This window comes from Microbacterium sp. F2E (assembly GCF_020905435.1).
GTDB lineage: Bacteria > Actinomycetota > Actinomycetes > Actinomycetales > Microbacteriaceae > Microbacterium > Microbacterium lacticum.
Genome location: NZ_JAJJIB010000019.1, coordinates 1 through 44,334, shown reverse-complemented (window position 1 = coordinate 44,334; position 44,334 = coordinate 1). Strand labels below are relative to the sequence as shown.

Sequence of the window (44,334 nt, the reverse complement as noted above, 5' to 3'; positions counted from 1 at the left end):
CGACCGACGAGGTCCGCGGGACCGTCATCGACACCGAGAAGAGTGAGAGCGGGGACGATGACCTGCACCTGCGCACGAATCGCACCCAGCGACCCTTGACCGTCACCCGACGCGGTGGGATCGAGTGCGGGCGCGCCGGACAGGAGGAGGTCGGAGAACACGTCGGCGCGGACCTGATCGATCCGACGCCGATCCGGCTCGGCGTCGCCCGCACCGGCCGCGTCACCCGCACCTCGTGCGCCGAACGCGCTGCCCGCGTTCCCGGGCTCGCGCGCATCGACGATCGTCTGCGCCTGCTGGGTGAGCCGGTCGATGATCCCATCGGCGATCACCGTCGGCAGCGTCGCGATCAGATCCGACATCCCCGCGCTGCCCGGCACAACCCGCACCCGCCGCTCCGCCGCCGCATCCCGGTGCCGGTCGGTGAACGACCGCTCCGCGAACCGTTCCGCGAGGATCTCGATCTCCGACCGCAACCGATTCGGCGTATCCCGCTCACACCGGCTGATCGCCACGGCTTCGAACTCGGCCCGCCGCTCCGGCGACGCGTCGACCAGCACCGACCCGGCATCCGTGATCACCCGAACATGCCCCCGCGTGATCCGACCGGTCTCCCACGCCGCCAAAGTCGCTGCGTAATGCTCGACCAGGTCGCGGGCCTCGTCGATCCGGGACTGCACGGTCCGATCCGTCACCCGCAACACCCCGCCGAGCTCGGCCGCGACCGACCGCAACGCCATATCGTGCGCCCGCACAGCCGCCGGAGACCCCGCCGCCTGCCGCGCGGCGAGTTGACCCGCCGCCGCGAGCGCACGCACCTCCGCGACCTGCCCGGCCCGCACCACCGCAGCCGCCCCCTCGACCTCACCCACGATCGACACCAAAGCGGCGACGTCTGCGTCGCTGCCCATCGACCCCGAGTACTCGTCCATATCTTCGAGTGTATGGAGGGGGTCAGACATTGCAGTCACCCCTCGGGCGGCATAGCGTCTCTGTCCCCCGACCACCCTGTGCCCGTCGGGCCGAGCGCGCCGGACCGACGACACTCCCAACCCCCGCCGAGCTAAAGATCGACGATCTGCCGGTTGGCCGGCAACGACCCGGCGAAGGTGATCGGCACGGCCTCGGCTCTATCGAAGTCGGCGCTGTCTCCCGCTTGGATGTGGACGTGGGGCTCGGTGCTGTTCCCCGAGTTCCCGCACCGGCCTATCGGATCGCCGACTGTCATCGTCTGCCCCGCACGCACCTGCACGCTGTTCTGCTGCAGGTGGCACAGCGCGACGAATGTCCCGCGACTCTCGATCAGCACGTGGTTGCCCGCGAGCGCCCGCCAACCGGCGGTCGCCCGGCGCCCCTGCGTCGCCGCGTAGCCGAGCGACCGAAGCCCACGGTAGGCCGCATGGTCGCTCTCGCTTCCGTACGCCACTACGACGACTCCGTCGACGGGCGCAAGGATGTCCCGACCGAACCCCGGGAACCGCTCCGGCGGCTCTGTCCCGATCAGCGCGCTCCGCGTGACGGGCGCCGTACGACCGTTCGCCGCGACCGGAACGAAATCGATGGCATACGCCGACGCGAACAGCTCCGTGCCATGACGCGGAAGGCGATCCGCCGGACTGTTCTGCACGAGCCATCTCCCGGTGAACGGGTAGGCGAGGTCGAACGGATCGTCCATGACTCCCCTCCCCACCCGAAAACCGATCGCCGCCAGCCCGCCCTAGCCCGCGTCGGGGTCGAGCGCGTCGAGCGCGGCGGGGCCCTGCTCGACGAGGATCTTGAACTGCGCCGCGTCGATGATGCGGATGCCGAGCTCTTCGGCCTTGCCGAGCTTCGAACCGGCTCCCGGGCCCGCCGCGACGAAGTCGGTCTTCTTCGAGACGCTCGACGCGGCCTTGCCGCCGGCGGCGAGAATCGCCTCCTGCGCGCCCTCGCGGGTGTAGCCCTCGAGCGACCCGGTCGCGACGACCGTCATACCGTCCAGCACCCCGCCCGCGGCGACTGCCGCGCCCGGTCCCGGGTGGCCGGGGATCTCGAGACGCGCGCCGGCGGCCTGCCACCGATCGACGATCTCCCGATGCCAGTCGACCTCGAACCACTCCAGCAGCGAGTCTGCGATGATCCCGCCGACGCCGTCGACGGCGGCCAGCTCATCCCGCGAGGCGGACCGGATCGCCTCGAGCGAGCCGAACCACTGCGCGAGCGCACGCGCCGCCACCGGTCCGACGTGCCGAATGCTGAGCGCGACCAGGAAACGCCACAGGTCCTTCGTCTTCGCCTTCTCGAGCTCCGCGAGGAGCGTCACGGCCTGCGCCGACGGCTGCGGGCCGGTGAGTCCCTCCTTCTTCTGCGCCGCGCTGGGGTTCCGCCGGAACGGCGCCCGCCGCACCGGCTCACCGGTCTTCTCGTCGATCTTCTCCTCGCCGGTCTCACCGTCGCGCACGATCACCTCGATCGGCACGAGCTCGTCGAGCGTCAGCTCGAACAGCCCCGCCTCGGTCACGAGCGGCGGCGTCTCCGGCACCGACGGCTGGGTCAGCGCGGCAGCGGTCACCTCGCCGAGCGCCTCGATGTCGAGCGCGCCCCGCGAGCCGATGTGCTCCACCCGCCCCCGCACCTGCGCGGGGCACGACCGCGTGTTCGGGCACCGCAGATCGATGTCGCCCTCCTTCGAGGGCGCGAGCACGGCGCCGCACGACGGGCAGTTCGTCGGCATGACGAACGCCCGCTCGGTGCCGTCGCGCAGCTCGACCACCGGGCCGAGCACCTCCGGGATCACATCTCCGGCCTTCCGCAGCACGACCGTGTCGCCGATCAGCAGGCCCTTCGCCTTCACGACCTCCTGGTTGTGCAGCGTCGCCTGCCGCACCACCGAACCGGCGACGAGCGCCGGCTCCATCACCGCGAACGGCGTCGCACGACCCGTGCGCCCCACCGAGACCACGATGTCGAGCAGCTTCGTGTTGACCTGCTCGGGCGGGTACTTGTAGGCGATCGCCCACCGCGGCGCGCGGCTCGTCGCACCCAGCTCATCGTGCAGCGCGAGCTCGTCGACCTTCACCACGACACCGTCGATCTCGTGCTCGACGTCGTGGCGGTGCTCGCCGTAGTGCGCGACGTAGTCGAGCACCCCGTCGATGTCGTGCGTGGTGCGGAAGTAGGGACTCGTCGGCAGCCCCCACGATGCCAGCAGCCCGTACACCTCGCTCTGCGAGTCGACCGGCGGATCGGGCCACGCCCCGATGCCGTGCACGTACAGGCGCAGCGAGTCGAGTCGCGCGCGCCCGGCCTCGAGCTCCATCCCCGTCTTCTTGTCGAGCTGCTGCCGCAGCCCGCCGCTCGCGGCGTTGCGCGGGTTCGCGAACGCGGGGAAACGCCGCGCCGCGCTCCGGTCGGCGCGTTCCTCGTCGACCCCGCGTCCGCGCATCTCGGCCACCACACGCTCGCGCATCGCCGCCTGCAGAGCGTTCAGCTCGTCGAATGCCGCGACGGGAATATAGACCTCTCCGCGCACCTCGACGAGCGCAGGATGCCCCGATCCGGCGAGCCTCGTCGGGATGCCGGCGACCTGCACGGCGTTCACCGTCACGTCTTCGCCCACGCGGCCGTCACCGCGCGTGGCGGCGGAGACGAGCACCCCGTGCTCGTAGCGCAGGCTGATCGCGAGCCCGTCGATCTTCAGCTCGAGCAGCCACTGCACCGCGCGCCCGGCGGATGCCTGGGTCTTCGCGCACCACTCGGCGAGCTCTTCCGGGCTGAACACGTTGTCGAGGCTCAGCATCCGCTCGGCATGCTCGACGGGAGCGAACATCGACGACTCGGCGGCCCCGACGACGAGCGTGGGCGAGTCCTGACCCTGCAGCTCGGGATAGCGCGCCTCGAGCTCTTCGAGCCGCCGCATCCATCCGTCGTACGTCGCGTCGTCGACGATCTCGGCGTCACGCCCGTAGTAGGCATCGCGCGCGCCGACGATCTGCTCGGTCAGGCGCTCCACCTCGTCTCGTGCCTGCGCGAGGGTGAGGTCGGAATCGGAAGTCTGTGCCACCGGCCCAGTCTACGAACCGGCTCCGACATCCGTGGGTCACCCAGCGCGCCGACGCCGCGGACGCCGCAGCGAGCACCGGCGCGAGGCGACCGCCACGCACCCGACGGGTCAGGCGGGAACGGGCACCGCCGACACCGTCGTGTCGATCGTGAACTGGCCGATCACGCGCGTGCCGTCGTACAGCACTGCTGTCTGGCCGGGCGCGACCCCGTCGAAGGGCGACTCGGGGGTGACGGTGACCCCGGCATCCGTCAGCACCGCCCGCGCGGGCACAGGATCGGCGTGCGCGCGGATCTGCACGTGGCAGGGGAAGTCACCGGATGCCGGAGCGCGCCCCGCCCAGCTGAACCGCCCGCCGGCGATCTCGGCGGTCGCGAGCGCCTCCCGCGGGCCGACGACGACGGTGTTCGAGACCGGCCGCACCTCGAGCACGAAGCGCGGCTTGCCGTCGGCGGCGGGCACCCCGAGCGAGAGCCCGCGGCGCTGACCCACGGTGTAGCCGTGCGCGCCCTCGTGGCTGCCGACGACGGCGCCGGTGCGGTCGACGATGTCGCCCTGGGCGACGCCGACCTTGTCGGCCAGCCATCCGCGCGTGTCGCCGTCGGGGATGAAGCAGATGTCGTGGCTGTCGGGCTTCTGCGCAACGGTCAGCCCGCGCGCCGCGGCTTCCGCGCGCACGATCGCCTTCGACGGCGTCTGCCCGAGCGGGAAGTACGTGTGCGCGAGCTGCTCGGCGGTGAGCACGCCGAGCACGTACGACTGGTCCTTCGCGTCGTCGCTCGCGCGGTGCAGCTCGCGCCCGTCCGGCCCGTCGACGAGCGTCGCGTAGTGGCCCGTGCACACGGCGTCGAAGCCGAGCTCGATCGCGCGCTCGAGCAGCGCGGCGAACTTGATCTTCTCGTTGCAGCGCATGCACGGGTTCGGCGTCCGGCCCGCGCGGTACTCGGCGACGAAGTCGTCGATCACGTCGTCACGGAACCGCTCGGAGAAGTCCCACACGTAGAACGGGATGCCGAGGAGATCGGCGGCCCGCCGGGCATCCATCGCGTCTTCGATCGTGCAGCAGCCGCGGCTGCCGGTGCGCAGCGTACCGCCCGCGCGCGAGAGCGCGAGGTGCACGCCGACGACCTCGTGGCCCGCCTCGACGGCGCGCGCCGCGGCGACCGCCGAGTCGACACCACCGCTCATCGCCGCCAGGATCCGCATGCGTTCAGTCTACGAGCGGTCGGCTGTGCGGGATCCGGATGCCCGGGCGTACGCCTCGGGAAGCGCCGCGAGCACCGCGTCGACGTCGGCATCGGTCGAGGTGACGCCGAGGGTCATGCGCAGCACGGAGCGCGCGGCGCGCTCGTCGCGACCGAGCGCGAGCACGACGTGCGAGGGCTCAGCGACGCCCGCTTGGCAGGCCGAGCCGATCGACACCGAGATGCCCGCCTGGTCGAGCAGGAAGAGCATCGACTCCCCCGCCGCCCCCGGAAAGAGCACGTGCACGTTGCCGGGAACCCGACCGACCGGGTCGCCGAGGAGCTCCGCCGCGGGAATCGCGGCACGGATGCCAGCGATCAGCCGGTCGGCGAGGGCGCGCAGTCGCGCACCTTCGGAGGCGAGCTCGTCGGATGCCTCGGCGAGCGCGGCGGCGAGCGCCACGGCGCCGGCGACGTCGGGCGTCCCCGAGCGGAGCCCGCGCTGCTGGCCGCCGCCGTGGAGCAGCGGCGCGAGCGCGGCATGCCGCGACACGACGAGCGCGCCCGTGCCGACGGGCGCGCCGAACTTGTGGCCCGACAGACTCAGCGCGACGAGCCCGGACGCACCGCGGGCATCGCCCCGCCACCCCGCGAACGAGACGGGCACATGCGCGACCGCGCCGACCGCGTCGAGGTGCAGCGGCACCCGGGCCTCGGCCGCCGCGGCGGCGAGCGCCGCGGCATCCTGCACCGTCCCCACCTCGTTGTTGACGACGAGAGCCGTCGCGAGCGCCGCCGCCTCGGCATCCGATCCCATCGCCTCGGCGAAGCTCGCCGGGGCGATCCGGCCGACCGCGTCGAGACCGACCGGTCGAACCACGGCGCCCTGCGTCGCGAGCCAGGCGGCCGTGTCGAGGGTCGCGTGGTGCTCACCGTCGGGCAGCACGATGGCGCCGGTATTCCCCGGCCGCTCCCACCAGAGGCCTTTCAGGGCGAGATTGATCGACTCGGTGCCGCCGCCGGTGAACACGACCTCGATCGGCTGGCAGTCGAGGCGGGCCGCGACCTCTTCGCGGGCGTCTTCGAGCACCCTCCGGGCGGCCTGCCCCGACCCGTGCACCGACGACGCGTTGCCGACCTCGGCGGTCGCGGCGATCCAGGCATCGCGCGCGGCGGGCCGCAGCGGCGTCGAAGCCGCGTGATCGAGGTAGATCATCCTCACTACTGTAGAGCGCATGCCCAGCCCGAAGCCGTCCTTCCTCGACCCCGTCTACGACGATCTCGGCGTCACCCTCGGCCCCGGCGGCGGCACGCTGCGCGTGTGGTCGGGCACAGCGTCGAGCGTCGAACTCGTCGTGTTCGACGACACCGACCTCGACTGGATCACCGCGATCGTCCCCCTCACTCCCACCGGGGGCGACGTCTGGCAGGTGACGACGCCCGAGCTCGCCCTCGGCACCCACTACGCGCTTCGCGTCGACGGTCCCGCGGGCCCCCGCAACACCTTCAACAAGGAGTCGCTGCTTCTCGACCCGTACGCCCGCGCGATCGTGCCGGCGAGACCCGGACAGTGGCGCTCGGTCGTCATCGACTCCTCGCCGGCCGCGCCCCCCGCCGGGCGCCCCGAGACACCGCTCGACCGCACGGTGATCTACGAGGCGCACGTGAGGGGCCTCACCAAGAGGCATCCCGGTGTTCCGCCGGCGCTGCACGGAACCTACGCCGGCGTCGCCCACCCCGCCATGATCGAGCACCTGACGACGCTCGGCGTGACCGCCGTCGAGCTGCTGCCGATCCACGCGTTCGAGACCGAGCCGCGGCTGCTCTCCCAGGGGCTCACGAACTACTGGGGCTACAACACGGTCGGCTTCTTCGCCCCGCACGGCGCCTACGCGACGGCCGCCGCGCGCGAGGAAGGACCGCAAGCCGTGCTGCGCGAAGTACAGCAGATGGTGCGCGGCCTGCACGCCGCCGGCATCGAGGTGATCCTCGACGTCGTCTACAACCACACCGCCGAGCTCAGCATCGGCGGCCCCCGGTCGAGCTTCCGCGGCATCGACAACGCCGGGTACTACCGCCAGCACGACGACGGCAGCTACGTCGACGTCACCGGCTGCGGCAACGCGGTCGACACATCGACGGATGCCGCGGCGCGCCTCGTCTTCGACTCGCTCGTCTACTGGGCGCACACCGTCGGCGTCGACGGGTTCCGCTTCGACCTCGCCCCGACGCTCGGGCGCGGGGCCGACCACGCGTTCGACGCGAACCATCCCCTGCTGCGGGCGATCGTCGAAGACCCGCGTCTGGCGGGCCTGAAGATGATCGCCGAGCCCTGGGACGTCGGGTTCGGCGGCTGGCAGACGGGCGGCTTCGGCACCGGGTGGAGCGAGTGGAACGACCGCTACCGCGATCGGGTGCGAAACTTCTGGCTGAGCGATGTCGACTACACCCGTCGCGCCTCAACGCCTCCCGTCGGTGCCGGCGGGTTCGCGACCCGCCTCGCAGGGTCGTCGAACACATTCAGCGACGAGCGCGGGCCGCTCGCGAGCGTCAACTTCATCACGGCGCACGACGGGTTCACGCTGCGCGACCTCGTCTCGTACGACGTCAAGCACAACATGGGCAACGGCGAGCAGAACCGCGACGGCGCCGACACCAACCGGTCGTTCAACCACGGCGCCGAGGGGCCGACGGGCGATCCGGTCATCCTGGCCACCCGGCGGAAGGCCATGCGGAACCTCATCGGAACGCTGCTGCTGTCGGCGGGCGTGCCGATGCTGACGGCGGGCGACGAGTTCGGCCGCACGCAGCGCGGCAACAACAACGCGTACTGCCACGACTCGCCGCTCACGTGGCTCGACTGGCAGCACGCGCCCTGGCAGGACGACCTGCTCGCCCACGTCCGCCGTCTGGTGCAGTTGCGGCACGAGAACCCGGCCCTCCGTCCCCGCCGGTTCGCGCACGCCGACCGCACGGTGCCGAGCGCCTCGGTGATCGACTGGTACGACGAGCACGGCGACACGATGTCACCCGAGCGGTGGACGAACCCCGCGCACCGGACCCTGCAGTACGTGGCCGCCTCAACGCCCGAGACCGAGGCGCCGAATCGGATCCTTCTGATCGTGCACGGCAACGAGCGCCCCGTCGAAGTCACCCTCCCCCGTGTCGACGGCGTCTCCGCCTACACGTCCCTGTGGTCGAGCGTGCCCGAGCGTCCCGACGACACGGAGGCCGCAGTCGCCCCCGGCTCAGTCGTGCCGCTGCCGGGCACGGCGCTGCACCTGTTCCGGATGGACCCGTGATTCCGAAGACGACGCCGAACGGAGGGGCACGCTCCCCGGAGCGGCAGGTTCCGCGAAGCGGAGGGCGACGGTAGGTTCGAGACGTGGCCACGACAACGAGAACGTCCGCTTCCGGTCCGCGCAGGCCGCAGCCCGCCGAAGGCGGCGCCGTGCCCGTTCTGCGCAGCGGCTCGCAGATTCCGCTGCGCCCTGCCGAGCCGACGCAGACCGATGCCGGAACCCGCATCGGGCGCATTCCGCTGTCCTCGCCCCGCCCAGCGCCGCCTGACCCTCGGTTCCGCCCGTCGGCGTTCTCGGGCGAAGCGGTGCCGTTCCAGGTGACCGCATTCCGCGAGGGACACGACCTCATCGGCGTGCACGTGCGCCTCACCTCGCCGTCGGGGGCCGAGAGCCTGCACCGCCTCGAGCCGCTGCGCGACGGCTTCGACCGGTGGCGCACCGTCGTCGCCCCGATCGAGCAGGGCGTGTGGACCTTCCGCTTCGAGGCATTCGCCGACGACGTCGCGACCTGGCAGCACGCCGCCGATCTCAAGATCGCCGCCGGCGTCGACACGGCGCTCATGCGCGAGATCGGTGCGCGCCTGTTCACCGAGGCGGCGACGCAGAAAGACCGCGGGGCCGCGCAGATCCGCGCCCTGATCGCCGCGGCGGCGACGCTGCGCGATGGGGATGCCTCGGACGACGATGCCCTCGCCGTCGTCCGCGACCCGGAGCTCGCCGCCTTCTTCCGTGAACGTCCGCTGCGCTCCCTGCTCACCGTCGGCCCCGACCTGGAACTGCTCGTCGAACGCGAGCGAGCCGGCGTCGGCGCCTGGTACGAGTTCTTCCCGCGGTCCGAGGGAGCGAAGCGCCGGAAGGACGGCACCGTCAGAAGCGGCACGTTCCGAACCGCCGCGCAGCGCCTGCCCGGTGTCGCCGGGATGGGGTTCGACGTCGTCTACCTGCCGCCCATCCACCCGATCGGCCGCATCAACCGCAAGGGTCGCAACAACACTCTCGACGCGCAGCCCGGCGACCCCGGGTCCCCCTATGCGATCGGCGCCGTCGAGGGCGGCCACGACGCGATCCTGCCCGAGCTCGGCTCGCCCGCCGACTTCCGCTGGTTCGTCCGGCAGGCGCAGGCGCAAGGCCTCGAGGTCGCCCTCGACCTCGCCCTGCAGGCGGCACCCGACCACCCCTGGGTCACCGAGCACCCGGAATGGTTCACGACCCTGCCCGACGGGTCGATCGCGTACGCCGAGAACCCGCCGAAGAAGTACCAGGACATCTACCCGCTCAACTTCGACATCGACCCGGCCGGCATCTACGCCGAGATGCTGCGGATCGTGCGGCACTGGATCGCGCAGGGCGTCAAGATCTTCCGCGTCGACAATCCGCACACGAAGCCGCTGCAGTTCTGGGAGTGGCTCATCGCGACGGTGAACGCCGACGATCCGGACGTGATCTTCCTCTCCGAAGCGTTCACCCGGCCCGCCGTCATGCGGAGCCTCGCGATGGCCGGCTTCCAGCAGAGCTACTCGTACTTCACGTGGCGCAACACGAAGGCGGAGCTCGAGGAGTTCCTGCAGTCGATCTCCGACGAGACCGCCGACTTCATGCGCCCGAACCTCTTCGTCAACACGCACGACATCCTCACCGAGTATCTGCAGTACGGCGGTCGCCCGGCGTACAAGATCCGCGCCGCCATCGCCGCGACCGGCGGCGCCACCTACGGCGTCTACGCCGGGTACGAGCTGTACGAGAACGTCGCACGGCCGGGCTCCGAAGAGAACATCGACAACGAGAAGTACGAGTTCAAGTTCCGCGAGTGGGAGCAGGCGGAGGCGGACGGCGACTCGCTCGCCCCGTACCTGCGGCGCCTCAACGAGATCCGCCGGCAGCACCCGGCGCTCCGCCAGCTGCGGGGGCTGAAGGTCCACTGGAGCGACGACGACGCCATCCTCGTCTACAGCAAGCACATCGACGGCGCCCTCACCGCATCCGGAGAGTCCGACACGATCATCGTCGTCGCGAACGTCGATCCCCACTCGATGCGCCAGACGATGGTGCACCTCGACACCACCGTGTGGGGCGTGCCCCGAGGCTGGGAGTACGAGGTCGAAGACCTCATCACCGGTGCCGTGTGGACCTGGAATCAGGATGCCTTCGTCCGCCTCGACGCATTCGTCGAGCCCGTCCACATCCTGCACGTGAGGAAGCGCCCATGAGCACCGTCGTCGAGAACGTTCCCGAATCCGTCTGGGACGCCGTCGCGGCGGGTGCGTACCACGCCCCGCACGACGTGCTCGGCCCGCACCCGCTCGCGGACGGGTCGTGGGCGATCCGCGCCCGCCGTCCGATGGCGAAGACCGTCACGGCGATCACCGCCGACGGCGGCGAGGTGCCGCTGCAGCACGTGCGCGGCGGCGTCTGGGAGGGTCGCACGCCGAGCCAGCCCGCCGCCTACGAGCTCGTCGCGACCTACGACGGCGGCCCCGACTTCCGCAGCGACGACCCGTACCGGCACCTGCCGACGCTCGGCGAGGTGGACCAGTACCTGATCGGTGAGGGCCGCCACGAAGAGCTCTGGAACGTCCTCGGCGCCCATGTGCGGCACTTCACCGGGGTGACCGGCGTCTCGTTCGCCGTCTGGGCCCCCCACGCCCGCGCCGTGCGGGTCGTCGGCGACTTCAACGGCTGGGACGGCCGCTCGCACGCGATGCGCAGCCTCGGCTCGACCGGCGTGTGGGAGCTGTTCGTCCCGGGGCTCGCCGCGGGAACGACGTACAAATACGAGATCCTCACTCCGCACGACGGCTGGATCCTGAAGGCCGACCCGATGGCCCAGTGGGCGGAGGTGCCGCCGGCGACGGCGTCGGTCGTCACCGAGTCGTCGTACACGTGGGGCGACGACGAGTGGATGGCCGCGCGAGCGCGCCGCTCGCCCACCGACCAGCCGATGTCGACCTACGAACTGCATCTCGGCTCGTGGCGCCCGGGCCTCGGCTACCGCGACGCGGCGCAGCCCCTCATCGACTACCTGACCGAGGTGGGCTACACGCACGTCGAGTTCCTGCCGCTCGCCGAGCACCCGTTCGGCGGCTCGTGGGGGTACCAGGTCTCGGGCTACTACGCGCCGACGAGCCGGTTCGGCACGCCCGACGACCTCCGCTACCTCATCGATCGGCTCCACCAGGCGGGCTTCGGCGTCATCATGGACTGGGTGCCGGGGCATTTCCCGAAGGATGCCTTCGCGCTCGCCCGCTTCGACGGCGAACCGCTCTACGAGCACCCCGACCCCCGCCGCGGCGAGCACAAGGACTGGGGCACGCTGATCTTCGACTACGGCCGCAACGAGGTGCGGAACTTCCTCGTCGCGAACGCGCTGTACTGGTTCGAGGAGTTCCACGTCGACGGACTGCGCGTCGACGCCGTGGCATCCATGCTCTATCTCGACTACTCGCGCAACGAGGGCGAGTGGGAGCCGAACATCTACGGCGGCCGGGAGAACCTCGAGGCGATCCGGTTCCTGCAGGAGGTCAACGGCACCGCCTACAAGCGCTACCCCGGCATCGCGATGATCGCCGAGGAGTCGACGAGCTACCCCGGCGTGACGGCGCCGACCAGCGAGGGCGGCCTCGGCTTCGGGTTCAAGTGGAACATGGGCTGGATGAACGACACGCTCGTCTACTTCCAGCGCGACCCGATGTACCGCGCACACCACGAGGGCGAGCTGTCGTTCTCGTTCGTCTACGCCTTCAGTGAGCGCTTCGTGCTGCCGATCAGCCACGACGAGGTCGTGCACGGCAAGGGCACCCTGATCACCCGCATGCCGGGCGACCACTGGCAGAAGCTCGCGAACGTCCGCGCCTTCCTCGCCTACATGTGGGGGCACCCCGGCAAGCAGCTGCTGTTCATGGGGCAGGATTTCGGCCAGCTCTCGGAATGGTCGGAGAGCCGGGGTCTCGACTGGTGGATGCTGGATCAGCCGCCGCACCGGCAGCTGCTCGACTTCGTCGGCGCGATGAACCGCGTCTACCGCGAGCAGGCCCCGCTCTGGTCGCGCGACAGCGACGGCGCCGCCTTCCGGCGCCTCGGTGAACCGAGCTGGAACCCGAACGTCATCGCGTTCTCACGGGTCGACCACCACGGCAACACGGTCGCGATCATCTGCAATTTCTCCGGTACGCCGATCGAGGACTACGCGCTCGACCTGCCCGCCGCGGGCGAGTGGACGGAGCTGCTGAACTCCGACGCGCAGCAGTACGGCGGGTCGGGCGTCGGCAACCTCGGCGTCGTGCACGCCGACGAGAACGGTCGCGCCACGATGGTGCTGCCGCCGCTCGGCGTGCTCTGGCTCGGCAAGTCGGCCGGCTGACACGGCGCCCGGCCGGGTCGGAGGCGCCGGCGGCGCCTCAGCAGCGCGGCCGGCGCGTCAGCACACGCGTCAGAACAGCAGGCTCGCGAGGCGCCCGCGCGCGCGGATGACCCGCGCATCGGCGTCGCCGACGAGCCCGAAGAGCTCCAGCAGGCGCTCGCGCACGGGAGCGCGCTCGTCGGCGGGAAGCTCGGCGAACAGATCCAGCAGACGCTCGAACGCGTCATCGACGTGGCCGCCGGCCAGGTCGAGGTCGGCGACGGCGAACTGCGCGTCGACATCGCGCGGCGCGGCGGCCGCGGCGGCGCGCGCCTCCTGCAGATCGAGGTGCTGCACGCGGTCGAGCAGTCGCACCTGGCCGAGACCCGCACGGGCCTGGTCGTCGCGGGGGTTCTCGGCCAGCGCCGCCTCGTACGCCGTCACGGCGCGGGCGTAGTCGCCCGCTTCGATCGCGTCGAACGCCTCCTGATGCAGCGGCGGCAGCGCCGGCTCGTCGGGCTCGGATGCCGAGGCATACGCCTCTCCGCCCTCGCCGCGCGGGACGACACCCGTCACACCCTGTTGGGCCGCCAGCTGCAGCAGCTGGCCGAACACCTCACGCACCTGCTCTTCGGGCACGGCACCGGTGAACAGCGGCACGGGCTGGCCGGCGACGAGCGCGACGACCATCGGGATCGACTGCGCGCGGAAGCCCTGCGCGAGCTGCGGGTTCGCGTCGACGTCGACCTTCGCGAGCACGAGGCGCCCGTCGAGCTCGGTGACGACCTTCTCGAGCACGGGGCTCAGCTGCTTGCACGGCCCGCACCACTCCGCCCAGAGGTCGACGACGACCGGCACGGTGCGGGAGAGCTCGAGCACCTGACCGAACGTCGCGTCGGTCACGTCGAAGACGAGGGAGGGGCTGCCGGATGCCGGCGCGTGGCCGGTCGGGGAGGCGGGAGCCGCGGCGCGCGAGCGCAGGGCCGACAGGTCGACGGCGCCGCGCAGCACGGCACCCGGACGGGGATCGCTCATCAGCCGACCACCTTCGATTGGAGGATGTTGGACGAGTACCCGAGGAGGCTGATGCGCTCCTTGGAGCTCTGAGACGGGACGAAGAAGAACAGCTGGTTCGCATACGTCGTCGTGAACCCGGTCGCCGACTGCGTCACACCGGTGAGCGTCTGCACGATGGGGTTGTTGTCGACCTTGATCACCGCGTCGGTGTTGGTCGGCACGACCGTGTCGATGTCGTCGACCGTCACGGCGACGATCGCGCCGGAGTCGAGGGTTGCGAGGGCGACCGGCTTCTGCGTCCCCGCGGTCGCCGCGAAGGTCAGAGACCCGGTCTGCGCGCCGGTCTGGTTGAAGTCGTTGAGGCGCTGCGTGCGGTTGGCGTCGAGCTGCGCCTGGAACGCGTCGTCGGCGGAGTCGAACAGCGCCGCATACTCGCTGCCGGTCCCCTTCGTCAGCACGTCGGCGTACGCGGCGGCGAGTCCATCGGGAGCGATCGCAAGGAACGGCGAATCGGCCGGGATCGGGATCGCGCCGACGTAGGCGGGGGCGAGGTTCAGCTCGGTGTCCGAGGTGAGCGTCGCGATCGAGGTGAGCTGGTACGGCGACCACGGGTCCTGCTGCGAGACGCTCAGGATCTGGTCGGCCGACTCGGCGTCGCCCTCGGTTCCCCCCGCGGCGACGGCGAAGAAGGTGCGCGGCCACTCGTCGTTCGCCTCGGGCAGGATCACCTGCAGGTCGCCGCTCGGAATGGCCGGAACAGCCGGCTCGTCGGCGATCGCGCCGCGGAGCGTGTAGTTGGTCTCCCGGACGGCCAGGGCGGTGCCGGCGAGGCGGACGGAGGCGGCGGTGGCGTCGCGCGCCTCGTCGGCGGCGGCGACCGCGGTCGAGATGCGACCGACGATCCGCTCGGCCTGCGTCTCGGTCACCACGGGGCTGCCCTGATCGTCGGGCACGACGACGCTCGCGCTCGCCGAAGGTGTCGGGCTCGCCGCCGGCTGCGGCCAGGCATCCGGAGTGCACCCGGTGATCAGCAGCGCACCCGCCGCGACGAGCGGGAGGGCCACGAACGACTTCTTCCCCCGGGTGAGCCTACGACGCGCGGGCGTGGCGCTGATGACGCCCTTCTCGGACCCTTCGACGGAGAGGTCGATCGGCTCGGTGACCGGGAGCGGCACACCCTTGCGGCGGGGCCCGCGCGAGCGGCGCGCGTGCCGCACGCCGAGCACGTAGAGGACGAGACCGACCACGAGCAGGATCGATCCGCCGACGATCAGCGGACCGGCCCACGGCGTCGACGACCGCACCGGCCACGTCAGGCTCAGCGAACGCGGAGCGGGCTCAACGCCGTCGGTGGCGACCAGCAGGCTCATGTCGGCGGGCAACTGCAGCGGCGTGATGAGCACGTCCTTCTGCTGGAACTCGTCGAGCCACAGGTCGGAGCCGACCGGGGTGAGCGGGGCGGCGTCGGCCGCGGGCGGGTCGGCGGCGGCGATGGATGACGACGTGATCGCGCCATCGTCGACACCGACCTCGGTGTAGTCGGCGCGCGCGAGCCACGCCTTCATGTCGGCGGTGCGGGCGTAGGCGGCGAAGATCGTGCCGTCGCCCTGCACGCGCAGGTTCTGCGAGCCGTCGTGACTCGTGAGCACCGAGCCGTCGATCAGCACGTACGGCGCGTCGCCAGCGACCTCGATCGCCTGGCTCTGCGACTTCGGACCTTCGAAGATCGTGCGCTGGGCGATGCCCGCACCGATCATGAGAGCAGCCAGCACGAAAGCGGCCACAGCCCACACGAAACGCACGAATCACACCTCCCTGCGCTCCACGGCGGGGTCCGGGAGCACGCACTCGACGTTCCAGACTAGCGAAATCGACCTGAGCGTGGACCGGGAGGCTGTCCAGCCCCGCGTGGGAACACGCCCGCGCCGCTAACGTGCGTAGTCTGAGCACCGAACCGCCATTCCGAGGAGTCCGCGTGAAGCTGCACCAGCCGTTCCGCACCGCCGTGATCGCCACGCTCGGCGTGGGCGTCGGCATGCTGATCATCATGAGCGTGCAGTCGCTGTCCACGATCCTGCTCTACGTCGGCACCGCCCTCTTCCTCGCGCTGGGTCTCGACCCGGCCGTGTCGTGGCTCGAGCGCAAGGGGCTCCCTCGCTGGGCGGCGCTGCTGATCACGTTCGCCGTGGTGCTCGCGGTGTTCGCCGGGATCATCCTCATCGTCATCCCCGTGCTCGTCGGTCAGATCTCGCAGCTGGTCACGCAGATCCAGGGGCTCGTGGAGCGCATCGTCAACGGGTCGTGGAACCCGGTCGACGAGTTCAGCGCGTGGTTGCACGCCACCTTCCCCGCACTCGACGTCGACAAGGTGTTCGGCTACATCTCCGACTGGTACAACACGCTCGACTTCGGGCAGATCGGCTCGGCCGCCGGCAACACGATCCTCGGCATCGGCGCCGGCATCATCGCCGGGTTCACCGGCGCGCTCATCGTGCTCATCCTGACGATCTACTTCACGGCATCGACCCCGAGCCTCAAGCTCGCCGTCGCCCAGCTCGTGCCCGCCTCCAAGCGCGCCCGGTTCGTCGACCTCGCCGACCAGATCACCGCTTCTGTCGGCTACTACGTCATGGGGCAGGTCACCCTCGGCGTCATCAACGGCGTGCTGAGCGCGATCTTCCTGACGATCATCGGCGCGCCCTTCCCCGCGGTCCTCGCGGTCATCGCGTTCTTCTTCTCGCTCATCCCGCTCGTGGGTACGCTCACCGGCTCGACGATCATCGTGCTCACCTGCCTCATCCCGGGGCTCGGGTCGCCGCTGACCGCTCTCGTGGCCCTCATCTACTACGCGATCTACATGCAGGTCGAGGCGTACATCCTCTCCCCGCGCATCATGAACCGCGCCGTCTCGGTGCCGGGCGCCGTGGTCGTCATCGCGGCCCTCGCCGGCGGTTCGCTGCTGGGTCTGCTCGGCGCGCTCGTCGCGATCCCGGTGGCGGCGAGCATCCTCATCATCTACCGACAGGTGATCGTCCCGCGGCAGAACGAGCGCTGAGCGGCGGCTGAGCCGCTGCTGAGCAGGAGCCCTACGCGTCGCCGTCCCAGTCGGTCGGCAGCGGCAGAGCGTCGGGGTTCACGGCCGCGACGATCTCGGTGAGCACCCGCCGGGTCTGACTCTCCCCCACCCACAGGTGCTTGCCGCCCTCGACGGCGATCACCGTCGCCTGCGGCACCGCCGCGAAGCGCTCGCGCGCCTCGTCGGGGCGCAGATAGTCGTCGAACTCGGGCACGACGACGACCATCCGCCGCCCGTCGCCCGCCCACGCCGCGACCTCCTCGTCGGTGGCCCGGTGCAGCGGCGGCGAGAGCAGGATGACGCCTTCGACGTCGTGGTCCCTGCCGTACTTCAGGGCGAGCTCCGTGCCGAACGACCAGCCCACGAGCCAGGGCCGGGGCAGCGCACGCTCGCGCACCAGGTCCATCGCGGCGGCGACGTCGAAAGCCTCCGCCTGACCCCCGTCGAAGGCGCCCTCGCTCGTGCCGCGCGGCGAGGTGGTGCCGCGGGTGTTGAAGCGGAGCACAGCGAGATCGGCGAGGGCGGGCAGGCGCGCCGCCGCCTTGCGGAGGATGTGCGAGTCCATGAACCCGCCCGCGGTGGGCAGCGGATGCAGGGTCACGAGCGTCGCGACGGGGTCGCCGCGCTCGGGCAGGGCGAGCTCGCCGACGAGCGTCAGGTCGTCGAGCGTGTGCAGCTCGATCTCTTCGCGCCGTGCCGGCAGCAGCACCGGTCCGCGGATCTCCATGTCAGCCGATCCTCCAGCAGTTCGTGTGCCAGTGCCGACGCGCGGCGAGGTCAGCGGCGTCGCCCAGCACGCCATCGGCGCGCCACACCACCACGTGCGCGACACCGGGGCTGACGTCCCGCCCGCATCCGGGGCAGGTGTAGGTCTTCTGCGCCGACGCGGCGCTCACAGGCTGCACCGTCCAGGTGACGCCGCGGCGCGTCTCGGTGCGCTTCCAGCCGGCCAGAAGGCGGCCGAGCGAGTCGTCTTCGGGCTCGCGACGACGACGGTTCGCGCGAGGCATCCGATCAGTACCAGCCGCTTGACTGCGAATGCCCCCACGCGCCGCACGGGGTGCCGTAGCGGCCGGAGATGTAGCCGAGGCCCCACGCGACCTGGGTCGCCGGGTTCGTCTCCCAGTCGGCGCCGGCGGAGGCCATCTTGTTGCCCGGGAGGGCCTGCGGGATGCCGTAGGCACCGCTGCCGGAGTTGTAGGCGTTGACCCGCCAGCCCGACTCCTTGCTCCACAGCGCCACGAGGCACGCGAACTCCTCGTCGCCCCAGCCGCGCTCCTGCACCATCGAGTAGGCGACCGCCTGGGCGGTGCCCGGGTCGGGCGAGACGAAGGGCGGGGTCCATGCGGCCGATGCCGTCGAGGACTCTTCGACAGCCGTCGGTGTCGGCGTGGGCGTCGGCTTCGGCGCGACGTAGACCGTGTAGACCATGCCGTCTCGGCCGAGCGACACGCTCTGGTCGCTGCGCGCCAGGTACGACTGGGCGTCGGCGATGGTGCCGGCGTAGAGCGAGAGCGGGTCGAGCTCGGCGGCCTCGGCCTGCGTGGTCGACGCGCTCAGCGGACCGATGTAGGCGACACCGAAGGCCGCGACCGCGAACAGAGCGAAGACGCTCATGACGCCGCGGCGCCGCGACCAGCGCGGCGCGGGCGCAGCCGTGCGCGCGGGCGTGCTGCGCAGGGCAGTGCTGCGCAGGGCGGGCGGCGAACTCGTCGGGTCGGCCGCGGGTGTCAGCTCGGCGTCGGAAGTCACAGTGCGACGAGTCTATCGGCCCCGTCACACGACGGCGAGCATCACCTCGACGACGGCGTCGAGCACCGCGTCGACCTGCGCCTCGCTGTAACCGCGGCGCTGCATGCGGAACGCGACGGACCGCACCTGGTCGACGGTGACGGGCTCGCCGTCCTCGAGGAACCGGGCGATCTTGTCGGCGACGAGGTCCACCTCGTCGATGCGGTAGCCGTAGCGCAGCAGCCCGACCCGGCGGAAACGGTGCCGCTTGGGCCGTGTCAGCCGGTCGAGCACCTCCTGCGCGAGCTTGCGCGACTGACCCACCCAGGCGCGGGCACCGGCCCGGCCGAGCGCGTGCTCACGCTCGCGCGCCGCGAAGGCATCCTCGATCCGGCCGAGGGCCGCGTCGACGGCGGCGATCTGGTAGCCGTGCCGGACGAGCGGGAACGCCACCGTGCGCACGGTGGTCGCGTCGACATCGGTCTGATCGGGTGACTCGAACGCCGCCCGGGCACGCACGAGGAACGCGTCGACGTCCTCGGCGCGGTAGCCCTTCTGGCGGCCCGTGGCGCGCGGGAAGGGGACGGTTTCGGTCGCGGTCTGAACGGTCATGCACCCACCAAGCCCACCAGGGGAGAGAACAGGAAATACAGCGCCAGCGCGGCGCCGGCGGAGGGGAGGATCGAGTCGAGACGGTCGAGCACGCCGCCGTGTCCGGGCAGCCACGAGCTCATGTCCTTGATGCCCAGGTCGCGCTTGATCATCGACTCGCCGAGATCGCCCACCGTCGCGCAGCCGAGGATCACGACGCCGAAGACGAGGCCGACCCACCACGGCGCCCGCAGCACGAACATCGTGTAGAGCACGGCCGCGATCGTCGTGGCGAGGGCTCCCCCGGCGAAGCCCTCCCAGGTCTTCTTCGGGCTGATCCGCGGGGCCATCGGGTGCGAGCCGAAGGCCAGCCCGCTCGCGTAGGCGCCCGTGTCGGCCGCGACGACGACGATGAGCATGCCGAGCACCCACAGCTCACCCTGGTCCTGGCGCAGCAGCACGAGGGCGAGCGAGGCGAGGAAGGGCAGGTACAGCGGCACGAAGCCGGTGACGAGGATGTCGGTGAGCACATCGCCGTAGCGGCGCCCATCACGGGCGGCCATCTGCGCGAGCATCCGCCACACGATCACGGCGGCGACGCACGCGAAGGTGATCACCCAGTGCGTCCAGTGGCCGAGGAAGAACCCCGACAGCATGATGATGGCCCCGGCGACCAGCTGCGGCACGACGTCGATCCGGCGTCCTGCGGCCTCCAGCGCCCGGGCGAACTCGAACACGCCGAGCAGGCACACCAGCAGGGCGAAGATGAGAAACAACCACTTCACGAACAGCAGCGAGGCGAGCACCACCGCGCCCACGGCGAGGCCGATGAGGATCGCCATGAGGAGGTTCCGGCCGGTGCGCTCGTTGATGCGGTCCTGCACCTGCTCGAAATCCGCGCGGGCGCGATCGAACTGCTGCTCGAATTCGCTGCGCGCCGCGCGCACGTGATCGTGGAACGCCGAGGAGTTGTCGGCCTGCCGACGGGCCTCCCCCCGGCTGAGGGGGGTGTCCTCGCCCGCGGCGGGTTCGCCGGAGGGATCGGTCATCGCCTCACACCTCGAGAAGTTCAGCCTCTTTGCGCTTGAGTGCCTCGTCGATCTCGTCGACGTGCGCGCGGGTGATCTGGTCGAGCTCCTTCTCGGCGCGCACGAGGTCGTCCTCGCCGACGTCGCTCTTCAAGGCATCCAGTTCGTCCTTGGCCTTGCGGCGGATGCCCCGCAGGTGCACCTTCGCGTCCTCGCCCTTCGTGCGGACGAGCTTGACGTACTCCTTGCGGCGCTCGGCGGTGAGCTCGGGCATCGTGACCCGCACGATGTTGCCGTCGTTGGTGGGGTTCACGCCGAGGTTCGGGATGTCGCGGATCGCCTGCTCGATCGCTTTCAGCGCCGACTTGTCGTACGGCGTGACGACGAGCGTGCGCGCCTCGGGGGCGTTCAGCGAGGCGAGCTGCGACAGCGGCGTGGGAGAGCCGTAGTAGTCGACCATCACCTTCTGGAACAGCTGGGGGTTGGCGCGTCCCGTGCGCACGGTCGCGAAGTCGTCCTTCGCGGCCTCGACAGCGCGGTCCATGCGTGCGGACGTGTCGGCCAGGGTCTCGGCGATCACGGTCACTCCATTCGTTGTTGCGTCGGGGAAAGTCTAGTGCGGGGAGGTGGCGCCGCTCAGACGGTGACGAGCGTGCCGATCCGCTCGCCCAGGAGCGCGCGGGTCACATTGCCGGCCGGCTCCATGCCGAACACGCGCATATCGATGCCGTTGTCCATGCAGAGGCTGAAGGCGGTCGAGTCGACGACCTTGAGACCGCGCTGCAGGGCGTCCTGGTAGGTGATCTCGTCGATCTTGGTGGCCGAGGCATCCTTGTTCGGATCGGCCGTGTACACGCCGTCGACGCCGTTCTTGGCGACGAGCACCTCGTCGGCGCCGATCTCGAGGGCGCGCTGGGCGGCGACGGTGTCGGTGGAGAAGTAGGGCAGGCCCGCCCCAGCGCCGAAGATCACGACGCGGCCCTTCTCGAGGTGCCGCTCGGCACGGCGCGGGATGTACGGCTCGGCGACCTGGGTCATCGAGATCGCGGACTGCACGCGCGTGGCGGCACCCGCCTGCTCGAGGAAGTCCTGCAGGGCGAGAGCGTTCATGACGGTGCCGAGCATGCCCATGTAGTCGGCGCGCCCGCGGTCCATGCCGCGCTGGCTGAGCTCGGCGCCGCGGAAGAAGTTGCCCCCGCCGACGACGATCGCGACCTCGACGCGGTCGACCGCCGCGGCGATCTCTCGCGCGATCTGTCCGACGATGTCGGGGTTGACGCCGAGCTGGCCGCCCCCGAACGCCTCTCCGGACAGCTTCAGCAAGACGCGGCGGCGTCCGGTGTTCTCATCGATCACGGGGTGTTCCTCTCGTCGGGATGCAGACTATCGAAGCAGGCATGGGAAAGGGGTCCGCATCCTCGCGAATGCGGACCCCCGGAAGCGACTTACGCGCCGACCTTGAAGCGGGCGAAGTCGGTGATCGTGATCCCGGCGTCGTCAGCGACCTTCGCGACGGACAGCTTGTTGTCCTTCGCGTAGTCCTGGTCGAGCAGGGCGACCTGCTTGAAGAACGCGTTCACGCGGCCCTCGACGATCTTCGGCAGGGCGGCCTCGGGCTTGCCCTCGTTGCGGGAGATCTCGGTGACGATCTCGCGCTCCTTCTCGACCTCGTCCGCGGGAACGTCGTCACGCGAGAGGTAGGTGGGGTTGGCGAACGAGATGTGCTGCGCGATCGAGCGCGCGGTCTCGGCGTCGTCGCCCGTGTAGACGAGCACCACGCCGACCTGCGGGGGCAGGTCCTTGCTGGTCTTGTGCAGGTAGATCTCGAACTTGTCGCCCGAGAGCGTGCGCACGCGACGCAGTTCCACCTTCTCGCCGATGATGGCGGCCTCGTCGGAGATCAGCTCTGCGACGGTCTGGTCGCCGGCGGGGGCGGCGAGGGCCGCCTCGACCGAGTCGGCGTCGACGGCGGCGGCCGCCTCGAGCACCTTGTCGGCGAGCGCGATGAAGCGCTCGTTCTTCGCGACGAAGTCGGTCTCGGTGTTCAGCTCGATGATGGTGACCTTGTCGCCGTGGGCGACCGCGGTCACGAGGCCTTCGCTGGTCGACCGGTCGGCGCGCTTGGCGTTGCCCTTCGCGCCCTTCAGGCGCAGGATCTCAACGGCCTTCTCGAGGTCGCCGTCGGCCTCCTCGAGCGCCTTCTTGGTGTCGACCATGCCCGTGCCCAGCTGCTCGCGCAGCGTCTTGATGTCGGCGATGGTGAAGTTTGCCATGGGTGGTGGCTCCTTGAATCGTGGTGAGTGGATGCCGGTGCGGGATCGCCACGCAGGGCGACGATCCCGCACCGGGAAAGGGGTGTGAGCCTTACTCGGCGGCGACGGCCGCGGCCTCGCCTTCGGCCTTCGCCTCGGCGCCCGCCTCGTCGGTGGCCGACTCGGTGGCGATGGTCTCGACCTCGGCGACGTTCTCGACGACCTCGGCCTCTTCGGCCGCGGCCTCGGTCACGTCAGCGACCTCGACGGTGTTCGCCGACGACTGGTCGGCCGAGCCCTGCTCGAGCAGCTCGCGCTCCCAGTCGGCGAGCGGCTCGGCCTCGGTGGCCTCGTCGGTCGGGTTGTGGCGCTGGATGAGGCCCTCGGCGGCGGCGTCGGCGATGATGCGGGTGAGCAGGCCCACCGAGCGGATCGCGTCGTCATTGCCCGGGATCGGGAACTGGAACTCGTCGGGGTCGGCGTTCGTGTCGAGGATGCCGATCACGGGGATGCCGAGCTTCTTGGCCTCGTCGATGGCGAGGTGCTCGCGCTTGGCGTCGACGACCCAGATCGCCGAGGGCGTCTTCTGCAGGTTGCGGATGCCGCCGAGCGACTTGTGCAGCTTGTCGAGCTCGCGCTTCTTGAGGAGGAGCTCCTTCTTGGTGAAGCCCGAGTCGGCGGGGTTGTCGAAGTCGAGCTCCTCGAGCTCCTTCATGCGCGCGAGGCGCTTGGACACCGTCTGGAAGTTGGTGAGGAGGCCACCGAGCCAGCGCTGGTTAACGTAGGGCTGGCCGACGCGCGTCGCCTGCTCGGCGATGACTTCCTGGGCCTGCTTCTTGGTGCCGACGAACAGGACCGTGCCGCCGTGGGCGACGGTCTCGCGGACGTACTCGTACGCCTTGTCGATGTAGCCGAGCGACTGCTGCAGGTCGATGATGTGGATGCCGGAGCGCTCCGTCAGAATGAAGCGCTTGACTTTCGGGTTCCACCGGCGGGTCTGGTGTCCGAAGTGCACGCCGCTGTCGAGCAGCTGGCGAATGGTGACGACGGCCATGGCCGTTCTCCTTTGTTCTGGGTTCATGCTCGGCCGGTCGGCCGATGCTCCTGGTGCCCGGCGCACACCCGCTCCCCGCCGGAGCGGTGAGACCTCAGGGTGTGGATGCCACGCGACCGGATGTGATCCGGCACGCGCTCTGGGCACGCGTAGTCACCCCGACGAGCGGGGTGCGACTTCCAGTGTATCAGCCGGCGCCCTCTGCGGCGGGTCATCGGCGGGCGCCCCTCCCCAGCACTTCCTGCTCGGCGCCTCCTCCCCAGCGCGTCGATCCGCGGATCCGTCCACAGATCCGCCGAATGCCCGCGCATCCCTCCGGCGACGGCGGGACAGTGAGGGGGTGAATCCACGAGGAGCCCGGCGGTCTCGCCACCCCGCGCGCGGGGCGCTGCACGCGGTCGTCGTGGTCGCGCTGCTCGTCGCGGCGCCGGCGGCGGCCTCGGCATCCACCGCCGCTCCGCCGTCGTCGCCTTCGGAGGCGTTCGTCGCGGCGACGGAGCCGGCGCTCGCGGGCTGGCAGTGGCCGGTCGAACCGCCGCGCATCGTCGCCGCGTTCGTCGCCCCGCCGCATCCGTACGGGCCGGGCCACCGAGGGATCGATCTCGCCGCACCCTCCGGCACCGAGGTGCACGCGCCCGCCGCCGGGACGATCGCGTTCGTCGGCGCGGTCGCCGGGCGCGGCGTCGTGACGATCGACCACGGCGACGGTCTCGTGACCACCCTCGAGCCGGTGGCCCTCGGCACGGCCGCGCGGGTCGCGATCGGCGACGCGGTCGCCGCCGGGGACGTCGTCGGCGTGGCGGATTCCGGGGGCCACACCCCGTTCGGCGCGGTGCACTTCGGAGTGCGCCGGCACGGCGAGTACATCAACCCGATGCTGCTGCTCGGAAGTGTGCCGCGGGCCGTGCTGCTGCCCTGTTGCTGAGACCGGCGGCGTCAGGACCCGGGATAGGTGTTGCTCTCGCCGGCGACCGTGACGGAGCCGACGGACGCCGCGTCGACGGTGTTGCTGTTGCCCGTGATGCGGAGCGACCCTACCTCGCCCGTGACGGCGAGGGTGTTGCGGTCGCCGCGGACGGTCACGCTGCCCGCGAGGGTCGCGTCGACGCGGTTCGCCTGGCCTTCGATCGTCACGGCCGACACCTCGCTCGCGGTGATCGTGTTGCCTTCGCCGCGGACGGTGACGCCCGGGGCGGTCGCCCCGCCCGCGGTGCCGTCGGTTCCGGCACCGTCCAGCCGCACCGTCAGCGTCGATCCCTGCACCACGATCTGCCCGCAGTCACCGGAGACGACGTAGGCGCCACCCTCCCCCGCGATCGTCGCGGTGCCGCCCGCGCAGGCGACCGCCGTCTCGGCGGCGCCGGTTCCGGTGCCGCCCGAGGCGTCGGGCGAGGCGGGCGTGACGCCGGGCGTCGCCGACGACGTGGCCGGTGAAGTGGGCAGCACGGTGAGGCGCGGCTCGGGACTGTCGGTGCACGCCGTGGTCAGCAGAGCGGCGAGCGCGAGCGCGACGGTGATCGGGGCGTGCCGGTTCTTCATCACAGCAGGCTAACCCGGTCTGTGCGCTCGTCGTCCCGCCGCAGGCCGAGCATCTCAGGCGCGCGGGTGGGCGAGCCGGTAGGCGGCAGTCAGCTTCTCGGAGGAGACGTGCGTGTAGATCTGAGTGGTGCCGAGGCTCGCGTGGCCGAGGAGCTCCTGCACGGTGCGGAGGTCGGCCCCGCCGTCGAGCAGATGCGTGGCGGCGGAGTGGCGCAGCGCGTGCGGTCCGATGGTGTCGGCGCCGACGGCGGGGGCGAGCGCGCGCGAGACGATGTCGTAGGCGGCGCGCGTGCCGAGCCGTCCGCCGCGCGCGCCGAGGAAGAGCGCGGGGCTGCCCGCGCCGCGGGCGGCGAGGGCCGGGCGCGCTCGGGTGAGGTAGCTGTCGAGGGCGTGCGCGGCGGCGGCGCCGTAGGGCACGATCCGCTCCTTGGACCCCTTGCCGACGACGCGGATGGTGTGCCGACCGCGGTCGAGGTCGTCGCGGTCGGCGCCGCACAGCTCCGCGACGCGGAGCGCGGCGGCGTAGAGCAGTTCGAGCACGGCGGCGTCGCGCAAAGCGATCACGTCGCCGTCCGCCGCGCGCGCCGAGGCGGCGGCGAGCACGTCGTCGAGCGTGCCGGCGGTAGCGACGTGGGGCAGTGCGCGTCCGCGCTTGGGGGCGACGAGCCGCACGGTGGGGTCGGTCTCGACGAGCCCCGCCTCGAGCGCCCAGGCGAAGAACCCGCGCACCGAGGCCGTGCGCCGGGCGATGGTCGTGCGCGCGTCGCCGCGCTCGGTCGCCCGCCACAGCCAATCGCGCAGCAGCTCGAGATCGACCTCGGTCACCTCGACGTCGCCGGCGACGGCCACGAGGTCGCGCAGGTCGGCGGCATACGCCCGCACCGTTGCCGGGGAGAGCCGGCGCACGCTCGACAGCTGCGTCGCATACGCCTCCGCCGCCTCCGTCACCCGCACTCCCCCAGCATGCCGCGTGGGAGGACCCCCGGTGCGCCCGTCACCAGAGTGTCGCCGCCTCCGCCCGCGCGTGGCCGGTGCGCGGCGACGGCCCGGACCTCGGGCCGGACCTCGGCGCCCCGGCGCTCGGTTCAGCGCTCGGCGCGTCGGCGGCACGCTGCACCCACCCGGTCGCCCGCCGCGCGGCGAGGCCCTCGAGTTCGAGCAGTCCGAGCAGGGCGGCCGCCTGGTCGACAGTGAACCCGGCGCGCCGAGCGACGTCGTCCGTCGTGCGCGCGCGCCGGATGCTCAGGGCATCGAGCACCCGCGTCCGCTCGCCGGTGTACGCGCCCGCCGCCGCGCCCCGGTCGTCGACCGCCGTCACGGGGCACCCGTCGCCGATCAGCTCGCGGACGTCATCGGCCCCCGTGACGCAGATCGCGTCGCCCTCGCGCAGCAGGCGGTGGCATCCCATCGACGTCGCGCTCGTGATCGGGCCGGGGACGACCCCCAGCGGACGACCGATCTGCTGCGCGTGGTGGGCGGTGTTGAGCGACCCGCTCCGCCACCCGGCCTCGACCACGACGGTCGCATCGCTGAGCGCCGCGATCAGCCGGTTGCGCGCCAGGAAGCGATGCTTCGTCGGCGCGGTGCCGCACGCGACCTCGGCGATCACCGCGCTGGCACCGGCACCGGCGATCCGCTCGATCAGTTCGAGGTTGCCGGACGGGTACGGGCGGTCGACGCCGCCGGCCATCACGGCGACCGTCGCGCCGCCCACCGACAGCGCGGCGCGGTGCGCGGCGGCGTCGATGCCGTACGCGGCCCCCGAGTAGACGACCGTGCCGGTGGCGGCGCACTCGGCGGCGAGCTCCGCGGCGACGTGCTCGCCGTAGGACGACGCCGCCCGCGCCCCGACGATCGCGACCGCTGCTCTCGCGCTGCTGAGCGCCTCCGGCGCGCCGCGCACCCATAGGCAGAGCGGGGCGTGCGGCCCGAGGTCGTCCACGCGGCCCGGCCATGCGGTGTCCTCGGGTGTGATCAGCAGCGCGCCCGAGCGGCGCGCCACGGCGAGTGCCGCCGGGGCACCGCCGAGCCGAGGCATCCACCGTGAGTACCCCTGCGCGAGGTCTCCCGCGTCGAGCCCGGCTTCCGCCGCGGCGGCGGTCGCGCTCGCCCGCGCGCTCCCCGGAGTCGTTCCGGCCGCCGCGGCGAGCACCCCGTCCAGGGCCGGCGCCGCGCCGAGCGCGCCCACGAGCGCGCCCGCGACGCGGTCTCCCGGCTCGACGAGCGCCGACCACACCGCGCGGGCGAAGGCGGTGACGATGTCCGCGTCGTCGGATGCCTCGACGAGCGGTCCCAGCTCACGCCGAGCCGCCCGGGGCGAGAGGTCGATTCCGCTCATGCCCGGGCCCCCCGTTTCAGGTACAGCGCCCGCCCGATGTCGGAGACCTCGAGTCGGTCGCGCCCGGCCAGGTCGGCATTCGACCACGCCACTCTCAAGACGCGGTCGAAGCCTCGGAGCGTCAGCGCCCCGCGCTGCAAGGCATCGTCGAGCGGGCGGCGCACCGCCGGTTCGGGGGCGAGCGGCCCGTCGCGCAGCCATGATCCGGCAACCTCGGCGTTGGTCCGCCACGGGGTGCCGTGCAGCCGTCGCGCCGCGCGGGCACGCGCCGCGACGACGCGCTCGCGTGCCTCCGCCGTCGTCACCCGGCTGCCGTCGCCGCTCCGCAGCCGCGCGACGGCGACCCGCTGCAGCGACAGCTCGATGTCGATGCGGTCGAGGAGCGGCCCGGACAGCTTGCCGAGATAGCGCCGGATCGCGAGCGACGGACACCGGCACTCCGCGCGCGGCACGCCGTAGTTGCCGCACGGGCACGGGTTCGTCGCGAGCACCAGCTGGAATCGGGCGGGGAACACGGCGCGAAACCCCGCACGGTGGATCTCGATGCTCCCCGATTCGAGAGGTTGGCGGAGCGCGTCGAGCGCGTGCGCGCCGTACTCGCCGGCTTCGTCGAGGAAGAGCACGCCGCCGCTCGCGCGGGCGATGGCCCCCGGCCGCACGGTGCGGCTGCCGCCGCCGATGAGGGATGCGACGCTGGCCGAGTGATGGGGCGCCTCGAACGGCGCGATGCGGTCGAGACGGGTGACGGGCAGCCCCGCGAGCGAGCGCAGCGACGCGGCCTGCACGGCGGTGGCATCGTCGAGATCGGGCAGGATGCCGGGCAGACGCCGGGCGAGCATTGTCTTCCCCGCCCCCGGCGGCCCGCTCATCAGCAGATGATGGCCGCCCGCGGCGGCGACGATGAGCGCGTCGACCGCGTCGCTCTGGCCGATGACGTCCTCGAGGTCGGGCGTCGCCTCTGCGGTCGCCGCCTCGAGCGTCGCGAGGGGCACCGGCTCGACCTCCACGGGATCGACGTCGAGACCGTGCCGGCGCATCACGTCGCGCAGCGAGGCCGCACCGAACACCTCGACCCCCGGCACGAGCTCCGCCTCGGCGCGGTTGGCGTGCGGCACGACGACACGCCGCACCCCCGCCCGCGCCGCCGCGGCGACGGCAGGGAGCACCCCCGGCACCGGCCGCAACCGGCCGTCGAGCCCCAGTTCGCCGATGTGCGCCGTCTGCAGCAGCGACGCGGCATCCATCGGCGCCTCGGTGGCGAGGGCCGCGACGGCGATCGCGAGGTCGAGACCCGATCCGTGCTTGGGGAGGCTCGCCGGCGACAGGTTGACGGTGAGCTTGCGCCGCGGCAGCGGCAGATCGCTGTTCGCGCACGCGTTGTGCACCCGCTGGTGCGCCTCGCCCACGGCCTTGTCGGCGAGGCCGATGATCACGAACGCGGGGGTCTGGTTCGACAGGTCGGCCTCGACCTCCACGAGGTCGCCGTGCAGCCCCGTCAGCACGACGCCCCACGTGCGCCCGACGGTCATGCCAGGCCCTCGAGGTGCTCGAGCACGGCGGTGGCGGGATCGTCACCGGTGATCCCGACGACGTCGATGCGCAGGCGGCGGTGCCGCGAGGCATCCGGGTGTGCCGCCGCCCACGCGCAGGACAGGCGCCACAGCCGGTCACGCTTTCGCCGGTCGACCGCCTCGAACGGATGCCCGTAGGCGGCGCTCCGGCGCGTCTTCACCTCGACCACGACGAGATCGGCGCCATGGGCGGCGACGATGTCGAGCTCCCCCGCGGCGCAGCGCCAGTTGCGATCGAGCACGGTGTAGCCGAGGTCTCGAAGGTGCGACGCGGCGCGTTCCTCGCCCGCACGCCCCCGCACGTCTTTGTCTGCCATGCAGGCATGGTGCCCGCCCCGGCACCGCGGGAAGGGGCCGGATCCGGGATCCGTGGACAGATCCCGAAGATCGCCACCTGGGGAGGAGGCGGCGAACCGCGCTCAGTTGTCGAGCGAGAGCTCCTCGGGCAGCTGGAAGTCGCGCCGCTGCAGCTCCTCGACGTTGACGTCCTTGAACGTCAGCACCCGCACGCTCTTGACGAACCGGTCGGCGCGGTAGATGTCCCACACCCACACGTCGGTCATCGAGATCTCGAAGTAGAAGTCGTGCTCGGTGTCGCGGCGCACGACGTTGACGTCGTTGGCGAGATAGAACCGTCGCTCGGTCTCGATCACGTACTGGAACTGCGACACGACGTCGCGATACTCCTTGTACAGGGCCAGTTCGAGTTCGCGGTCGTAATCCTCGAAGACTTCGTCATCCATGGTGGATCCAGTCTAGGCGTGCGTCAGAAGAGCGTCGGCGCGTCGGCGATCGCCCACGAGGCGCGGTGGTGGGGGCTCAGCCCGTGCGAGCGGATCGCGGCGCGGTGCTCGGCGCTCGCGTATCCCTTGTTGCGCGCCCACTGATATGCCGGCGCCTCGTCGTGGAGGCCCACCATCAGGTCGTCGCGCGCGACCTTGGCGAGCACAGACGCCGCGGCGGCCGACGCGCAGTCGCGGTCGGCTTTGATGACCGGCTGTACGCGCAGCCCCGTGCCGCCGGCGGGGGTGATGTAGTCGTGGTTGCCGTCGAGCAGCACGATCGCGTCCTCGGGCACCACGCCGAACGCGCGGAGTTCGGCGATCGCGCGGAGCGCGGCGAGCCCGAGCGCGCGGATGATCCCGACCTCGTCGATCTCGGCGGCGCTCGACCAGCCGACGGCGGATGCCTGGACCCACGCCGCGGCGCGCTCGGCGACCGCCGGGCGGTGATGGGCGGCGACGAGCTTCGAGTCGCGCAGGCCTTCGGGAACGCGGCGACGCACGCGCGGGGCATCCACCGCCACCGCGCCGACCGCCACGGGACCTGCCAGCGCGCCCCGGCCGACCTCGTCGCACGCGATCACGAGGGTGTGCTCGCGCAGCAGCCGCCGCTCGAGGGTGAGCTTCGGGACGGCGACGGTCATCCGTCCGCCTCAGGCACACCCTCGAACACGGCGTGGTGGGTGTCGATCGGGCCGAACCGCGACAGCGGCCAAGTGATGAGGAACGCCCGGCCGACCACGTTCGCGAGCGGCACGAAGCCGTGCGAGGGCTGGTCCATGTTGTAGCGCGAGTCGCGCGAGTGGTCGCGGTTGTCGCCGAGCACCCACAGCGACCCCTCGGGCACCGTCACGTCGTAGGGCACCACCTGCGGGGCGTTCTGCCCCTCGGCGAGGTCGAGGTAGGGCGTCTCGTCGATGGGGGTGCCGTTGACCTCGACCTGGCCGAGCTGGTTGCAGCACACGACGTGATCGCCCGCGACGCCGATGATCCGCTTGATGAGATGGTCCTCGCTGTCGGGCGCCGAGATGCCCACGAGCGACATGAGCCAGTCGAACGACTCCACGAGGGGGCCGCGGTCGGGCGTCGTCGTGACCGGCAGCCAGCCGCCCGGATCGCGGAAGACCACGACGTCGCCGCGGTCGTAGCCGGAGAACCGCGGCGTCAGCTCGTCGACGAGGATGCGGTCCTTGATCATCAGGGTCTGCTCCATCGACCCCGAGGGGATGTAGAACGAGCGCACCAGGAAGGTCTTGATGACGAACGAGACCAGCACAGCCACCACGACGATGACGAGGATGTCGCGCAGGAGCGCCCAGACGCCGCGCCCACGCCGACGGCGCCGCCGCGGGATGAGCTCGTCCGGGCCGGCGGCCGTGGCGTTCTCCGAGGTCATTCGCGTCCTTCTCGCAGGCGCACCGCTCCTCGGTCCGCGCACCCTCAAGGGTCGCACATCCCGGGGCCCGGAACGCACCGCGCCACGGCTCCGGCGCTCGGCGAATTCCGCTCCGGGAATGCGAAAGCCCCGGTCGGCGGGATGCCGGACCGGGGCTGTCGGGAGTCGGGCTGTACCCGCGCGCGTCAGTTGTCGCGCTTCTCCTTGATCTTGGCCTTCTTGCCGCGCAGCTCGCGCAGGTAGTAGAGCTTCGCGCGACGCACGTCACCGCGGGTGACGACCTCGATGTGGTCGATCACCGGCGAGTGCACCGGGAAGGTGCGCTCGACGCCCACCTGGAAGCTGATCTTGCGGACGGTGAAGGTCTCGCGCACACCGTCGCCGGAGCGACCGATGACGACACCCTGGAACACCTGCACGCGCGAACGGCTGCCTTCGGTGATGTTCACGTGCACCTTGACGGTGTCACCGGGGCCGAACGCGGGGATGTCGGAGCGGAGCGAGGCCGCGTCGACGGAGTCGAGGATCTGCATGATCGTCACTTCCTGCGACCGCCACAGGTCGACCGCGAGAGATAAGGGAAAAGGTGGTGTGTGCCCGAGGCGCCGGATCCCGTCGCCGTGCTCCCCTGTGGCAGAGCCTGGTCAGGGCACAAACAGCCATTCTGCCATGGATGCCACGGCACGCCAAAACCGCGGCAGGGTCACGGGGCCGAGGACGCGCCGTTCTCGCGGACGACGATGACCTCGGCATCCGTCGCCGTAGCGGGCCGGGCCACCGGCGGCGGCACATAGCCGACCCCCGCGGGCGTGCGCAGGAGCGTTCCGGCGGGCCGTGCCTCGCGCCAGAGCCGGCGGAAGGCCGCCACGAGCGCGGCGACGCCGACGATCACGGTGACGACGAACAGCGCCCACCACCACGGGTTCGAGAAGACGCCGAGGGCGACGATCAGCACGTTCCAGCCGCCGATCAGGGCGAGGTCGGTCCACGAGACCGCCTGCTCGGTGCGCGCGGTCGGCCGCGCGCGGACGAGGAGCGTCAGGATCAGCTGCCCGATCAGCACGATCGGCGCGGAGAGCAGAACCCAGAGGAGCGACAGCGGGTTGGCGCCGAAGACGATCCAGCCGATGAACAGCCATAGGGGCAGCACGAATGCCGCCGGTATCAGCCACCGGAAGAACCCACTGCGCAGTGCCATGTCCCCGATGGTACGCCGATCCACCAGAATGGAAGCTGAGGAAAGGATCACGATGATCGAGCTGCGTACCCCTGCCGAGATCGATGCGATGCGTCCCGCGGGCCGCTTCGTGGCGGAGGTGCTGACGACGCTGCGCGCCGACACCCGCGTGGGGACCAACCTGCTCGCCATCGATAAGCGCGCGCACGAGATGATCCGGGCCGCGGGCGCCGAGTCGTGCTACATCGACTACCACCCCTCGTTCGGCGCGAGCCCGTTCGGCAAGGTCATCTGCACCTCGATCAACGACGCCGTGCTGCACGGCCTCCCCCATGACTACGCGCTCCGCGACGGCGACCTCGTCTCGCTCGACTTCGCCGCCTCGGTCGACGGCTGGGTCGCCGACTCGGCGGTGTCGTTCGTCGTCGGCACGCCGCGCGACGAGGACCTCGCGCTCATCGACACGACCGAGCGGGCCCTGGATGCCGCGATCGGCGCGGCCGTCGCGGGCGGGCGGATCGGCGACATCTCGCACGCGATCGCCGAGGTCGCCCACGCCGACGGCTACTCGATCAACACCGACTTCGGCGGCCACGGGGTCGGACGGGTGATGCACGGCGATCCGCACGTGCCCAACGACGGCAAGCCGAACCGCGGGTATCCGCTGCGGGCGGGACTCGTCGTGGCACTCGAGCCGTGGTTCTTGCAGACGACCGACGAGCTCGTGACCGACCCCGACGGCTGGACCCTCCGCAGCGCCGACGGCTCGCGCGGCGCGCACGCCGAGCACACCGTGGCGATCACCGCCGACGGGCCGATCGTGCTCACCGACCGGTCGTTCCTCGGCGTCGACTGAGTCGCGCGGAGCGGCCACCCGCCCGTTTCGCATCACCGAGGCAGGAGAAATCACCGACGCAGGACGGTTCGGGCCCCGCACGTCCTGCGTGCGTGATTTCTCCTGCGTCCGTGACGCGGGCGTCAGGCGAGGAGGTCGGGGCGGCGCTCGCGGGTGCGCTCGAGCTGCTGCTCGTGGCGCCACTGCGCCACCCGGCCGTGGTGGCCGCTCAGCAGCACCTCGGGCACGTCGTAGCCGCGCCACGACGCGGGCTTCGTGTACGACGGATATTCGAGCAGCCCGTCCTCGTGGGATTCCTCGACGAGGCTCTCGGGGTTGCCGACGACCCCCGGCACGAGGCGGCCGATCGCCTCGATCATGGCCATCGCGGCGACCTCGCCGCCGTTGAGCACGTAATCGCCGAGGCTGATCAGGCGCACCCGGCCGCGGGTCGCGGCATACGAGAACACGCGCTCGTCGATGCCCTCGTAGCGGCCGCAGCCGAACACGAGGTGCGGCTCGGCGGCAAGCTCTCGCGCGGTCGCCTGCGTGAACCGCTCCCCCGCCGGCGACGGGAACACGAACAGCGGCCCGGTGGTCGGCTCCGCGGCATCCGGGTCCGCCGACGGCGCGCCGGCGATCTCGTCGATGACCTCGCCCCATGGCTCCGGCTTCATCACCATGCCGGCGCCTCCGCCGTACGGCGTGTCGTCGACGGTGCGGTGACGGTCGTGAGTCGCATCGCGCAGGTCGTGCACGCGGATGTCGAGGATGCCCGCCCCGCGCGCCTTGCCCACGAGCGACACCTCGAGCACGTCGAAGAACGCCGGGAAGATCGTGACGACGTCGATGCGCATGTCAGGCCTCGGAGCGGCCGGGCGCCTCGGATGCCCCGAATCCGGACGATTTCTCGGATCCGGCATCCATTACAGCGTCCGCGGCATCCTCCGCCTCCGCGTCCGCGGCATCCGCCTCATCGGCGAGCTCCGGCTCGTCGTCCGGCAGCGGTTCGAACAGGCCGGGCGGCGGCGTCACGACGACGCGCCCGCCGGCGACGTCGACCTCGGGCACGATCGCGGCGACGAAGGGCACCAGCACTTCGCCGTCGGAGCCCGTGGGGCGGACGGCCAGGAGGTCCTGGGCGGGCAGGTGGTCGACGCGGATGACGCGCCCGACGACCTCGCCGTCGCGCACCACGTCGAGGCCGACGAGCTGATGGTCGAACCAGGCGTCGTCCTCGGCGGGGGCGTCCTCGTCCTGGTCGATCCAGAGGATCGCCCGGACGAGCGATTCGGCGCCGTCCCGGTCGTCGACGTCCTCGAAGAAGACGACGGGGTGCGAGTTCATCCAGCGGAACTCACGGACGGTCACGGTCTTGCCGTGCCAGGGCGAGGCTGCCGGCACCTGCAGCGTGAGGACGGCGCCGGGGATGAAGCGCCCGTCGGGGTCGTCGGTGTACAGCTCGAGCTTCAGAGCGCCCTTCAGGCCGTGGGCCTTGACGAGGCGTCCGACGCGCAGCTGCGTGCCAGCGGGTTCTGCGGCCGCCATCTCAGTCGTCCGCGACGTCGACGCGCACACGGGTGCCGTCGGCGAGGGCGGCGATGAGGGTCCGCAGCGCCTTGGCGGTGCGACCGCCGCGCCCGATCACCCGACCCCGGTCATCGGGGTGCACGCGCACCTCGAGCACCTCGCCGCGCGGCGAGGTGGAGGAACGGATGACGACATCGTCCGGGTGATCGACGATCCCCTTGACGATGTGCTCGAGCGCGGCGGACAGCACCGCGATTACTCGGCGTCGGCGGCGGCGTCGGCCTCGGGAGCCTCGGCTGCGTCGTCGGCGGCGGGCGCCTCGGCCTTCTTCTCAGCCTTGGGCTTGATGACCGACTTCTTGGCCGAGTCGGCCTGGAACTCTTCCTTCTCATCGGCGACCTTCACCGTCGAGACGGCGTTCTTGTCGCCCTTGAAGGTGCCCCAGTCGCCCGTGAGCTTCAGCAGCGCGGTGACCTGCTCGGTCGGCTGCGCGCCCACCGACAGCCAATACTGCGCACGCTCGGAGTCGACCTTGATGATCGAAGGCTCCTCGGTGGGGTGGTACTGACCGATCTCCTCGATGACGCGACCGTCGCGCTTGGTGCGCGAGTCGGCGACGACGATGCGGTAGTAGGGTGCGCGGATCTTGCCGAGGCGCTTGAGACGGATCTTGACAGCCACAATTCTCCTGATTGGTGTGGAAAGTGATGAACGTCGCCTGGAGCGTGGGGTGCACACCCGGCGGGAGCTCTGCGGTGGACCTGCCCCGCCGGATAGAGGGTCGAGCGAGTGGTCCAACCGTCTATTTTGCCAGATCATGACGGATGCCGCGAACCGGGCGGTCTTCTGTCGCCCCACCGTGCCAGACTGACGCCATGACGGTGCCCTTCGCGACATCCGCGCGCTCCTCGGTGGGGCTCGAGTGGGAGCTCATGCTGGCCGACCGCGACACCGGCGACCTCGTCGGCCGCGCGCCCGAGTTCCTGCCCGAGCTCGAAGAGCGCACCGAGCTCGAGCGCTACACCGTCACCGGCGAGCTGCTGACCAACACGATCGAGGTGACGAGCGGCATCGGCGACACGGTGGCGGCCGCCGTCGACGACATCGGCGATGCGATCGCGCAGGTGCGTGCGCTCACGAATCCGCGGGGCATCGAGCTGATGTGCGCCGGCAGCCACCCGTTCGCGCAGTGGTACGACCAGGAGGTCACCGACAAGACCCGCTACCACACGCTCATCGAGCGCACCCAGTGGTGGGGGCGCAACATGATGATCTGGGGCATCCACGTGCACGTCGGCGTCGAGGACGTCAACAAGGTGATGCCGATCATCGGTGCGCTCGCGACGTACCTGCCGCACCTGCAGGCGCTGTCGGCGTCGAGCCCGTTCTGGGCGGGTGAGCGCACCGGCTACGCCTCGAACCGCGCCCTCGTCTTCCAACAACTGCCCACCGCGGGGCTGCCGTGGCCGCTCGACGACTGGTCGCAGTACGAGGGCTATCTCGACGACATGGTCCGGACGGGCGTCATGGACGACGCGACCGAGGTGCGGTGGGACATCCGCCCCGCTCCGCGCTGGGGCACGATCGAGGTGCGGGCGTGCGACGGCATGTCGACCCTCCCCGAGCTCGCGGCCGTCGCGGCACTCGTGCAGGTGCTCGTCGAGCACTTCTCGCGCGAGCTCGACGAGGGCCGCCCTCTCGAGCGGCTGCAGCCCTGGTTCGTGCGCGAGAACAAGTGGCGTGCCGCCCGATACGGCCTCGACGCGCGGGTCATCGTCGACCGCGCCGGCACGCAGCGGCCCGTACTCGATCATCTGGCGGAGACCGTCGAGCGGCTGCGGCCGATCGCCGAGGAGCTGCACTGCGCCCGCGAATTCGCCGGTGTCGAGCGCATCGCCGCGCAGGGCGCGAGCTACGCGCGTCAGCTGGCGGTGGCGGATGCCTCGGACGGCGACCTGCGCGCCGTCGTGCACAGCCTCATCCGCGAGTTCCGCGAAGGCCCCTCGTTGCGCGAGCACCTATCCCACCCGGCGGTCTGAACCCGTCCGCGTAGAGCGGCGGCAGAGATTCACGGCGCAGACCTAGACATCCGCGCGTAAGGTGCCGACCATGGCACGTCCGCGCGCAGGTCGTCGTCTCCCGTCGCTCCTCGCGTTCTCGCTCTCGGCGGGTGCCGTCCTCGTCACCGCGCTCCTGGCGACCGCGTGCTCCCCCACCCCTGCGCCGGTCTTCTCCGCGCCGAGCCCCACTCCCGCCGCCTCCTCGCACGGCGCGCACCGGCTCCGCGTCGTGACGATCGGCGACTCGCTGATGTCGGGCTACGGTCTCGATCTCGGCCAGGCGTGGCCGACACTCGTCGCGAACAAGGCGCACGTGTCGATGACGAGCCTCGCCTGCGGCGGCATGGGCTTGGTCGTCTCGGGCGACTGCGGCACACCGTACTCCGGTCTCGTCCCGGCCCTGGCCGCACTCCAGCCCGACATCGTCATCGTCGAGTCGTCGAGCAACGACTTCGGCGAAGACCCGGAGGACGTCCGTGCGCAGACCCTCACGACCGTCGAGGAGATGCGCGATGCGGCCCCGGGCGCGCGGATCATCGGCCTCAGCACGATCTGGAACGACGAGACCGACCTCGCGCAGACCGTGCTCGGCAAGCTCAGCGACGCGGGAGTGCCCGGCTGATCAGCCCTTGCCGAAGAGCTTCTGGATCTGCGCGAGGTCGGCCTCGCTCGGCTGCGCCCCGGCGCCCGCTCCCCCGCCCAGGCCGAAGCCCGAGCCGGTCGGCGCGGCGGCCGGTGCGGCCGCGATGCCGGCGTTCTCCGCGGCGCGCTTGGCCGGGTTTCCCGACCGCGAGCCGCTCGCCTTCTTCTGCTTGGCGCCGCGCTTGGCCGACGCGCCCGGCTTGCCGCCGAGCGACCCCATGCCGGGGATCGAGGGCACGCCGCCGCGCGCGACGGTCTTCATCATCTTCGCGGCCTGGTCGAACCGCTGCACGAGCTGGTTGACGTCGGTCACGGTCATCCCCGAGCCGCGAGCGATGCGGAGGCGACGCGAGCCGTTCAGGATCTTCGGGTTCCGGCGCTCGCCGGGCGTCATCGACCGGATGATCGCCTCGGTGCGGTCGATCTCCTTGTCGTCGAAGTTCTCGAGCTGCTGCTTCATCTGGCCCATGCCCGGGAGCATCCCGAGCATCTTCTTCATCGAGCCCATCTTCTTCATCTGCTGCAGCTGGTCGAGGAAGTCCTCGAGGGTGAACTGCTCGGTCGCGAGCTTCTCGGCGACCTTGCGTGCTTCCTCTTCATCGAACGCCTGCTGCGCCTGCTCGATCAGAGTGAGGATGTCACCGAGGTCGAGGATGCGGCTGGCCATGCGGTCGGGGTGGAAGGCCTCGAGGTCATCCAACCCCTCGCCCGTCGAAGCGAAGATGATGGGGCGACCGGTCACCGAGGCCACCGACAGGGCCGCGCCACCGCGGGCGTCGCCGTCCAACTTGGAGAGCACGACGCCGGTGAAGTCGACTCCGTCCTGGAACGCCTTGGCCGTGCCCACGGCATCCTGACCGATCATCGCGTCGATGACGAAGAGCACCTCGTCGGGGTCGGTCGCCTTGCGGATGTCGGAGGCCTGCTTCATGAGCTCCGCGTCGACGCCGAGGCGTCCCGCGGTGTCGATGATGACGACGTCGTGCTGCTTCTGTCGGGCGTACTCGACACCGGCCTTCGCGACCTTGACGGGGTTGCCGACGCCGTTACCCGGCTCGGGCGCGTAGACGGCGGCACCGGCCTGCTGCGCGACGACCTGGAGCTGGTTGACGGCGTTCGGACGCTGGAGGTCAGCGGCGACCAGAAGCGGCGTGTGACCATCCTTTTCGAGTTGCTTGGCGAGCTTGCCGGCGAACGTCGTCTTGCCCGAGCCCTGGAGGCCCGCGAGCATGATCACGGTCGGCGCGGTCTTGGCGAACCGCAGGCGGCGCTGCTCGCCGCCGAGGATCGCAACGAGCTCCTCGTTGACGATCTGCACCACCTGCTGAGCGGGGTTGAGCGCCTTGTTGACCTCGTCGCCGAGGGCGCGCTCGCGCACCTTCGCGGTGAAGTCCTTGACGACCACGAGCGCGACGTCGGCATCGAGCAGCGCGCGCCGGATCTCGCGGACCGTGCCGTCGACGTCGGCGGGCGTGAGCTTGCCCTTCGTGCGGAGGTTGCGGAAGGTCTCTGTCAGCCGATCGCTGAGGGTGCCGAAAGTCGCCATGATGGCTCGATTCTACCGTCGCGGCTCGCCGCCTCAGCGACCGGCCGGGCGGCGACGTCAGCCACCGTTCGGGCGGCGGCCTCAGCGACCGTCCACCGGCTCCGCCGCGCCGAGCTCCTGGAAGAGAGTCACCTGCAGGTCCGCCGGGGCGCGCAGCCGCGCGTTGACCGACCGCCAGGGCGTCTCCCGGGCGGAGGCCTCGACCACGGCGCCCGCCTCGGCGAGCCGTTCGACGACGACGGCCGTGTCGCCGACCTCCAGCGCGACGCGCAGACGCTCGCTCGGGGCGTCGCCGTCCGTCTCGACGCGATCGATGAGATCGACCTGCGCGGGGTTCGACAGCTCGAGCGTCGCGCGCCCGGCGCTGAGGATCGCGACCCGTGCGCCGCCGTCGCCTTCGTACGACTCCTGCTCGGGCATCCCGAGCACGTCGCGGTAGAAGACGAGCGCCTCGGCGAAATCGTCGGCGCGGGCGACCAGACGCAGCTGACGCACGGGGCCGGGCGCGGTGACGGCGGCCGCGTCCACGGCGCGGGCCAGCACCGGACCGAGCGGCGTCTGCCCGGCACCGGCGTGCGCCCACGATTCGATGGCGGCGAGCACCGCGCCGGCGTAGGCGGCGCCCGCGACGGCGGCCTCGATCTCGTCGGCCCCGCCCGCGCGGAACCGCCCGGTGACGGCGTGGGCGATGCGCGAACGACGGATGCCCGTGTCGCGCTCCAGTTCGTCGACGAGGCCCATCGGTTCGGCGTGCACGATCGCGAGCGCGAGGGCATCGGGAGCGAACCCGTCGCCGAGCGCTGTCAGCTCCGCACGGACGGCGGCAGCGGCAGCCGGGGCGGCGGGGGCGGCGGCGCCATCCCCTCCGCCGCCGTGCGCGAGACGCTCGCCGAGCGACGTGATGCGCTCGTCCAGCCCCGCCCAGAGCACGTCGGACTTCGACGTGAAGTAATTGAAGAAGCTCGACCGGCTGACGCCCGCGCGCCGGGTGATCTCGGCGACCGTCGTGTCGGCGTAGCCCCGCTCGAGGAACAGCTCGCAGGCGGCTTCGGCGATGGTGTCGCGCGACGTCGCGCGGGGACGGCCCGTTGTCATCCCCACACTGTATCCAGGGCATATTGTTGGACGCGGTTCAGAAACCCGATCCGAAGGAGCGTCATGCTCGACGTGCGCACGGTGGGACTCTCCCCCACGCTCATCCCCTACCCCGACGGCTGGGCTCTCCAGCGCGAGGTCCATGCCGGCGTCGTGGACGGCTCCCGCCCCGACACGCTGCTGCTCCTCGAGCACGAACCGGTCTTCACCGCCGGCGCCCGCACCGCCCGGCACGAGCGTCCGACCGACGGCACCCCCGTGGTCGACGTCGACCGCGGCGGCAAGATCACGTGGCATGGCCCGGGCCAGCTCGTCGGGTACCCGATCGTGCGACTGCACGAGCCCGTCGACGTCGTCGCGCATGTGCGGCGGCTCGAAGGTATCCTCATCGACGTGCTCGCCGGGCTCGGCGTCGAAGGCTACCGGGTCGAGGGACGGAGCGGCGTCTGGGTGCGCCGCCTCCTCTCCGAGGACAAGATCGCCGCGATCGGCGTACGCGTGCAGCGCGGCGTGACGATGCACGGCTTCGCCCTCAACTGCGACAACTCGCTGCTGCCGTTCTCGCAGATCATCCCGTGCGGCATCGCGGATGCCGGGGTCACGACCGTCAGCGAGGTGCTCGGGCGCGATGTGCGCCCCGCCGACGTGGTGGATGCTGTGTCGGCCGCGTTCCAGGCATCCTTCGCCGCCTCGTCGCCGGTGGTCGCCGCATGAGCGCCTGCGGAACCCCCGCCCCCGGTGCGGGACCGGCGAGCGCACCGGAGGGACGGAAGCTCCTCCGCCTCGAGGTGCGCAACGCCCAGACCCCCATCGAGCGCAAGCCGGAGTGGATCAAGACGAAGGCGAAGATGGGGCCGGAGTACCAGGCGCTGCAGTCGCTCGTGAAGGGCGAGGAGCTGCACACCGTCTGCCAGGAGGCCGGCTGCCCGAACATCTACGAGTGCTGGGAGGACCGCGAGGCGACGTTCCTCATCGGCGGCTCGCAGTGCACGCGGCGGTGCGATTTCTGCCAGATCGACACCGGCAAGCCCGCCGCCTACGACACCGACGAGCCGCGCCGCGTCGCCGACAGCGTGCGCCGCATGCAGCTGCGCTACGCGACGGTCACGTGCGTCGCGCGCGACGACCTCCCCGACGGCGGGGCGTGGCTGAACGCGGAGACGATCCAGCAGATCCACACTGTGAACCCCGAGACGGGCGTCGAACTGCTCGCCACCGACTTCAACGGCGACCCGGCGCTGCTCGGCGAGGTGTTCGACGCGCGACCGGAGGTCTTCGCGCACAACGTCGAGACGGTGCCGCGCATCTTCAAGCGCATCCGCCCGGCATTCCGCTACGAGCGCTCGCTCGACGTGCTCACCCAGGCGCGCGCCGCGGGCCTCATCACGAAGTCGAACCTCATTCTCGGCATGGGCGAGGAGCCGGAGGAGGTCGTTCAAGCGCTGCAGGACTTGCACGACGCGGGAACCGACATCGTCACGATCACGCAGTACCTGCGCCCGTCGCCGCGGCACCTGCCCGTCGCGCGCTGGGTCAAGCCCGCCGAGTTCGTCGAGTTCAAGGAGGCGGCCGAGCGCATCGGCTTCCTCGGCGTGCTCGCCGGCCCGCTCGTGCGCTCGTCCTACCGCGCGGGGCGCCTGTGGGCCCAGTCGATGACGTCCAAGGGCCGTCCCCTCCCCACGCACCTCGCCCACCTGGCCGGCGACACCGAGTTCGCCCAGGCCGTCTGACCCCGCGAGCCGCTACGCCGCAGTCGAGCCGCTACGCCCCGGACCGTCCGCGCCGTGGCGGCTCGGCCGCGGGATAGCGGCTCGGCGGTGAGGTCAGTCGGCGCTCGTGACGGACTGCACGGCGCCGTCGCTGGTGAGGTTCACCAGGAGCACCTCGTCGGTGGCATCCGTGTCGAGCGCGTACTCGAGCACGGCGAAGGGATCGGCGCCGCCGTGCTCGTCGGCGAGGATCGTCATGCTCACCAGCTGCAGCGACCGGATGATGTCGATGTGCGCGTCGCCCGAGATGTCGACGAGCACGTCCTCGAGGTCGTCGCCGAACGCCTCCTGCTGCTGCAGCAGGTATTCGGTCACCTCGCTCGTGCGGTCGTCGAGTTCCGCGACCATGGCGTTCCGCGCGGTCAGATCGATCTGCTCGAGCGACGAGATCATCGCCGCCGCGACGTCGAGCGCCGCCTGCGACACGTCGTCCTGATCGGGCGCGGTGAGGTCGACGGTCACCCGCTGATCCGCGAAGTCGACCGTCTCGGACCAGAAGATCGATCCGTCGGGCCCGGACTCCAGCAGTCCGAAATAGTCGTGCTCGATCGCCATGAGCCTATGCAACCACCCTCGTCGCCCGCGCGCGACCCCGCCGCCGCACTGCCGGCGCTCCGCGGCGCGCCGACCCGGTCAATCGACCAGCGCCGAGACGAACACGTGCGGGGTGAAACCGGTGAGGTCGCCGATGTCCTCGCCCTGCCCGAGGAGCTTGACCGGGATGCCGGTGCGCTCCTGCACGGCGAGGACGAAGCCGCCCTTGGCCGACCCGTCGAGCTTGGTGAGCACGAGTCCCGTGACGCCCGCGTGCTCGAGGAAGGCCTCGGCCTGCATGACACCGTTCTGGCCCGTCGTGGCATCCAGTACCAGCAGCACCTCGCTGATCGGCGCCTGCTTCTCGATGACCCGGCGGATCTTGGTGAGCTCGTCCATGAGCCCGCCCTTGGTGTGCAGGCGTCCTGCCGTGTCGACGAGCACGATCTCGGTGCCGGTCTGCTTCGCGTAGTCGATCGTCTGATAGGCGACGGATGCCGGGTCCTGACCCTCCTGCTGAGGACGCACGATCGTCGCTCCGCCGCGCTCGGCCCACGTCGCGAGCTGGTCGACGGCGGCGGCGCGGAACGTGTCGGCGGCGCCGACGACGACCGATCGCCCGTAGCGCTGCAGGAACTTCGCGAACTTGCCGATCGTCGTCGTCTTGCCGACGCCGTTGACGCCCACGACGAGCACGACCGCCGGGCGCTCGGTGAGCCGCAGGGTCGTGTCGAACTTCGCGAAGTGCTCCTCGAGGGTCTCCTTGAGCATCCGCTGCAGGTCGCGCGGGTCGGTGGTGCGGTAGCGGTCGACCTTCTCGTGCAGCTCGTCGATGATCCGCTCGGTGATCTCAGGGCCGAAGTCCGCCGTCAGCAGAGCGGTCTCGAGGTCGTCCCACGTGTTCTCGTCGATCGTGGGCTTGGTGAACATGCCGCGCAGGGCACGACCGAGCGACCAGGAGGATTCAGCCATGTTCCCAGCCTAGGCGCGGTGCACTCCGACAGGGGGACTGTCTGAATAACGGTGTGTGGGGTCCGGCCTGATCCGTAAGGAGATGGCCGTGGCTGACACGACCGATGTCGTCTTTAACGACGAGATGATTGATCCCGTGACCGGGGAGATCATCGATCAGAAAGAAATCGCCCAGCGGCTGCTCGCGCAGGCGAAGGACCAGGGGGTGAGTCTGACCGGGCCGGGTGGCCTGCTCGGCCAGCTCACGAAGAACGTGCTCGAGACCGCGTTGGACGCGGAGCTGACCGAGCATCTCGGCCATGAACACGGCGGGACCCCGATCGCAGAGAACATGCGCAACGGGACCCGGGTGAAGACCGTGCTGACGGAGATCGGCCCCGTCGACATCGAGGTCCCCAGGGGTCGCGACGGCTCTTTCGAGCCCATCATCGTCCCGAAACGCCAACGCCGGCTGGACGGGGTCGACCAGATCGTCCTCTCGTTGACCGCTCGGGGACTGACGACCGGGGAGATCGCGGCGCATTTCGACGAGGTCTATGGCGCGAAGGTCTCCAAAGACACCATCAGCCGCATCACCGAGAAAGTCGCCGGCGAGCTCGCCGAGTGGGCTTCTCGTCCGTTGGATTCGCTGTATCCGGTGATCTTCGTGGACGCGATCGTCGTGAAGGTCCGTGACGGGCAGGTCCGCAACACCCCGTTCTACGTCGTGATGGGAGTGACCACGGCCGGGGAACGCGACATCCTCGGGATCTGGGCCGGAGACGGCGGCGAGGGAGCACGGTTCTGGCTGCAGGTGTTCACCGAGCTGAAGAATCGCGGGGTCGAGGACGTCCTCATCGCGGTCTGTTATGCCGTGCTCGCGGTTATGCCGATGATGCTCGGGCGGTCCTGGTCAGCGGCGGTGGGCGGGCTGCGGTTGTCGGCATAATCGTGTG

44 protein-coding genes and 1 pseudogene are annotated in these 44,334 nt (G+C 71.2%); 11 read left to right on the top strand and 34 right to left on the bottom strand.

From position 1 onward, the window contains the following. The 5 genes from LOK55_RS12435 to LOK55_RS12415 form a co-directional block, all read right to left on the bottom strand. Positions 1-932: DUF222 domain-containing protein (locus tag LOK55_RS12435; protein WP_229935603.1), on the bottom strand; the 932-nt coding region annotated here is incomplete at its 3' end. Between the two features lie 131 nt (positions 933-1,063). After that, positions 1,064-1,675, bottom strand: coding sequence for a M23 family metallopeptidase (locus LOK55_RS12430; RefSeq protein WP_229935602.1), 612 nt, complete (start codon positions 1,673-1,675; stop codon positions 1,064-1,066). 42 nt (positions 1,676-1,717) lie between these two features. Beyond that, positions 1,718-4,042 (bottom strand): NAD-dependent DNA ligase LigA, encoded by a 2,325-nt coding sequence (gene ligA, locus LOK55_RS12425; protein WP_229935601.1) that lies wholly within the window; start codon positions 4,040-4,042, stop codon positions 1,718-1,720. 108 nt (positions 4,043-4,150) lie between these two features. Next, complete coding sequence (gene mnmA / locus LOK55_RS12420) at positions 4,151-5,248, bottom strand: tRNA 2-thiouridine(34) synthase MnmA (protein WP_229935600.1); 1,098 nt, start codon at positions 5,246-5,248, stop codon at positions 4,151-4,153. A 9-nt stretch (positions 5,249-5,257) separates the two neighbouring features. Beyond that, on the bottom strand, positions 5,258-6,442 hold the full coding sequence (locus LOK55_RS12415) for a cysteine desulfurase family protein (RefSeq protein ID WP_229935599.1): 1,185 nt from the start codon (positions 6,440-6,442) through the stop codon (positions 5,258-5,260). A gap of 19 nt (positions 6,443-6,461) precedes the next feature. Here LOK55_RS12415 and glgX point away from each other — a divergent pair, with 19 nt between their 5' ends. From glgX to glgB, 3 genes are all read left to right on the top strand, one after another. Next, positions 6,462-8,528, top strand: a complete 2,067-nt coding sequence (glgX, locus tag LOK55_RS12410) for a glycogen debranching protein GlgX (RefSeq protein WP_229935598.1) — start codon at positions 6,462-6,464, stop codon at positions 8,526-8,528. Positions 8,529-8,677: 149 nt separating this feature from the next. Beyond that, positions 8,678-10,735 (top strand): maltotransferase domain-containing protein, encoded by a 2,058-nt coding sequence (locus LOK55_RS12405; protein WP_374107657.1) that lies wholly within the window; start codon positions 8,678-8,680, stop codon positions 10,733-10,735. Beyond that, on the top strand, positions 10,732-12,885 hold the full coding sequence (glgB, locus tag LOK55_RS12400; protein WP_229935597.1) for a 1,4-alpha-glucan branching protein GlgB: 2,154 nt from the start codon (positions 10,732-10,734) through the stop codon (positions 12,883-12,885). The genes LOK55_RS12405 and glgB overlap by 4 nt, the downstream gene beginning before the upstream one ends. 69 nt (positions 12,886-12,954) lie before the next feature. Here the strand turns inward: glgB and LOK55_RS12395 are convergent, their stop codons facing one another. Further along, complete coding sequence (locus LOK55_RS12395) at positions 12,955-13,899, bottom strand: tetratricopeptide repeat protein (RefSeq protein ID WP_229935596.1); 945 nt, start codon at positions 13,897-13,899, stop codon at positions 12,955-12,957. Further along, positions 13,899-15,683 (bottom strand): glycosyl transferase, encoded by a 1,785-nt coding sequence (locus tag LOK55_RS12390; RefSeq protein WP_229935595.1) that lies wholly within the window; start codon positions 15,681-15,683, stop codon positions 13,899-13,901. The genes LOK55_RS12395 and LOK55_RS12390 overlap by 1 nt, the downstream gene beginning before the upstream one ends. A gap of 173 nt (positions 15,684-15,856) precedes the next feature. Here LOK55_RS12390 and LOK55_RS12385 point away from each other — a divergent pair, with 173 nt between their 5' ends. Further along, a complete protein-coding gene (locus LOK55_RS12385) occupies positions 15,857-16,936 on the top strand; it encodes an AI-2E family transporter (RefSeq protein WP_229935594.1) in 1,080 nt (359 codons plus the stop codon). Between the two features lie 31 nt (positions 16,937-16,967). Here LOK55_RS12385 and LOK55_RS12380 read toward each other — a convergent pair whose 3' ends face one another. The 9 genes from LOK55_RS12380 to rpsB form a co-directional block, all read right to left on the bottom strand. Beyond that, positions 16,968-17,684, bottom strand: coding sequence for an alpha/beta hydrolase (locus LOK55_RS12380; RefSeq protein WP_229935593.1), 717 nt, complete (start codon positions 17,682-17,684; stop codon positions 16,968-16,970). A gap of 1 nt (position 17,685) precedes the next feature. After that, positions 17,686-17,967, bottom strand: coding sequence for a hypothetical protein (locus LOK55_RS12375; RefSeq protein WP_229935592.1), 282 nt, complete (start codon positions 17,965-17,967; stop codon positions 17,686-17,688). A gap of 4 nt (positions 17,968-17,971) precedes the next feature. Beyond that, positions 17,972-18,709, bottom strand: a complete 738-nt coding sequence (locus tag LOK55_RS12370) for a lytic transglycosylase domain-containing protein (RefSeq protein ID WP_308066679.1) — start codon at positions 18,707-18,709, stop codon at positions 17,972-17,974. Between the two features lie 24 nt (positions 18,710-18,733). Then, a complete protein-coding gene (locus tag LOK55_RS12365; protein ID WP_141380710.1) occupies positions 18,734-19,300 on the bottom strand; it encodes a DivIVA domain-containing protein in 567 nt (188 codons plus the stop codon). Then, positions 19,297-20,328, bottom strand: coding sequence for a phosphatidate cytidylyltransferase (locus LOK55_RS12360; protein WP_141380709.1), 1,032 nt, complete (start codon positions 20,326-20,328; stop codon positions 19,297-19,299). Before LOK55_RS12360 ends, LOK55_RS12365 begins: the two co-directional genes overlap by 4 nt. 4 nt (positions 20,329-20,332) lie before the next feature. Next, on the bottom strand, positions 20,333-20,887 hold the full coding sequence (frr, locus tag LOK55_RS12355) for a ribosome recycling factor (protein ID WP_229935604.1): 555 nt from the start codon (positions 20,885-20,887) through the stop codon (positions 20,333-20,335). A 56-nt stretch (positions 20,888-20,943) separates the two neighbouring features. Then, complete coding sequence (gene pyrH, locus LOK55_RS12350) at positions 20,944-21,663, bottom strand: UMP kinase (protein WP_229935591.1); 720 nt, start codon at positions 21,661-21,663, stop codon at positions 20,944-20,946. Positions 21,664-21,752: 89 nt separating this feature from the next. Then, positions 21,753-22,580 (bottom strand): translation elongation factor Ts, encoded by an 828-nt coding sequence (tsf, locus tag LOK55_RS12345; protein ID WP_141380707.1) that lies wholly within the window; start codon positions 22,578-22,580, stop codon positions 21,753-21,755. A gap of 91 nt (positions 22,581-22,671) precedes the next feature. Beyond that, positions 22,672-23,613: a 30S ribosomal protein S2 gene (gene rpsB / locus LOK55_RS12340; RefSeq protein WP_229935590.1), complete on the bottom strand. Its 942-nt coding sequence runs from the start codon at positions 23,611-23,613 to the stop codon at positions 22,672-22,674. Between the two features lie 340 nt (positions 23,614-23,953). Here rpsB and LOK55_RS12335 point away from each other — a divergent pair, with 340 nt between their 5' ends. Continuing rightward, positions 23,954-24,538 (top strand): murein hydrolase activator EnvC, encoded by a 585-nt coding sequence (locus tag LOK55_RS12335; protein WP_229935589.1) that lies wholly within the window; start codon positions 23,954-23,956, stop codon positions 24,536-24,538. 11 nt (positions 24,539-24,549) lie between these two features. Here LOK55_RS12335 and LOK55_RS12330 read toward each other — a convergent pair whose 3' ends face one another. The 10 genes from LOK55_RS12330 to LOK55_RS12285 all read right to left on the bottom strand — a co-directional run bounded on the left by LOK55_RS12330 (position 24,550) and on the right by LOK55_RS12285 (position 32,437). Next, positions 24,550-25,152, bottom strand: coding sequence for a DUF3060 domain-containing protein (locus tag LOK55_RS12330; protein WP_229935588.1), 603 nt, complete (start codon positions 25,150-25,152; stop codon positions 24,550-24,552). Positions 25,153-25,206: 54 nt separating this feature from the next. Next, on the bottom strand, positions 25,207-26,106 hold the full coding sequence (locus LOK55_RS12325; protein WP_229935587.1) for a tyrosine-type recombinase/integrase: 900 nt from the start codon (positions 26,104-26,106) through the stop codon (positions 25,207-25,209). A gap of 40 nt (positions 26,107-26,146) precedes the next feature. Then, positions 26,147-27,490, bottom strand: coding sequence for a DNA-processing protein DprA (gene dprA, locus LOK55_RS12320; protein ID WP_229935586.1), 1,344 nt, complete (start codon positions 27,488-27,490; stop codon positions 26,147-26,149). Continuing rightward, positions 27,487-29,019: a YifB family Mg chelatase-like AAA ATPase gene (locus LOK55_RS12315; RefSeq protein ID WP_229935585.1), complete on the bottom strand. Its 1,533-nt coding sequence runs from the start codon at positions 29,017-29,019 to the stop codon at positions 27,487-27,489. The genes dprA and LOK55_RS12315 overlap by 4 nt, the downstream gene beginning before the upstream one ends. Further along, on the bottom strand, positions 29,016-29,378 hold the full coding sequence (locus LOK55_RS12310; RefSeq protein ID WP_229935584.1) for a YraN family protein: 363 nt from the start codon (positions 29,376-29,378) through the stop codon (positions 29,016-29,018). The genes LOK55_RS12315 and LOK55_RS12310 overlap by 4 nt, the downstream gene beginning before the upstream one ends. 102 nt (positions 29,379-29,480) lie before the next feature. Next, entirely contained in the window at positions 29,481-29,804 is a 324-nt protein-coding gene (locus LOK55_RS12305; protein ID WP_141380700.1) for a DUF2469 family protein, read from the bottom strand. 23 nt (positions 29,805-29,827) lie between these two features. Further along, entirely contained in the window at positions 29,828-30,487 is a 660-nt protein-coding gene (locus LOK55_RS12300; protein WP_229935583.1) for a ribonuclease HII, read from the bottom strand. After that, positions 30,484-31,239 carry a signal peptidase I gene (lepB, locus tag LOK55_RS12295; protein WP_141380698.1) on the bottom strand — a complete coding sequence of 252 codons (756 nt, stop codon included), beginning with the start codon at positions 31,237-31,239 and terminating at the stop codon, positions 30,484-30,486. The genes LOK55_RS12300 and lepB overlap by 4 nt, the downstream gene beginning before the upstream one ends. Positions 31,240-31,424: 185 nt before the next feature. Next, positions 31,425-31,772, bottom strand: a complete 348-nt coding sequence (gene rplS, locus LOK55_RS12290) for a 50S ribosomal protein L19 (protein ID WP_196325155.1) — start codon at positions 31,770-31,772, stop codon at positions 31,425-31,427. 170 nt (positions 31,773-31,942) lie between these two features. Then, positions 31,943-32,437 (bottom strand): MFS transporter permease, encoded by a 495-nt coding sequence (locus LOK55_RS12285; RefSeq protein ID WP_229935582.1) that lies wholly within the window; start codon positions 32,435-32,437, stop codon positions 31,943-31,945. Positions 32,438-32,489: 52 nt separating this feature from the next. Here LOK55_RS12285 and map point away from each other — a divergent pair, with 52 nt between their 5' ends. Continuing rightward, positions 32,490-33,272, top strand: coding sequence for a type I methionyl aminopeptidase (gene map, locus LOK55_RS12280; RefSeq protein ID WP_196325153.1), 783 nt, complete (start codon positions 32,490-32,492; stop codon positions 33,270-33,272). A 122-nt stretch (positions 33,273-33,394) separates the two neighbouring features. Here map and trmD read toward each other — a convergent pair whose 3' ends face one another. Genes trmD through rpsP form a run of 4 tightly spaced genes read right to left on the bottom strand, consistent with a single transcriptional unit; the run spans position 33,395 to position 35,462 of the window. Then, positions 33,395-34,108, bottom strand: a complete 714-nt coding sequence (trmD, locus tag LOK55_RS12275) for a tRNA (guanosine(37)-N1)-methyltransferase TrmD (RefSeq protein WP_229935581.1) — start codon at positions 34,106-34,108, stop codon at positions 33,395-33,397. 1 nt (position 34,109) lies between these two features. Continuing rightward, positions 34,110-34,799, bottom strand: a complete 690-nt coding sequence (rimM, locus tag LOK55_RS12270; protein WP_229935580.1) for a ribosome maturation factor RimM — start codon at positions 34,797-34,799, stop codon at positions 34,110-34,112. Position 34,800: 1 nt separating this feature from the next. Further along, positions 34,801-35,031, bottom strand: coding sequence for an RNA-binding protein (locus LOK55_RS12265; protein WP_229935579.1), 231 nt, complete (start codon positions 35,029-35,031; stop codon positions 34,801-34,803). Between the two features lie 5 nt (positions 35,032-35,036). After that, on the bottom strand, positions 35,037-35,462 hold the full coding sequence (gene rpsP / locus LOK55_RS12260) for a 30S ribosomal protein S16 (protein ID WP_196325149.1): 426 nt from the start codon (positions 35,460-35,462) through the stop codon (positions 35,037-35,039). A 194-nt stretch (positions 35,463-35,656) separates the two neighbouring features. On the opposite strand from rpsP, the gene LOK55_RS12255 reads away from it, so the two are divergent. After that, positions 35,657-36,820, top strand: coding sequence for a glutamate--cysteine ligase (locus tag LOK55_RS12255; RefSeq protein ID WP_229935578.1), 1,164 nt, complete (start codon positions 35,657-35,659; stop codon positions 36,818-36,820). Positions 36,821-36,890: 70 nt separating this feature from the next. Further along, positions 36,891-37,463 carry a GDSL-type esterase/lipase family protein gene (locus LOK55_RS12250; protein WP_229935577.1) on the top strand — a complete coding sequence of 191 codons (573 nt, stop codon included), beginning with the start codon at positions 36,891-36,893 and terminating at the stop codon, positions 37,461-37,463. Here the strand turns inward: LOK55_RS12250 and ffh are convergent, their stop codons facing one another. Both ffh and LOK55_RS12240 read right to left on the bottom strand, forming a co-directional pair. Beyond that, a complete protein-coding gene (gene ffh, locus LOK55_RS12245; protein WP_229935576.1) occupies positions 37,464-39,029 on the bottom strand; it encodes a signal recognition particle protein in 1,566 nt (521 codons plus the stop codon). An 81-nt stretch (positions 39,030-39,110) separates the two neighbouring features. Further along, complete coding sequence (locus LOK55_RS12240; RefSeq protein WP_229935575.1) at positions 39,111-40,124, bottom strand: TetR family transcriptional regulator; 1,014 nt, start codon at positions 40,122-40,124, stop codon at positions 39,111-39,113. A gap of 63 nt (positions 40,125-40,187) precedes the next feature. Between LOK55_RS12240 and lipB the strand changes: the two genes are divergently transcribed. Both lipB and lipA read left to right on the top strand, forming a co-directional pair. After that, positions 40,188-40,838, top strand: coding sequence for a lipoyl(octanoyl) transferase LipB (gene lipB, locus LOK55_RS12235; RefSeq protein WP_196324004.1), 651 nt, complete (start codon positions 40,188-40,190; stop codon positions 40,836-40,838). Continuing rightward, positions 40,835-41,854, top strand: a complete 1,020-nt coding sequence (gene lipA / locus LOK55_RS12230; RefSeq protein ID WP_229935574.1) for a lipoyl synthase — start codon at positions 40,835-40,837, stop codon at positions 41,852-41,854. The genes lipB and lipA overlap by 4 nt, the downstream gene beginning before the upstream one ends. Positions 41,855-41,947: 93 nt before the next feature. Here lipA and LOK55_RS12225 read toward each other — a convergent pair whose 3' ends face one another. Continuing rightward, positions 41,948-42,448 carry a DUF2004 domain-containing protein gene (locus LOK55_RS12225; protein WP_196324002.1) on the bottom strand — a complete coding sequence of 167 codons (501 nt, stop codon included), beginning with the start codon at positions 42,446-42,448 and terminating at the stop codon, positions 41,948-41,950. Positions 42,449-42,526: 78 nt separating this feature from the next. Further along, the gene (gene ftsY / locus LOK55_RS12220; RefSeq protein ID WP_141380511.1) at positions 42,527-43,399 is read right to left on the bottom strand and encodes a signal recognition particle-docking protein FtsY; all 873 of its coding nucleotides are present in this window, start codon (positions 43,397-43,399) and stop codon (positions 42,527-42,529) included. Positions 43,400-43,523: 124 nt separating this feature from the next. On the opposite strand from ftsY, the pseudogene LOK55_RS12215 reads away from it, so the two are divergent. Then, positions 43,524-44,229: pseudogene (locus tag LOK55_RS12215) on the top strand (IS256 family transposase); the annotation flags it as partial. Between the last annotated feature and the right edge of the window lie 105 nt (positions 44,230-44,334).

Bases quoted from the DNA above. Each gene is read 5' to 3' on its own strand.
- rpsB (WP_229935590.1), bottom strand. From the start codon at position 23,613: ATGGCCGTCGTCACCATTCGCCAGCTGCTCGACAGCGGCGTGCACTTC.
- LOK55_RS12250 (WP_229935577.1), top strand. From the start codon at position 36,891: ATGGCACGTCCGCGCGCAGGTCGTCGTCTCCCGTCGCTCCTCGCGTTC.
- LOK55_RS12240 (WP_229935575.1), bottom strand. From the start codon at position 40,124: ATGACAACGGGCCGTCCCCGCGCGACGTCGCGCGACACCATCGCCGAA.
- LOK55_RS12315 (WP_229935585.1), bottom strand. From the start codon at position 29,019: ATGACCGTCGGGCGCACGTGGGGCGTCGTGCTGACGGGGCTGCACGGC.
- lipB (WP_196324004.1), top strand. From the start codon at position 40,188: ATGCTCGACGTGCGCACGGTGGGACTCTCCCCCACGCTCATCCCCTAC.
- rimM (WP_229935580.1), bottom strand. From the start codon at position 34,799: ATGGCGGCCGCAGAACCCGCTGGCACGCAGCTGCGCGTCGGACGCCTC.
- LOK55_RS12330 (WP_229935588.1), bottom strand. From the start codon at position 25,152: ATGAAGAACCGGCACGCCCCGATCACCGTCGCGCTCGCGCTCGCCGCT.
- LOK55_RS12305 (WP_141380700.1), bottom strand. From the start codon at position 29,804: ATGGATGACGAAGTCTTCGAGGATTACGACCGCGAACTCGAACTGGCC.
- LOK55_RS12375 (WP_229935592.1), bottom strand. From the start codon at position 17,967: ATGCCTCGCGCGAACCGTCGTCGTCGCGAGCCCGAAGACGACTCGCTC.
- mnmA (WP_229935600.1), bottom strand. From the start codon at position 5,248: ATGCGGATCCTGGCGGCGATGAGCGGTGGTGTCGACTCGGCGGTCGCC.
- LOK55_RS12225 (WP_196324002.1), bottom strand. From the start codon at position 42,448: ATGGCGATCGAGCACGACTATTTCGGACTGCTGGAGTCCGGGCCCGAC.
- ffh (WP_229935576.1), bottom strand. From the start codon at position 39,029: ATGGCGACTTTCGGCACCCTCAGCGATCGGCTGACAGAGACCTTCCGC.
- LOK55_RS12255 (WP_229935578.1), top strand. From the start codon at position 35,657: ATGACGGTGCCCTTCGCGACATCCGCGCGCTCCTCGGTGGGGCTCGAG.
- LOK55_RS12395 (WP_229935596.1), bottom strand. From the start codon at position 13,899: ATGAGCGATCCCCGTCCGGGTGCCGTGCTGCGCGGCGCCGTCGACCTG.
- LOK55_RS12360 (WP_141380709.1), bottom strand. From the start codon at position 20,328: ATGACCGATCCCTCCGGCGAACCCGCCGCGGGCGAGGACACCCCCCTC.
- tsf (WP_141380707.1), bottom strand. From the start codon at position 22,580: ATGGCAAACTTCACCATCGCCGACATCAAGACGCTGCGCGAGCAGCTG.
- LOK55_RS12415 (WP_229935599.1), bottom strand. From the start codon at position 6,442: ATGATCTACCTCGATCACGCGGCTTCGACGCCGCTGCGGCCCGCCGCG.
- glgX (WP_229935598.1), top strand. From the start codon at position 6,462: ATGCCCAGCCCGAAGCCGTCCTTCCTCGACCCCGTCTACGACGATCTC.
- trmD (WP_229935581.1), bottom strand. From the start codon at position 34,108: ATGCGCATCGACGTCGTCACGATCTTCCCGGCGTTCTTCGACGTGCTC.
- LOK55_RS12380 (WP_229935593.1), bottom strand. From the start codon at position 17,684: ATGGAGATCCGCGGACCGGTGCTGCTGCCGGCACGGCGCGAAGAGATC.
- LOK55_RS12430 (WP_229935602.1), bottom strand. From the start codon at position 1,675: ATGGACGATCCGTTCGACCTCGCCTACCCGTTCACCGGGAGATGGCTC.
- dprA (WP_229935586.1), bottom strand. From the start codon at position 27,490: ATGAGCGGAATCGACCTCTCGCCCCGGGCGGCTCGGCGTGAGCTGGGA.
- LOK55_RS12285 (WP_229935582.1), bottom strand. From the start codon at position 32,437: ATGGCACTGCGCAGTGGGTTCTTCCGGTGGCTGATACCGGCGGCATTC.
- LOK55_RS12300 (WP_229935583.1), bottom strand. From the start codon at position 30,487: ATGACCGTCGCCGTCCCGAAGCTCACCCTCGAGCGGCGGCTGCTGCGC.
- LOK55_RS12365 (WP_141380710.1), bottom strand. From the start codon at position 19,300: ATGACCGTTCAGACCGCGACCGAAACCGTCCCCTTCCCGCGCGCCACG.
- LOK55_RS12310 (WP_229935584.1), bottom strand. From the start codon at position 29,378: ATGGCAGACAAAGACGTGCGGGGGCGTGCGGGCGAGGAACGCGCCGCG.
- lepB (WP_141380698.1), bottom strand. From the start codon at position 31,239: ATGACCTCGGAGAACGCCACGGCCGCCGGCCCGGACGAGCTCATCCCG.
- glgB (WP_229935597.1), top strand. From the start codon at position 10,732: ATGAGCACCGTCGTCGAGAACGTTCCCGAATCCGTCTGGGACGCCGTC.
- lipA (WP_229935574.1), top strand. From the start codon at position 40,835: ATGAGCGCCTGCGGAACCCCCGCCCCCGGTGCGGGACCGGCGAGCGCA.
- rplS (WP_196325155.1), bottom strand. From the start codon at position 31,772: ATGCAGATCCTCGACTCCGTCGACGCGGCCTCGCTCCGCTCCGACATC.
- map (WP_196325153.1), top strand. From the start codon at position 32,490: ATGATCGAGCTGCGTACCCCTGCCGAGATCGATGCGATGCGTCCCGCG.
- ftsY (WP_141380511.1), bottom strand. From the start codon at position 43,399: ATGGCTGAATCCTCCTGGTCGCTCGGTCGTGCCCTGCGCGGCATGTTC.